50 protein-coding genes, 1 tRNA gene and 1 rRNA gene (1 of these 52 running past the window's edge) are annotated in these 57,671 nt (G+C 65.4%); 24 read left to right on the top strand and 28 right to left on the bottom strand.

Annotation, left to right across the window (positions count from 1 at the left end; genetic code table 11):
• From htpX to def, 4 genes are all read right to left on the bottom strand, one after another.
• A protein-coding gene (gene htpX, locus HW466_RS17465) for a zinc metalloprotease HtpX (protein WP_034208696.1) crosses the window boundary here: on the bottom strand, positions 1–854 show its 5' portion. The gene continues 4 nt to the left of window position 1, outside the view; 854 of the gene's 858 nt are visible here — the first part of the coding sequence; the start codon lies at positions 852–854; the stop codon falls past the left edge of the window.
• A 99-nt stretch (positions 855–953) separates the two neighbouring features.
• Complete coding sequence (locus HW466_RS17460) at positions 954–1,595, bottom strand: LysE family translocator (RefSeq protein WP_059542601.1); 642 nt, start codon at positions 1,593–1,595, stop codon at positions 954–956.
• A gap of 110 nt (positions 1,596–1,705) precedes the next feature.
• Entirely contained in the window at positions 1,706–2,698 is a 993-nt protein-coding gene (fmt, locus tag HW466_RS17455; protein WP_174905980.1) for a methionyl-tRNA formyltransferase, read from the bottom strand.
• Between the two features lie 34 nt (positions 2,699–2,732).
• A complete protein-coding gene (gene def / locus HW466_RS17450) occupies positions 2,733–3,236 on the bottom strand; it encodes a peptide deformylase (RefSeq protein WP_040142555.1) in 504 nt (167 codons plus the stop codon).
• Between the two features lie 184 nt (positions 3,237–3,420).
• Here def and dprA point away from each other — a divergent pair, with 184 nt between their 5' ends.
• The 3 genes from dprA (at position 3,421) to HW466_RS17435 (ending at position 7,949) form a co-directional block, all read left to right on the top strand.
• On the top strand, positions 3,421–4,743 hold the full coding sequence (gene dprA, locus HW466_RS17445) for a DNA-processing protein DprA (protein ID WP_174905981.1): 1,323 nt from the start codon (positions 3,421–3,423) through the stop codon (positions 4,741–4,743).
• Between the two features lie 36 nt (positions 4,744–4,779).
• Positions 4,780–5,160 (top strand): thioredoxin family protein, encoded by a 381-nt coding sequence (locus HW466_RS17440; RefSeq protein ID WP_151004050.1) that lies wholly within the window; start codon positions 4,780–4,782, stop codon positions 5,158–5,160.
• Positions 5,161–5,351: 191 nt separating this feature from the next.
• The gene (locus tag HW466_RS17435; protein ID WP_059448409.1) at positions 5,352–7,949 is read left to right on the top strand and encodes a DNA topoisomerase III; all 2,598 of its coding nucleotides are present in this window, start codon (positions 5,352–5,354) and stop codon (positions 7,947–7,949) included.
• Positions 7,950–8,083: 134 nt separating this feature from the next.
• Here the strand turns inward: HW466_RS17435 and HW466_RS17430 are convergent, their stop codons facing one another.
• Positions 8,084–9,133 (bottom strand): LysR family transcriptional regulator, encoded by a 1,050-nt coding sequence (locus tag HW466_RS17430; RefSeq protein WP_059448408.1) that lies wholly within the window; start codon positions 9,131–9,133, stop codon positions 8,084–8,086.
• Positions 9,134–9,559: 426 nt separating this feature from the next.
• Between HW466_RS17430 and HW466_RS17425 the strand changes: the two genes are divergently transcribed.
• Positions 9,560–10,573, top strand: coding sequence for a D-2-hydroxyacid dehydrogenase family protein (locus HW466_RS17425; protein ID WP_059448407.1), 1,014 nt, complete (start codon positions 9,560–9,562; stop codon positions 10,571–10,573).
• Between the two features lie 57 nt (positions 10,574–10,630).
• Here the strand turns inward: HW466_RS17425 and HW466_RS17420 are convergent, their stop codons facing one another.
• Positions 10,631–11,497 carry a patatin-like phospholipase family protein gene (locus tag HW466_RS17420; RefSeq protein ID WP_059798845.1) on the bottom strand — a complete coding sequence of 289 codons (867 nt, stop codon included), beginning with the start codon at positions 11,495–11,497 and terminating at the stop codon, positions 10,631–10,633.
• 8 nt (positions 11,498–11,505) lie between these two features.
• On the bottom strand, positions 11,506–11,910 hold the full coding sequence (locus HW466_RS17415) for a PaaI family thioesterase (RefSeq protein WP_057924645.1): 405 nt from the start codon (positions 11,908–11,910) through the stop codon (positions 11,506–11,508).
• Between the two features lie 191 nt (positions 11,911–12,101).
• Here HW466_RS17415 and HW466_RS17410 point away from each other — a divergent pair.
• A tRNA-Lys gene (locus HW466_RS17410) sits at positions 12,102–12,177 on the top strand.
• Between the two features lie 202 nt (positions 12,178–12,379).
• The gene (locus HW466_RS17405; RefSeq protein ID WP_151004048.1) at positions 12,380–13,432 is read left to right on the top strand and encodes a DUF3592 domain-containing protein; all 1,053 of its coding nucleotides are present in this window, start codon (positions 12,380–12,382) and stop codon (positions 13,430–13,432) included.
• A gap of 36 nt (positions 13,433–13,468) precedes the next feature.
• Here HW466_RS17405 and HW466_RS17400 read toward each other — a convergent pair whose 3' ends face one another.
• Entirely contained in the window at positions 13,469–14,086 is a 618-nt protein-coding gene (locus tag HW466_RS17400) for a CGNR zinc finger domain-containing protein (RefSeq protein WP_059771727.1), read from the bottom strand.
• An 81-nt stretch (positions 14,087–14,167) separates the two neighbouring features.
• On the opposite strand from HW466_RS17400, the gene HW466_RS17395 reads away from it, so the two are divergent.
• A complete protein-coding gene (locus tag HW466_RS17395) occupies positions 14,168–14,983 on the top strand; it encodes an alpha/beta fold hydrolase (RefSeq protein WP_151004046.1) in 816 nt (271 codons plus the stop codon).
• 237 nt (positions 14,984–15,220) lie between these two features.
• Here HW466_RS17395 and phnY read toward each other — a convergent pair whose 3' ends face one another.
• On the bottom strand, positions 15,221–16,675 hold the full coding sequence (gene phnY, locus HW466_RS17390) for a phosphonoacetaldehyde dehydrogenase (protein ID WP_151004044.1): 1,455 nt from the start codon (positions 16,673–16,675) through the stop codon (positions 15,221–15,223).
• Positions 16,676–16,702: 27 nt separating this feature from the next.
• Positions 16,703–17,941 (bottom strand): phosphonoacetate hydrolase, encoded by a 1,239-nt coding sequence (gene phnA, locus HW466_RS17385; protein ID WP_059798836.1) that lies wholly within the window; start codon positions 17,939–17,941, stop codon positions 16,703–16,705.
• A gap of 207 nt (positions 17,942–18,148) precedes the next feature.
• Here phnA and HW466_RS17380 point away from each other — a divergent pair, with 207 nt between their 5' ends.
• The 5 genes from HW466_RS17380 (at position 18,149) to HW466_RS17360 (ending at position 24,794) form a co-directional block, all read left to right on the top strand.
• The gene (locus HW466_RS17380) at positions 18,149–19,204 is read left to right on the top strand and encodes a putative 2-aminoethylphosphonate ABC transporter substrate-binding protein (RefSeq protein ID WP_151004042.1); all 1,056 of its coding nucleotides are present in this window, start codon (positions 18,149–18,151) and stop codon (positions 19,202–19,204) included.
• Between the two features lie 111 nt (positions 19,205–19,315).
• On the top strand, positions 19,316–20,398 hold the full coding sequence (locus HW466_RS17375) for a putative 2-aminoethylphosphonate ABC transporter ATP-binding protein (protein WP_151004040.1): 1,083 nt from the start codon (positions 19,316–19,318) through the stop codon (positions 20,396–20,398).
• Positions 20,395–22,122, top strand: coding sequence for a putative 2-aminoethylphosphonate ABC transporter permease subunit (locus HW466_RS17370; RefSeq protein WP_059771720.1), 1,728 nt, complete (start codon positions 20,395–20,397; stop codon positions 22,120–22,122). The genes HW466_RS17375 and HW466_RS17370 overlap by 4 nt, the downstream gene beginning before the upstream one ends.
• A gap of 48 nt (positions 22,123–22,170) precedes the next feature.
• Complete coding sequence (locus HW466_RS17365) at positions 22,171–23,301, top strand: 2-aminoethylphosphonate--pyruvate transaminase (RefSeq protein WP_059794451.1); 1,131 nt, start codon at positions 22,171–22,173, stop codon at positions 23,299–23,301.
• Between the two features lie 104 nt (positions 23,302–23,405).
• On the top strand, positions 23,406–24,794 hold the full coding sequence (locus tag HW466_RS17360) for an FAD-dependent oxidoreductase (protein WP_060348104.1): 1,389 nt from the start codon (positions 23,406–23,408) through the stop codon (positions 24,792–24,794).
• Between the two features lie 91 nt (positions 24,795–24,885).
• Here the strand turns inward: HW466_RS17360 and HW466_RS17355 are convergent, their stop codons facing one another.
• A complete protein-coding gene (locus tag HW466_RS17355; protein ID WP_059504411.1) occupies positions 24,886–25,614 on the bottom strand; it encodes a phosphonate utilization associated transcriptional regulator in 729 nt (242 codons plus the stop codon).
• A 191-nt stretch (positions 25,615–25,805) separates the two neighbouring features.
• Complete coding sequence (locus tag HW466_RS17350; RefSeq protein WP_059771713.1) at positions 25,806–27,977, bottom strand: phosphocholine-specific phospholipase C; 2,172 nt, start codon at positions 27,975–27,977, stop codon at positions 25,806–25,808.
• Between the two features lie 230 nt (positions 27,978–28,207).
• Here HW466_RS17350 and HW466_RS17345 point away from each other — a divergent pair, with 230 nt between their 5' ends.
• Positions 28,208–29,116, top strand: coding sequence for a LysR family transcriptional regulator (locus HW466_RS17345; RefSeq protein ID WP_059542649.1), 909 nt, complete (start codon positions 28,208–28,210; stop codon positions 29,114–29,116).
• 121 nt (positions 29,117–29,237) lie between these two features.
• Here the strand turns inward: HW466_RS17345 and HW466_RS17340 are convergent, their stop codons facing one another.
• The gene (locus tag HW466_RS17340) at positions 29,238–30,878 is read right to left on the bottom strand and encodes an L-lactate permease (RefSeq protein ID WP_059448391.1); all 1,641 of its coding nucleotides are present in this window, start codon (positions 30,876–30,878) and stop codon (positions 29,238–29,240) included.
• Positions 30,879–31,442: 564 nt separating this feature from the next.
• Between HW466_RS17340 and HW466_RS17335 the strand changes: the two genes are divergently transcribed.
• Positions 31,443–31,754, top strand: a complete 312-nt coding sequence (locus HW466_RS17335) for a DUF4148 domain-containing protein (RefSeq protein WP_059980831.1) — start codon at positions 31,443–31,445, stop codon at positions 31,752–31,754.
• Between the two features lie 90 nt (positions 31,755–31,844).
• On the opposite strand, the gene gshA is transcribed toward HW466_RS17335, so the two are convergent.
• The 3 genes from gshA to ada form a co-directional block, all read right to left on the bottom strand.
• Positions 31,845–33,458 carry a glutamate--cysteine ligase gene (gene gshA, locus HW466_RS17330; protein ID WP_170296745.1) on the bottom strand — a complete coding sequence of 538 codons (1,614 nt, stop codon included), beginning with the start codon at positions 33,456–33,458 and terminating at the stop codon, positions 31,845–31,847.
• Positions 33,459–33,923: 465 nt separating this feature from the next.
• The gene (locus HW466_RS17325) at positions 33,924–34,898 is read right to left on the bottom strand and encodes a DNA-3-methyladenine glycosylase family protein (protein ID WP_174905982.1); all 975 of its coding nucleotides are present in this window, start codon (positions 34,896–34,898) and stop codon (positions 33,924–33,926) included.
• A complete protein-coding gene (gene ada / locus HW466_RS17320; protein ID WP_151006092.1) occupies positions 34,895–35,986 on the bottom strand; it encodes a bifunctional DNA-binding transcriptional regulator/O6-methylguanine-DNA methyltransferase Ada in 1,092 nt (363 codons plus the stop codon). The genes HW466_RS17325 and ada overlap by 4 nt, the downstream gene beginning before the upstream one ends.
• A gap of 438 nt (positions 35,987–36,424) precedes the next feature.
• Between ada and HW466_RS17315 the strand changes: the two genes are divergently transcribed.
• A complete protein-coding gene (locus HW466_RS17315; RefSeq protein ID WP_151006093.1) occupies positions 36,425–36,838 on the top strand; it encodes a VOC family protein in 414 nt (137 codons plus the stop codon).
• Between the two features lie 10 nt (positions 36,839–36,848).
• Here the strand turns inward: HW466_RS17315 and HW466_RS17310 are convergent, their stop codons facing one another.
• The 3 genes from HW466_RS17310 to speG form a co-directional block, all read right to left on the bottom strand.
• Positions 36,849–37,403, bottom strand: a complete 555-nt coding sequence (locus HW466_RS17310) for a YaeQ family protein (RefSeq protein WP_059504396.1) — start codon at positions 37,401–37,403, stop codon at positions 36,849–36,851.
• A gap of 177 nt (positions 37,404–37,580) precedes the next feature.
• Complete coding sequence (gene sap1 / locus HW466_RS17305; RefSeq protein ID WP_059504394.1) at positions 37,581–37,928, bottom strand: surface attachment protein Sap1; 348 nt, start codon at positions 37,926–37,928, stop codon at positions 37,581–37,583.
• Positions 37,929–38,426: 498 nt separating this feature from the next.
• Positions 38,427–38,972, bottom strand: a complete 546-nt coding sequence (speG, locus tag HW466_RS17300; RefSeq protein WP_059448519.1) for a spermidine N1-acetyltransferase — start codon at positions 38,970–38,972, stop codon at positions 38,427–38,429.
• A 152-nt stretch (positions 38,973–39,124) separates the two neighbouring features.
• On the opposite strand from speG, the gene HW466_RS17295 reads away from it, so the two are divergent.
• The 4 genes from HW466_RS17295 to HW466_RS32110 all read left to right on the top strand — a co-directional run bounded on the left by HW466_RS17295 (position 39,125) and on the right by HW466_RS32110 (position 41,400).
• Positions 39,125–39,295: a hypothetical protein gene (locus HW466_RS17295; RefSeq protein ID WP_006489933.1), complete on the top strand. Its 171-nt coding sequence runs from the start codon at positions 39,125–39,127 to the stop codon at positions 39,293–39,295.
• Positions 39,296–39,404: 109 nt separating this feature from the next.
• On the top strand, positions 39,405–39,653 hold the full coding sequence (locus HW466_RS17290) for a DUF2795 domain-containing protein (RefSeq protein ID WP_059448518.1): 249 nt from the start codon (positions 39,405–39,407) through the stop codon (positions 39,651–39,653).
• A 110-nt stretch (positions 39,654–39,763) separates the two neighbouring features.
• On the top strand, positions 39,764–41,122 hold the full coding sequence (locus tag HW466_RS17285) for a sensor domain-containing diguanylate cyclase (protein WP_059542659.1): 1,359 nt from the start codon (positions 39,764–39,766) through the stop codon (positions 41,120–41,122).
• Positions 41,123–41,271: 149 nt separating this feature from the next.
• The gene (locus HW466_RS32110; RefSeq protein ID WP_256941070.1) at positions 41,272–41,400 is read left to right on the top strand and encodes a hypothetical protein; all 129 of its coding nucleotides are present in this window, start codon (positions 41,272–41,274) and stop codon (positions 41,398–41,400) included.
• 328 nt (positions 41,401–41,728) lie between these two features.
• Here the strand turns inward: HW466_RS32110 and mnmE are convergent, their stop codons facing one another.
• Positions 41,729–43,123 (bottom strand): tRNA uridine-5-carboxymethylaminomethyl(34) synthesis GTPase MnmE, encoded by a 1,395-nt coding sequence (mnmE, locus tag HW466_RS17280; RefSeq protein ID WP_060121843.1) that lies wholly within the window; start codon positions 43,121–43,123, stop codon positions 41,729–41,731.
• A gap of 337 nt (positions 43,124–43,460) precedes the next feature.
• Between mnmE and HW466_RS17275 the strand changes: the two genes are divergently transcribed.
• Positions 43,461–43,898 carry a helix-turn-helix domain-containing protein gene (locus tag HW466_RS17275; RefSeq protein ID WP_059448381.1) on the top strand — a complete coding sequence of 146 codons (438 nt, stop codon included), beginning with the start codon at positions 43,461–43,463 and terminating at the stop codon, positions 43,896–43,898.
• Between the two features lie 132 nt (positions 43,899–44,030).
• On the opposite strand, the gene yidC is transcribed toward HW466_RS17275, so the two are convergent.
• From yidC to rpmH, 4 genes are all read right to left on the bottom strand, one after another.
• On the bottom strand, positions 44,031–45,686 hold the full coding sequence (gene yidC, locus HW466_RS17270) for a membrane protein insertase YidC (RefSeq protein WP_059448380.1): 1,656 nt from the start codon (positions 45,684–45,686) through the stop codon (positions 44,031–44,033).
• Between the two features lie 8 nt (positions 45,687–45,694).
• The gene (gene yidD, locus HW466_RS17265; protein ID WP_059448379.1) at positions 45,695–45,961 is read right to left on the bottom strand and encodes a membrane protein insertion efficiency factor YidD; all 267 of its coding nucleotides are present in this window, start codon (positions 45,959–45,961) and stop codon (positions 45,695–45,697) included.
• Positions 45,962–46,036: 75 nt separating this feature from the next.
• Positions 46,037–46,498: a ribonuclease P protein component gene (rnpA, locus tag HW466_RS17260; RefSeq protein WP_059448378.1), complete on the bottom strand. Its 462-nt coding sequence runs from the start codon at positions 46,496–46,498 to the stop codon at positions 46,037–46,039.
• Between the two features lie 15 nt (positions 46,499–46,513).
• Positions 46,514–46,648 (bottom strand): 50S ribosomal protein L34, encoded by a 135-nt coding sequence (gene rpmH / locus HW466_RS17255; protein ID WP_004198824.1) that lies wholly within the window; start codon positions 46,646–46,648, stop codon positions 46,514–46,516.
• Between the two features lie 421 nt (positions 46,649–47,069).
• Here rpmH and dnaA point away from each other — a divergent pair, with 421 nt between their 5' ends.
• The 3 genes from dnaA to gyrB all read left to right on the top strand — a co-directional run bounded on the left by dnaA (position 47,070) and on the right by gyrB (position 52,590).
• The gene (gene dnaA / locus HW466_RS17250) at positions 47,070–48,647 is read left to right on the top strand and encodes a chromosomal replication initiator protein DnaA (RefSeq protein WP_059448377.1); all 1,578 of its coding nucleotides are present in this window, start codon (positions 47,070–47,072) and stop codon (positions 48,645–48,647) included.
• A gap of 170 nt (positions 48,648–48,817) precedes the next feature.
• Entirely contained in the window at positions 48,818–49,924 is a 1,107-nt protein-coding gene (gene dnaN, locus HW466_RS17245) for a DNA polymerase III subunit beta (protein ID WP_059448376.1), read from the top strand.
• A gap of 191 nt (positions 49,925–50,115) precedes the next feature.
• Positions 50,116–52,590, top strand: coding sequence for a DNA topoisomerase (ATP-hydrolyzing) subunit B (gene gyrB, locus HW466_RS17240; protein ID WP_059448375.1), 2,475 nt, complete (start codon positions 50,116–50,118; stop codon positions 52,588–52,590).
• 263 nt (positions 52,591–52,853) lie between these two features.
• Here the strand turns inward: gyrB and HW466_RS17235 are convergent, their stop codons facing one another.
• The 3 genes from HW466_RS17235 to dcm form a co-directional block, all read right to left on the bottom strand.
• Positions 52,854–54,179, bottom strand: a complete 1,326-nt coding sequence (locus HW466_RS17235) for an MvaI/BcnI family restriction endonuclease (protein WP_151005117.1) — start codon at positions 54,177–54,179, stop codon at positions 52,854–52,856.
• A 238-nt stretch (positions 54,180–54,417) separates the two neighbouring features.
• Entirely contained in the window at positions 54,418–54,924 is a 507-nt protein-coding gene (locus tag HW466_RS17230; RefSeq protein WP_059869902.1) for a very short patch repair endonuclease, read from the bottom strand.
• A 70-nt stretch (positions 54,925–54,994) separates the two neighbouring features.
• Positions 54,995–56,281 carry a DNA (cytosine-5-)-methyltransferase gene (dcm, locus tag HW466_RS17225; protein WP_151005119.1) on the bottom strand — a complete coding sequence of 429 codons (1,287 nt, stop codon included), beginning with the start codon at positions 56,279–56,281 and terminating at the stop codon, positions 54,995–54,997.
• 757 nt (positions 56,282–57,038) lie between these two features.
• On the opposite strand from dcm, the gene HW466_RS17220 reads away from it, so the two are divergent.
• The gene (locus HW466_RS17220; RefSeq protein WP_170296683.1) at positions 57,039–57,338 is read left to right on the top strand and encodes a hypothetical protein; all 300 of its coding nucleotides are present in this window, start codon (positions 57,039–57,041) and stop codon (positions 57,336–57,338) included.
• 234 nt (positions 57,339–57,572) lie between these two features.
• On the opposite strand, the gene rrf is transcribed toward HW466_RS17220, so the two are convergent.
• Positions 57,573–57,671: ribosomal RNA gene (rrf, locus tag HW466_RS32300) — 5S ribosomal RNA — on the bottom strand; the annotation flags it as partial.

Below are 57,671 nucleotides of genomic sequence, written 5' to 3'. Positions count from 1 at the left end.
TCGAAGCGGCCGGTGCGCGCCATTTCCATCAGGCGCGCGATGCGTTCCTCGGTCGCCGGGTGCGTGGAGAACAGATTCTGCAGACCGCCGCCGTGAAGCGGATTCATGATCATCATCTGCGCGGTGGCCGGGTGCGCTTCGGCCGCCTGGAACGGAATGCCGGCCGCATAGCGATGGATCTTGTCGAGCGCGGTGGCGAGCGACTGCGGATCGCCGGAAATCTGCGCGCCGCCGCGGTCGGCCTCGAACTCGCGCGCGCGCGAGATCGCCATCTGGATCAGCGCGCCTGCGATCGGTGCGAGCAGCGCGACCGCAATTCCCGCGATCGGATTGGCCGGACGACCGTTTTCGTCGCGACCGCCGAAGAACATCGCGAAGTTGGCCAGCGCCGAAATCGCGCCCGCCATCGTCGCGGTGATCGTCGAGATCAGGATGTCGCGATGCTTCACGTGCGCGAGCTCATGCGCCATCACGCCGCGCATCTCGCGCTCGGACAGCACGCGCAGGATACCCGTGGTCGCGGCAACCGCCGCGTGCTCGGGATTGCGCCCCGTGGCGAACGCGTTCGGCGCGTCCTCATTGATCAGGTAGACGCGCGGCATCGGCAGGTTCGCGCGCGTGGCGAGTTCGCGCACCATCCGGTAGAACTGCGGCGCCGTGCTCTCGTCGACTTCCTGCGCGTTGTACATGCGCAGCACCATCTTGTCGGAGAACCAGTACGAGAAGAAATTCATGCCGAGCGCGAACAGCAGCGCGATCGTCATGCCGCGCGAGCCGCCGATCATGCCGCCGATCACGATGAACAGGGCCGTGATCGCGGCCATCAGCATCGCCGTTTTGACCCAATTGAACATACCCACTCCTTATCCGTCAGGGGACCCGCCGCACCTCATGTGCGCAGCGAAAAATTGTAAGCGATTTGTTAGATAAGGTCTTGCCGGAAAAATTCAATTTCAGCGTTGCGTCGCCGCGAGCCGCAGCCCGAGGCCGACGAAGGCGCTGCCTACCGTGCGGTCAAGCCACTTCCGGACGCCCGGCTTGCCGGAAAAGCGCTGCGTGACGCTGCCCGCGACCCACGCAACGATACACGTCCAGACCGTGCTCATCACGACGAACACCGAACCGAGAGCCAGGAACGCCAGCGCCTTGTGCGGGCTGTCGGCCGACACGAACTGCGGGAAGAACGACACGAAGAACAGCACGACCTTCGGGTTCAGCACGTTGGTCCAGAAACCCTGCATGAACAGCTGGCGCAGCGGCTTCGCGGCCGTGGCCCGCGCGGCCTCGGCGCCCGCCGGCGCGGCGGCCTGCTTCGCGAGGATCATGCGCACGCCGAGGTAGATGAGGTAAGCGGCACCGACCAGCTTGATCACCGTGAACGCGGCCGCCGACGCCGCGAGCAGCGCGGTCAGGCCGAACGTGCACGCAAGCGTGTGCACGCAGCCGCCGGCCGAGATACCGAGCGCGGACATCAGCCCCGCGCCACGGCCCTGCGCGACGCTGCGGCCGACGATGTACGCCGTATCGGGGCCAGGCGTGATGTTCAGCAGGAAAACCGCCAGCACGAAGAAGCCGAAATGGGTAATACCAAGCATGAAAACCTCGAAACCGGAGAGCGCACGGAAATTCTACGCGCGCCTGTCGCGCCGCGCGACTCGGCCATCCGGCCGATTGCGCGCGACCGGCAGGTCGGGTCGAATGGCGCTCAAGACCCGTCGGGCAACGCGAAGCGCTGGCCTGCGGCAAGGGGCGAGCCGGCCAGGAATTCGCGCGCGGGCAGCCGCTTGCCGCCCGGCTTCTGCAGTTGCGTGACGCGCAGCGCGCCGCTGCCGCATGCAACGACCACGCCTTCCGGCGCAGCGTCGACGATCGTGCCGGGCGCCGTGTCGACGAGCCCGTCGTGCGTCGCCACGGGCTCGGCCGCCCACAGCTTGATTGCCGCGCCGTCGAGCATCGCGACACCGCCCGGGAACGGGTCGAACGCGCGCACCTGGCGCGCGAGCACGTCGGCCGGCTTGCGCCAGTCCAGCGCCGCTTCGTGCTTGCCGATCTTTTCCGCGTAGGTCACGCCGTCGGCCGGCTGCGGCGTGGCAGGCAGCGTGCCGTCGCGCTCGAGCCGCACCAGTGCGTCGACGATCAGCCGCGCGCCGTCGGCGGCCAGCCGGTCGTGAAGCGTCGCGGTCGTATCGTCGGGCGCGATCGCGACGCGCGCTTCCTCGATCATCGCGCCGGTGTCGAGGCCGACGTCCATCTGCATCAGCGTGACGCCCGTCTCGGCGTCACCGGCCTCGATCGCGCGATGGATCGGCGCGGCGCCGCGCCAGCGCGGCAGCAGCGAGGCGTGGATGTTGATGCAGCCCGCGCGCGGAATGTCGAGCACTTCCTGCGGCAGCAGCAGCCCGTATGCGGCGACCACCATCACGTCGTGCGGCGTCGTGCGCAGCAGCTCGATCGCATCGGCGGCTTCGTGCGGGTACTTGCCCGCGCGGCGCAGCGACGGCGGCTGCGCGACAGGCATGCCGTGCTCGACGGCATAGCGCTTCACGGCGCTCGCCTGCAGCTTCATCCCGCGCCCGGCGGGGCGATCGGGCTGGGTCAGCACGAGCGGCACCGGAAAACCGGCCTCGTGGATCGCGGCGAGTGCGGCCGCGGCAAATTCCGGCGTGCCGGCAAAAATCACGCGCAACGTATGGGTCATGACAGCGTTCGGGATCGGGCTGGGCACACGCGCGTCACATCGCGCGTTCGAGTTTCTTCATCTTCGTCTTGATACGGGTCTGCTTCAGCGGCGACAGGTATTCGACGAACACACGCCCCATCAGGTGATCCATCTCGTGCTGCACGCACACCGCCAGAAGGCCCTCGCAGTCGAGCTCGAAGGTCTCGCCGTGCTCGTTGAGCGCGCGCACACGCACGTGGTCGGGACGCTCGACTTCATCGTAGATGCCGGGCACCGACAGGCAGCCTTCCTCGTAGACCTGCTTCGCGTCGCTCGACCAGATGATCTCGGGATTGATGAACGCGCGCAGCTCGTTCTTCTCCTCGGAGACGTCGATCACGATCACGCGCTCGTGCACGTCGACCTGCGTCGCCGCGAGGCCGATGCCAGGCGCCGCGTACATGGTTTCGGCCATGTCGGCGACGAGCTTGCGGATCCGGTCGTCGACCTTGTCGACGGGCTTGGCGACCTTGTGCAGCCGCTTGTCGGGGTAATGAAGAATGTTCAGCAAAGCCATGGTGTTCGGTATTCGGTGGAGCGACGTGCCGCATCGGCCATCCGGCCGGCTGGCGCCGCCGCCGGGATGCAATGAAGATGAGGCTGACGCGCGGCATGTCAATGCCGCAGGTCTGCCTCCTGCAATTGGCCGGACGCTCGTGCGCACGGCCCTGTCGAGTATTTCGGATGATGAAAATTTTATCATGGCGCCACGCGGTCCGCTGGCCGTCGCATTCGAGGGGAACCTCATGTCGCCGCAAGCGCTGACGCCCTCGACGTTGCGCGCGTGGCTCCAGCTCGCGCATGCGCCGGGCCTGTCGCCTGCCGCGCTGCACGCGCTGCTCGACGCATTCGGCTCGCCGGCGGCGCTGCTGCGCGCATCCGACCAGGCCATCGGCGCGGCGAGCAGCGCGGCGGTCGCGCGTGCGGTACGCGCAAGCGAGCGGAGCGACCTGGACGCGCGCACCGACGCCGCGCTCGCATGGCTCGATGGGCCGGGCAACGCGATCGTCACGCTCGGCGACCCCGTCTATCCGTCGCGCTTGCGCGACCTGCACGATCCGCCGCCGCTGCTATATGTAAAGGGCCGGCTCGACCTGCTGCACGCACGCGGGCTCGCGGTGGTCGGCAGCCGCCACGCAACGCCGCAGGGGCTCGCAGATGCCACGCGCTTCTCGCAGGCGCTCGCCGATGCGGGCCTCGCGGTCGTCTCCGGCCTCGCGCTCGGCATCGACGGGGCCGCACATCGCGGCGGGCTCGACGGCCGCGCCGGCACGATCGCGGTGATCGCGACGGGTGCCGATCTCGTCTATCCGGCACGGCACCGCGCCCTCGCGCACGAAATTGCCGCACGCGGCGCGATCGTTTCCGAATGGCCGCTCGGCACACCCGCGCGGGCGCCGCATTTCCCGCAGCGCAACCGGCTGATCGCCGCGCTCGCGCTCGGTGTGCTCGTCGTCGAAGCCGCGCCGCGCTCCGGCTCGCTGATCACTGCCCGCCTTGCGAACGAGCTCGGCCGCGACGTATTCGCGATGCCGGGCTCGATCCACGCGCCGCTTGCCCAAGGCTGCCACGCGCTGATCCGCGACGGCGCGAAGCTCACTGCGACACCGCTCGACGTGCTGGAGGAATACGGGCTGGGTGAACCGGCGACTCCTGCAGCCCGCGCCACGACGAATTCGCGTTCGCGCCCCGATAAAGGAGAAACAGCCGACGCCGCGGAGCGCGGCACGGGCGAGCAGGCCGGCAAAACGGATTTTGCTGCTGCAGCTACCGCCTCCGCCGAGATCGATGCCGCGCCGCCCGGCGACCCGGCCGAACGATCCGTGCTCACCGCGCTGGGATACGGCCCCGTGACCTACGAATGGCTCGCCGAGCACACTGCCCTTTCCGACGACGCGCTGCACCGGGCGCTGCTCGCGCTCGAACTGGCCGGGCGGGTCGCCAGCATGCCCGGCGGACGCTTTGCGCGGCTTGACGCAACGCCCACCCCGCCCGCGTCCGGCGTGCTACATTCCCCCGCATAGAGGCGGCCGTGCCGCCGATGCTACCCAAGGAATTCCATGCCCGCGCTGAATCTCGACACCGATGCCGATCGGATCGCCGAGCGCCTCGCCGATCCCGATACGCTGCTCGTCGCCTGCCTGTGCGCCGAATGGTGCGGCACCTGCCGCGACTACCGAACGGCCTTCGACCAGCTCGCCGACGCCCATCCCGACGTGTGCTTCGCGTGGATCGACATCGAAACCCATGCCGACCGGCTCGACGATCTCGACGTCGAGAATTTCCCGACGATCCTGATCGAGGACGCGAACACCGCGCGCTTCTTCGGCACGGTGCTGCCGCACGCGGCAATCGTCGAACGGATGCTGTCCGACCTGAGCGCCGTGCCCGGCGCGCCGCACGCACCGAAATTGCGCAACGTCCTGAATGTAGAGGCGTAAGCCACGCACCGGCCCGGCAGCTTTTCGCGCCATTGCGCGCGCCGCCGTGCCGGGCGCTTGCCGCCGTTGCGGCCCCCCACTATGATGAGCCGCTTTTTGCACGCCGCGCCGCCGTCGCCGCAGCGTGTGCTATAAAGCCGTCGTAAAAGGGACCCACACCGGCGAACCCGGTCTACCAACACACATCTGTCATGTCCAAAGCACTGATCATTGCGGAAAAGCCTTCTGTCGCGAACGACATCGCGCGCGCTTTGGGCGGCTTTACCAAGCATGACGAATACTTCGAGAGCGACGAATTCGTCCTTTCGTCCGCGGTCGGCCACCTGCTCGAAATCGCCGCCCCGGAAGAGTACGAGGTCAAGCGCGGAAAATGGAGCTTCGCTCATCTGCCCGTCATTCCGCCGCATTTCGACCTGAACCCGATCGCAAAAAGCGAGTCGCGCCTGAAAGTCCTGACCAAGCTGATGAAGCGCAAGGACATCGATCGCCTGATCAACGCATGTGACGCGGGGCGCGAAGGCGAGCTGATCTTCCGCCTGATCGTGCAGCACGCGAAGGCGAAGCAGCCGGTTCAGCGCCTGTGGCTGCAGTCGATGACGCCGCAGGCCATCCGCGACGGCTTCGCGCACCTGCGCAGCGACTCGGACATGCAACCGCTCGCCGACGCCGCGCGTTGCCGCTCGGAAGCCGACTGGCTCGTCGGGATCAACGGCACGCGTGCGATGACCGCGTTCAACAGCAAGGGCGGCGGCTTCTTCCTGACGACCGTCGGTCGCGTTCAGACGCCAACGTTGTCGATCGTCGTCGAACGTGAAGAGAAAATCCGCCGTTTCGTCCCGCGCGACTACTGGGAAGTGAAGGCCGAGTTCGCATGCGCCGGCGGTTTCTACGAAGGCAAGTGGTTCGACCCGAAATTCAAGCGCGACGAATTCGATCCGGAAAAGCGCGACTCGCGCCTCTGGAGCCTGCCGGCCGCCGAAACGATCGTCGCCGCGTGCCGCGACCAGATCGGCACGGTGTCGGAGGAATCGAAGCCGTCGACCCAGCTGTCGCCGCTGCTGTTCGACCTGACGAGCCTGCAGCGCGAGGCGAACAGCCGCTTCGGCTTCTCCGCGAAAAACACGCTCGGTCTCGCGCAGGCACTGTATGAAAAGCACAAGGTGCTGACGTACCCGCGTACCGACGCCCGCGCGCTGCCCGAAGACTACCTCTCGACGGTGCAGTCCACGCTCGAGATGCTCAAGGAGAGCCACAACTACCTGCCGCACGCGAAGCAGGTGCTCGACAAGGGCTGGGTGAAGCCGAACAAGCGGATCTTCGACAACTCGAAGATCAGCGACCACTTTGCAATCATCCCGACGCTGCAGGCGCCGAAGTCGCTGTCCGAGCCGGAGCAGAAGCTGTACGACATGGTCGTGAAGCGCTTCCTCGCGGTGTTTTTCCCGGCAGCCGAATTCCGCGTCACGACGCGGATCACCGAAGTCGCCGGCCATCACTTCAAGACCGAAGGCAAGGTGCTCGTCGAGCCGGGCTGGCTGCAGGTGTACGGCCGCGACGCCGAAGGCGCGGACGCGAACCTCGTGCCGGTGCAGAAGGACGAGAAGGTGAAGACGGACGAGATCGCGGCGGTCGCGCTCGTGACGAAGCCACCCGCACGCTACTCGGAAGCGACGCTGCTGTCCGCGATGGAAGGCGCCGGCAAGCTCGTCGAGGACGACGAGCTGCGCGAGGCGATGGCCGCGAAGGGCCTCGGCACGCCGGCGACGCGCGCGGCGATCATCGAAGGCCTGCTCGGCGAAAAATATCTCGTGCGCGAAGGCCGCGAACTGATCCCGACCGCGAAGGCATTCCAGCTGATGACGCTGCTGCGCGGGCTCGGCGTGAAGGAGCTGACCGCGCCCGAGCTCACCGGCGAATGGGAATACAAGCTGTCGCAGATGGAGCGCGGCAACCTCGGACGCGACGCGTTCATGCAGGAAATCGCGCGCATGACGCAGCAGATCGTCAAGCGCGCGAAGGAATACGATTCCGACACGATCCCCGGCGATTACGCGACGCTCGAGACGCCGTGCCCGAACTGCGGCGGACAAGTGAAGGAAAACTACCGCCGCTTCGCGTGCACGAAGTGCGACTTCTCGATCTCGAAGATTCCGGGCAGCCGGCAGTTCGAGATCGCGGAAGTCGAGGAGTTGCTGCGGGAGAAGACGATCGGCCCGCTGTCGGGCTTCCGCAGCAAGATGGGCCGTCCGTTCTCGGCGATCCTCAAGCTGTCGTTCGACGACGAAACGAAGAACTACAAGCTCGAGTTCGACTTCGGCCAGGACCAGGGCGGCGAGGAAGGCGAGGCGCCCGACTTCTCCGCGCAGGAACCGGTCGGCGCGTGCCCGAAGTGCAAGGGCCGCGTGTTCGAGCACGGGATGAGCTACGTGTGCGAGCACTCGGTCGCGAATCCGAAGACCTGCGACTTCCGTTCGGGCAAGGTGATCCTGCAGCAGGAAATCACGCGCGAGCAAATGGCGAAGCTGCTGGCCGACGGCCGCACGGATCTGCTGCCGAACTTCAAGTCGTCGCGCACGGGCCGCAACTTCAAGGCCTTCCTCGTGAAGCAGCCTGACGGCAAGATCGGTTTCGAGTTCGAGAAGAAGGAGCCGAAGGCCGCCGCCGCGAAGAAGACGGCAAAATCGGCGACGAAGGACGCCGAAACCGTGACGGAAGGCGCCGACGAGAAGCCGGCACCGGCCCGCAAGACCGCCGCCCGCAAGACGACGGCGCGCAAGACGGGCTCGTGATGCTCCGGCCGCCGGCGCGTCACGCGCCGGGCGAACGCCCGTCAACGCGGTGATAAAAAAAACGCGGATCGATCGCTCGATCCGCGTTTTTTCTTGGTGCTGGCCGTGCCGGTGCGCGACCGCCGCGACGTGAGTTACAGCGGCGACGGCACCGCGACGCGCGCGCGCGTCGAACGCGCGAGGCGCGGCTGCAGGTTCGGGTCAGTCGATTCGGGCGGCTCGGCACGCATCTCGACGCCGATCGGCGCGGGCGCGGCCCCCTGTGCGGCCCACTGTTCGCCCATCATCGCGTCGGTCGAGTGGCTGAAATACTCGACGAGGTGATCGATGAACGTGCGCACCTTCGCGGGCAGATGGCGCCGGCTCGGATACGCGATGTTGATTTCCACCTGCGGCAGCCGGAAATCCGGCAGCAGCCGCACCAGCGCGCCGCGCGCGATGTCGCTGCCGATCAGGTAGCTCGGCAGGATCGCGACGCCCATTCCGAGCAGCGCGAACTGGCGCAGCATCGCCGTGTTGTTCGCGACGATCACGTTGGTCGGGCGCACGCGCACTTCGCCGTCGGGCCCCGTGAACACGCGCTCGTCGCCCCAGTATTCGGTCGGCAAGCTCAGCGCCGGATGCTCGGCGAGGTGTTCCGGGTGGGTCGGCACGCCGTGCTTTTCCAGGTAGCTCGGCGTCGCGCACACGGTCATGCAGCCCGTGGTGAGCCGCCGCGTGACGATGCTCGCGCTACGCATCTGGCGCGTGACGACGATGCCGACGTCGAAGCCTTCCTCGACGAGATCGACCTGCCGATCGACCAGCGTCAGATCCGGCACCACTTTCGGGAAATTCTCGGTGTACGACTGCAGGACGGGCGCGAGATTGTGCAGCCCGAACACGACCGGCGCGACGATGCGCAGCGTGCCGACCGGCTCGTGATTGCGCGCGACGACCATCTGCTCGACATCCTCGAGTTCATCGAGAATCTGGCGCGCCCGCTCCAGATAGACCTGGCCCGACTCCGTCAGCGAAAGGCTGCGCGTGGTGCGGTTCAGCAACCGCGTGCCGAGCCGGCCTTCCAGATCGGCGACGTGACGCGTCGCGACCGCGTTGGAGATATCCATTGCACTCGCGGCCCGCGCGAAACTGCCGAGATCCGCAACCTTGACGAACACGCGCATCGACTGCAAATGATCCATAAACGACTCCTGCCGCTGTTACAACTTCAAAAAGTTGAAGCAAATGCGTAATTCTCCTACGACAGCGGAAATGATGCAGAGTTGCTCAACAGGGCCCCGGTTGACGATAAAAATAGTCAAAAATCCTCAGTCATCGCGAATGGATGATCCAATTATTCTGATTGGAGCAACAATTGGGTGAACCTCGTCCGGTAAGCGGCCGAATCAGAAAGGACGTGTCTGATGCGACACAACATCGCACTCGGGCGCGTCCGATGGAAGCGGCGCAGGCTCAGGCCAGCGCCGATTGCGGCGGAGCGTAACAACCTGTTAAAAAGACCCCACGCCGTGCGCCGACGTAGCATCATGTCGGCCCCGGCCGGGCGGGACGGGTGCGCGACGTGCGCCGCCGCCACTGCCGCTTTCAACGCGCGACTCCCGCTGATCATGAAAATTGCCATCCTCGACGACTACCAGGACGCCGTCCGCAAGCTGAACTGCTTCGAGATGCTCGCCGAGCACGACGTGAAGGTCTTCAACAACACGGTACGCGGCCTGGGGCAACTCGCGAGCCGTCTCGCGGAAGTCGAGGCGCTCGTGCTGATTCGCGAGCGCACGCCGATTTCGTCGCAATTGCTCGCCAAGCTGCCGAACCTGCGGATGATCAGCCAGACCGGCCGTATCTCGAGCCACATCGACCTCGACGCATGTACCGACCGCGGCATCGCGGTGCTCGAAGGCACCGGGTCGCCGATCGCACCGGCCGAACTGACCTGGGCGCTCGTGATGGCCGCCCAGCGCCGCATCCCGCAATACGTCGCGAACCTGAAGCAGGGCGCGTGGCAGCAGTCGGGGCTGAAGACGTCGGCGCTGCCGCCGAACTTCGGTCTCGGCCAGGTGCTGCGCGGCCAGACGCTCGGCATCTGGGGCTACGGCAAGATCGGCCGGCTGGTCGCCGGTTACGGCAAGGCCTTCGGGATGAACGTGCTGATCTGGGGCCGCGAGCATTCGCTCGAGGCCGCGCGCGCCGACGGCTACACGGCCGCCGACAGCCGCGAAGCGCTGTTCGAGCAGAGCGACGTGCTGTCGCTGCACCTGCGCCTGCACGACGACACGCGCGGGATCGTCAAGCAGGAAGACCTGATGCGGATGAAGCCGACGTCGCTGCTCGTCAACACGAGCCGCGCCGAGCTGCTCGAGGAAAACGCGCTCGTCAACGCGCTGTCGCACAACCGTCCGGGGATGGTCGCGATCGACGTGTTCGAGAGCGAGCCGATCCTGCAGGGCTACAGCCTGCTGCGCATGGAAAACGTGATCTGCACGCCGCACATCGGCTACGTCGAGCGCGAAAGCTACGAGCTTTACTTCAGCGCGGCGTTCCGCAACATCCTCGCGTTCGACCAGGGCGACCTGTCGAGCGTCGTCAACCCGGAAGCGCTGACGCCGCGCCGCGTACGCTGACCGAAGCGGGCCGCGCTCGCCGCGCGGCTTCGCCGCCCCCGCTCTTCCTTTCCGCCCTCAGGCAGCCACGCGGCCGCCCGTCATCGCGGCCACGCGCGTGAGGAAATGCTCGCCGTCGCGCCGCCCGAGGTCGTACGCATGCAGCATCTGCGACGGACTCGTGTAATCCCAGCTCGAAATCGGCACCTTGCTCGACGGCTGCACATAAAGCCGTCGCTGGTCGCCGTGCGCGACCGTGAACATTTGCGGGCGCGGATACAGCCGCGTGACGAGCACCAGCACGTCGCCCGGCGATGCGTCGAGCGCGTCGACCGGCACGTTGTCGACCATGCCGCCGTCGAGCACCGGCCGGCCGCCGCGGCGCAGCACCGGCGTGAACGGCGGCGTGCACGACGACTGCAGGATCAGGTCGGCGAGTTCCTCGACGCTCGCGCATGCTTGCGCGCGCACGAACTCGGGCCGGAAGCCGAGCCTGCGCCCGAGCGTCGGGTGCAGCGTCTTGCGCACGTATTTTTCGATGTTGTATGCGACGAGGCCCGCCGCGACCGCGCTGCGCGCGCCGAGCCAGCGCGGCACGTGCGACACGCCGATGCGGATCTCCGGCGCGTCGGCGAGCTTCGCGAACGGCTCGCCATAGATGTCGAGCAGCGCCTGACGATAGATCCGGTAATGCGGAAACACCGGCTCGCGCCCGAACAGGTTGCCCCAGTACGCGTTCTTGCGGTTGTGGCGCAGCGCTTCCTCGTAATAGCGCATCACCCACGCGGCGTCGCGTGTATACAGCATGCAGGCGGTGGCCGCGCCGGCCGAGATGCCGGCGATCACGCGCGGACGCAAGCCGAGCGCCGGCCGGGCAACGTCCCAGAAGCCGGCCTGCCACCAGCAGCGATTGCCGCCGCCCGCGAATACGATCTGGTCGAACATCGCGGCGCTCAGCCGACGAGCGCGTAGGTCGACGTCGCATGGACGGCCATCTTGCCGTCCTCGTCGAACAGCTCGACTTCGCCGAACACCAGGTTGCGGCCCATCCGCAGCACGCGCGCGGTGACGAGCACGTCGCCCTTGCGCACCGGGCGCATGAAATTCGTGTTCAGCGATACGGTGGTCATCGGCCGGAACTCGCCGAGCGCGGCCGAGATCGCGACCACCATCGCGGTGTCCGCCGCGGCCGTGAACACCTGCCCGCAGATGATGCCGCCCGAATGACGGAATTCGCCGGAAAACGGCAGGCGCATCGTGACGCTGTCGTCGCCGATCGATACGGGGACCAGACCGAGCGAGCGGACCCACGGGGCCAGCAGGCGATCCAGCAATTCGCGGACTGCGTTTTCGTCCATCTTCGGAAGTCCAGAGAATGTTGCGCGACCGCCGCGCAACAGATGTGGACGTCATCATACCGGGAGCGCGCCAACTGCGATCGCTCGCTACCGCACGCAGGGCCGGCGGGGCCGTGACCAAGTATTTTCAGGAAATTTGCAGAAAGGGCTTGCCAAGACCGAAATACCCATGCATAATCTTTCTTCTGTTGGGGGCGTTAGCTCAGTTGGTAGAGCAGCGGACTCTTAATCCGTAGGTCGAGTGTTCGAGTCACTCACGCCCCACCAGGAATTCCAAAGGCCGGTCAGCGCAAGCTGACCGGCCTTTTTCCATTTCGGCGCCGCGATTCACGCGCCCGCCCGACTCGCTGCATCACGGCATGCAATTACATACATGCCTCGCCGCCGATACTTTCCGCTAGAATCGTCCGACAAAATTATCACACGACCGGCACGGCGAACGCCGTATCGCCGCCGGCACTGAGAGAGCATGGGACGTCAGACATGGAATCATGTGAGCGAGACGCGACCATTCAGAGGGCATGGTCACGCCGACAGCGGCGCGCGCGTCGAGTCGCGCCACGCCTCCGATCGCATCCGGCCGCATCGCACGACGCACGCCGCGGATCCGGTCATGCCACGTAAGGACGCGCTCGTCGCACTCGCGCTCGGCATCGCGCTGCTCGTGGTCGCGGCGATGCTCGCCGTCACCGCGAACCATGCGGTGGGCGGGTTGGTCCGGGCGCCGGGCACCGTCGTGCGCATCGTGCAGGACAGCGACGCGATGCGTGGATATCGGCCGATCGTCGCCTATCTCGCGAACGACGGCCGCCGCCGGGAAGTCGCCGGCAATACCGCATCGGTGGTCCCGGCGTACGACATCGGCGAAAGCGTGGACGTGCTGGTCGATCCGGACCATCCGGATCGACCCGCGCTGATCGACGATTTCACGCAGCGCTGGCTTCCCGTCGCAGTGCCGGCACTGCTCGCGGTCGCGTCACTTGCGATCGGCAGCCTGCTGTACGCGAACGGGCAACGCGGCAGGCAAGCCGACTCGCTGCCCGCGCCGGGCGGCGGCAAGCCGGGCCGGCGCCGCTGGAACATCGCGATCGCGCTGATGCCGATCGTGATCGGCACCGGCTTCCTGGCCGGCGCCGGCGCGGCCGGGCTGCGCCAGTGGCAGATCGCGCGTCATTACGCGCATTCGACCGGCCACGTCGTCGAGATCAACGAATCCGCACAATCGTCCCGCACACGCACGTCGCCGCTCTATTCGGCAACCATCGCGTTCACGACCGACAGCGGCCGCCCGGTCACGTTCGCGCAAGGCTCGGCTTCATCGCGCCCCGGGCTGTACGAGGGCGAAGTGGTCAACGTGCTGTACGACCCCGTCATACCCGAGCGCGCGGTCATCGACCGGTTCTGGGACCGGTGGGGGCTCACGGCGATCCTGTTCGCGATCGGCGCGCCGTTCCTCGTCGGCGGACTGTTCGTCATCGGCGCGCTGTGGCCCGACCACCGGCCGCACGAACTCGCTGAATGACGAGCGCGCAGTGGCCGGGCCGTCGACATCGCGGCCTCACCGCTCCCTGAACGCCGCCACCTTCGCGCGATTCCCGCACGTGCGCATGTCGCACCAGCGTCGCCCGACGCCACGGCCGCGGTCGACGAAGAACCACGTGCAGCGACCGCACTGCCGCACGCGCGCGAAGTCGTCGCCCCGCAGCAGATGCTCGAAGCCGAGCGCGGCCGCGTCGACCCAGCGCGACACGCCACGCGCATCGGGCCGCCACGCGAAGCGTCCATCGACCGCGTCGAGCGAACTGCGCCCGATCGCATCGCGGATGGCCTCCGCGAGCCGGCCGACCGCTCGCGCGCCGGTGCCGACGCTACCGCCGCCGCTCGTCAGGTGCGCGAGCGCCACGTATGCATCCTCGCGAAAATCGTGCAGCGCGGCGAGCGCGTCCGCGCCGTCGTGCCGGGTATGACGCATGAACCGCGTCAGGTCGGCCCGGGACAGCAATCCCGACTTGCCCGCCCATGCGTGCACGGCCGCCCAGTCGACGAGTTTGTCCTCGTCGCGCGTCTTGCCGGTGTCCGCCACCGTATTCAGGAAGTCGAGCGCCGGATGACCGCCGACGAAATCGGCCGCGCTCCACGCGTGCGCCCGTCGCGCCGGCTCATGTCGAGTAACCATTTATTTCCACCTATCGGTTTCATATCCGGATGAACAGGCGTAACCTGTTATCAACCGAAACAGGTTATCACGGAGGCACCGATGCTCGATCTCGCGAATCGCTTCGTTTTCGACGGTCACCGGATCGCATGGGGCACGCTCGGCGAAGGGCCGCCGCTCGTGCTCGTGCATGGCACGCCGTTTTCGTCGCAGGTGTGGCGTCGGATCGCGCCGTGGCTCGCGCGGCGCCATCGCGTGTTCTTCTACGACCTGCTCGGCTACGGCGCGTCGGACATGCCCGACGCGGACGTCTCGCTCGGCCGGCAGAACGTGCTGTTCGGCGCCCTGCTCGATGAATGGAATATTTCCCGCCCGCGCGTGCTTGCGCACGATTACGGCGCGGCGACCGTGCTGCGCGCGCACTTCCTCGACGGCATCGCGTATTCGGACCTGACGCTCGTGAACCCGGTCGCGATCGCGCCGCAAGGCTCGCCGTTCGTGCGGCACGTCGCGCAACACGAAGCCGCGTTCGCCGGGCTGCCGGCGTATGCGCACCATGCGCTCGTGTCGGCCTATATCGGCAATGCCGTCGCACAACCGTTGAGCGACGACGCGCTGTCGATCTATCGCTCGCCATGGCTCACGCCGGCCGGCCAGCCGGCTTTCTATCGACAGATCGCGCAGATGCGCCAGCGTTACATCGAGGAAGCCGAGGCACGCTATGCGCCGCCGGACTTCCCGGTGCGCATCGTGTGGGGCGAGGACGATGCGTGGATTCCGCTGGAACAGGGGCAAGCCCTCGCCGATCGCATCGCGGGCGGCAGACTGATCCGCGTGCCGCGTGCGGGCCACCTCGTTCAGGAAGATGCGCCGGAAGCGATCGTCGCCGCCGTGCTCGACGGCCACCGACCGGATTGATCGCCCACGCAGCCATGTCGTGTGGCCGTAGGATTACCGGCACGCTCTGCGCGGGCATCGCGACGCAGTTCGCGGCTCGCGCGGTCGCCCGAACAACTCGCGCGATGCACCGGCCGCGCCGGCACGGCCATCCGCGACAAACACCGCCGCCTGCGCGACCACCCGACGAATGCGCGGAACGAATAACACCCGCACCGGCCGCGAAGCCGGTGCGGGCGCGGGCACGTTACATGCCGCTTACCACGGCAGCGAATAGGTCTTCGTGTTCGTGAAGCTCTTCATCGCCTCCTGCACGCCCTCCTTGTAGCCGAGACCCGAATCCTTCACGCCGCCGAACGGTGTGAGTTCGAGCCGGTAGCCCGGCACCTCGCGCACGTTCACGCTGCCGACCTCGAGCTCCGTGATGAAGCGCGTGATGTTGTCGAAGCGGTTCGTGCAGACCGACGACGACAACGCATAGTCGGTGCTGTTCGACATCCGGATCGCCTCGTCGATGTCGCGAAAGTGCATGATCGGCGACACGGGCCCGAACGTCTCGTACTTCACGAGCGGCATGTCGGGCGTCACGCGATCGACGACCGTCGGCGAATACAGCGCACCGTCGCGCACGTTGCCGACCAGGAGCCGCGCACCGCGCGCAATCGCATCGTTCACCTGTTGCTCGCAGAATTTCGCGGCCGCTTCATCGATCACGGTGCCCATGTCGACCGACGGATCGGCCGGATTTCCGTACGTCCACGCGCGGGTTTTCTCGACGACCAGCTCGGTGAAGCGATCGGCCACCGCCTCGTGCACGAGCATGCGCTTGATCGCGGTGCAACGCTGCCCGGAGTTCTTGTACGAGCCCGACACGGCGAGCGTGCTCGCCTCGTCGAGATCGGCGTCTTCCATCACGATGATCGGATCGTTGCCGCCGAGTTCGAGCACCGCGCGCCGGTAGCCCATCCGCGACGCGATCGACTTGCCGATCGACACGCCGCCGGTGAACGTGATCAGGTCGATCGCCGGGTTCGTGATCAGCTCGTCCGCGATTTCCTTCGGATCGCCGGTGATCACCTGCAGCATCTGCGGCGGCAGGCCGGCTTCGTACAGGATGTCCGCGAACAGGTAGCACGACAGCGGCACCTTCTCCGACGGCTTCACGACGATCCGGTTGTTGGTCGCGACCGACGGCACGACCTTGTGCGCGACCTGGTTCATCGGATGGTTGAATGGCGTGATCGCGGAGATCACGCCGAGCAGCGGTTCGCGCTGCGTGTACACGCGGCGCTTCTTGCCGTGCGGCGTCAGATCGCACGAGAAGATCTGACCGTCGTCCTTCAGCACTTCGCCCGCGCCGAACGTGAGCACGTCGGCCACGCGCCCGGCTTCGTACGTCGAATCCTTGATGCACAACCCGGCCTCGGCCGTGATCAGCGCCGCGATCGCAGCCGTGCGCGCGCGCACGATGTCGGCCGCGCGGCGCAGGATCGCCGCACGCTCGTGACGCGTGAGCGATGGCCGGTAGGCGCGCGCGACGGCGAATGCGCGCCGCACGTCGTCGAGTGTCGCCTTCGGCACGGTGCCGACAAGTGATCCGTCGTAAGGATTGCGCACTTCGATCACCGCGTCGCGATGGATCCTTTCCCCATCGATTCGGAGTGCTTCACGATGAACCGTCCCGGCTTCCGTCGATGCTGCAATGGCGTTCATGATGTCTCCCTCGCGGATGCGTCCGCGTCACTGCAGATGGTTGAGCGCGATGTCGATGATGTCGAAGTTGCGCAGTCGCGCGCGACCCGCGACGTCGGTCGCGACCGGCTTGCTGAAGATCAGCGGCACAATCTGCTCGGAGATCCCGCCGTGCGAGCGCAGCGGCACGTCGAGGCCCGACAGGTCGTGCTTGACGCGGCGCGTGCCGAGCACGACGTCCTGCTTCGAAATCACGATCAGGTCGCCCATCCGCGCGGGCGGCAGTTCGAAACGCGCGCAGCCTTCGGCGCCCGTCAGCACGACCTCGATGCCGTCCACCGCGGCGAGCCGCGCGCGCAGCGCATCGACATCGACGGAAGCCGGCAGGTAGACGGTCGCGAACGAGCCGAGCGCGCCGTGGTGCACGACGTACGGATCGGTGATCGGCAGGATCACGCGCGCGGCGTCGTGGCCGAGCCATTCGTCGAACAGCTCCTGCAGGTAGATCACGTTCGGCTCGCCGGTCTCGCCGTCGTGCTTCGCGTTCATCCCGTGGTCGGCCGTGATCGCGACGATCGCGCCGAGTTCGTCGAGCCGCTTCAGGTACGCATCCATCATCTGGTAGAACGCGTTCGCGCCGTCGGTGCCGGGCGCGCACTTGTGCTGCACATAGTCGGTCGTCGACAGATACATCAGGTCGATCGGGCGCGTCTCGAGCAGGCGCACGCCGGCCGCGAACACGAACTCGGACAGCTCCGCGCTGTACACGCTCGGCACCGGCTTGCCGACCAGTTCGAGCACGTTGTCGATGCCGTTTTCCTCGAGGCTCGCCTCGTCGGCCTTCTCCGACGAGAAGCAGATGCCCTTGAGCCCTTTGCCGAGCAGGCGGCGCAGCTTGTCCTTCGCGGTGACGACCGCGACGCGCGCGCCTCGTTCGGCGAAGGTCGCGAGCACGGTGGGCGCGACGAGATACTTCGGATCGTTCATCAGCACCTCGGCGCCGGTGTCGCGATCGTAGAAGTAGTTGCCGCTTATCCCGTGGATCGCCGGCGGCACGCCGGTGACAATCGACAGGTTGTTCGGGTTCGTGAAGCTCGGCACCACGCACTCGCCCTTGAGCGCCGTGCCCGGCTTCAGCAGCGTGCGCAGGAACGGCGCGACGCCGGCCTCGGCCGCCATCTCGAGATATTCATAGGCGCAGCCGTCGACGCAGACCACGACCACGGGGCGGCTCATCCAGTTGTAGCGGCGGCCGTTCACTTCCACGGATACAGGCGTTTCACTCATGACGTTCAGTCCTTTCGGTTCGAAGGGGGTTGAGCTGTCGGCGCCCGCGCCGCGCCGAGGAGGTGTTTTCCATGCTTGACATTAAAATTGATGATTTGTAGATTGTCAACAACATGCAGAGAACAGAAAGCAAAACAACGTAGCAGCAAGAGGGCTGGTCTCCACTCATCCGCCGCAGCGGCGGCGCCACAGTCAAGGGGTCTGAAGATGAACGAAGTGCCGGTACAGAAGCGTTTGAATGCATGGGCGACGGGTGCGGCGCGCGTCGCGCTGGCCGTCGCGGTCGCGCTCGGCGCCGCGCAGGCGGCGCATGCGAAGACGCCGCTGCTCGTCTACACCGCGCTGGAGGACGAGGCGATGAAGCCCTACAAGGACGCATTCGAGAAGGCGAACCCCGACATCGAGATCCGCTGGGTGCGCGACTCGACCGGCTCGGTCACCGCGAAGCTGCTCGCGGAAAAGAACAACCCGCGCGCGGACGTCGTGCTCGGCCTCGCCGCATCGAGCCTCACGCTGCTCGATCTGCAGGGGATGCTGATGCCGTACGCGCCGAAGGGTTTCGACCAGCTCACGCGCAAGTACAGCGACGCGAACACGCCGCCGCACTGGGTCGGCATGGACGTGTGGGGCGCGACGATCTGCTACAACCGCGTCGCCGCGCAGGCGAAGAACATTCCGAAGCCGACGTCGTGGGAAGACCTGACGAAACCGGTCTACAAAGGCGCGATCGTGATGCCGAGCCCGGTGTCGTCGGGCACCGGCTATCTCGACGTCACCGCATGGCTGCAGACCTTCGGCGAGGACCGCGGCTGGAAATTCATGGACGCGCTCGACAAGAACGTCGCGCAGTACGTGCACTCGGGCTCGAAGCCGTGCACGCTCGCCGGCACCGGCGAGTTCCCGATCGGCATCTCGTTCGAGTTCCGCGGCCACGAATTGCGGTCGCAGGGCGCGCCGATCGATCTGGTGTTCCCGAAGGAAGGGCTCGGCTGGGACATGGAAGGCACGGCGATCATGAAGACGACGAAGCAGCCCGATGCCGCGAAGAAGCTCGCCGATTTCATGGCGAGCAAGGAAGCGAACCAGATCACCGCGCGGTGGTGGGCGATCGTCGCGTACCCGGGCGTCGCGCGCAAGCTGGCCGGCATTCCCGACAACTATGCGGACCTGCTCGTGAAGAACGACTTCGTGTGGTCCGCGAAGAACCGCCAGTCGATCCTCGAGACCTGGCAGAAGCGCTACGGAGCGAAGGCGCAGCAATGACCCGGCGGTAACGCCGCAACCGGCGGCGGGGCCGCGCGACGCGCCGCCCCGCATCCCTTTCCATGGTCGTAACCGGCCCGCGTCCGGGCCGCCCGCAGCGTGGAGGCGTGCATGGCACCCTATCTGAGCGTAGAACGCATCGAAAAGCGGTACAACGACACACAGGTTCTCACCGACATCAACCTGAGCGTGATGAAGGGCGAGATGATCTGCTTCCTGGGGCCGTCCGGCTGCGGGAAAACCACGCTGCTGCGGATCATCGCGGGGCTCGAGGCGCAAGGCGCCGGTCACATCATGCAGGACGGCCGCGACATCTCGCGGCTGCCGCCGCAACTGCGCGACTACGGGATCGTGTTCCAGTCGTACGCGCTGTTTCCGAATCTCACCGTCTACGACAACGTCGCATACGGTCTCGTGAATCGCAAGATGAAGCGCGACGCGATCCACGAACGCGTGCATACGCTGCTCGCGCTGGTCGGCCTGCCCGACAGTCATCGCAAGCACCCGGGCCAGCTGTCCGGCGGCCAGCAGCAGCGCATCGCGCTGGCGCGCGCACTGGCGAGCTCGCCCGGCCTGCTGCTGCTCGACGAGCCGCTGTCGGCGCTCGACGCGCGCGTGCGCGTGCGGTTGCGCCAGGAAATCCGCGCGCTGCAGCAACGGCTCGGCGTGACGACGATCATGGTCACGCACGACCAGGAAGAAGCATTGTCGATGGCCGACCGGATCGTCGTGATGAACCACGGCGTCATCGAGCAGATCGGCACGCCGCTCGAAATTTACCGGCAGCCGGCGTCGCCGTTCGTCGCGGACTTCATCGGCCGCGTCAACACGATCCCCGCCGAAGTCGCGCAGGACGGCACGCTGCGCGCGGGCGGCATCGGCTTCGACTGCCGCCACGGCACGGCGCAAGGCGCGGCCGTGTCGGTCTACGTGCGGCCCGAGGACCTGCGCATCCGCGTGCCGGGCGAAACCGCCGACAACGTGCTGGCCGGCCGCGTCGAGAAGCTCGAATTCCTCGGCGCGTTCTGCCGCGTGAGTTTTCGCATCGACGGGCTCGACGGCCAGGAGATCGTCGCCGACCTGTCGTATCACGACGTCGACCGCACCGGCGTGCAAGCCGGCGCGCGCATCGATCTCGCGCTCGATCGCGAGCATGTCCGCGTGTTCCCGTGCGCGAAGGAGCGACTGCAATGAGCACCGTCCTCACCGAACGCCGCCGCGGCGCGGCGGCGCCTGCCGACGTGCGGCAGCTCACGCACTGGCACGATCGCATCGCGCAGCTCGCGCTCGTCGCGATGGCTGCGCTGATGTCGCTGTTCCTGCTGCTGCCGCTCGCGCTGGTCGTGCAGAAATGCTTCGTCGATGCGGATGGCCGCTTCGTCGGCACGCGCAACTTCGTCGAGTATCTCGAGGACAGCGGCGTGCTGCGCTCGATGCTCCATTCGCTGACGGTCGGCGCGCTCGTCACGACGATCGTCGTGCCGATGGCGTTCACGTTCGCGTATGCGCTGACGCGCTCGTGCATGCCGCTGAAGAACGCCGCGCGCACGATCGCGCTGCTGCCGCTGCTCGCGCCGACGCTGCTGTCCGCCGTGTCGTTCATCTACTGGTTCGGCAACGCGGGTCTGCTCAAGCCGCTGCTGCACGGCCACTCGATCTACGGGCTGCCGGGCATCGTGCTGAGCATGGTGTACGCATCGTTTCCGCACGTGCTGATGATTCTCGTCACCGCGCTGTCGCTCGCGGACGGCCGCCTCTACGAGGCCGCCGACGCGATGGGCACGAGCCGCACGCGCAAGTTCTTCACGATCACGCTGCCCGGCGCCAAGTACGGGCTGATCAGCGCGACGATGGTGGCGTTCACGATGTGCATCAACGACTTCGGCGTGCCGGTGGTGATCGGCGGTTCGTACAACGTATTGTCGACCGACATCTACAAGCTGATCATCGGGTTGCAGGACTTCAACCGCAGCGCGGTCGTCAGCCTGATGCTGCTGTGCCCCGCGCTGGTGGCATTCGGCGTCGACTTCTTCATCCGCCGCCGCCAGCAGTCGCAGCTCGGCGCGCGCTCGACGCCGTACCAGCCGAAGCCGTCGCGCGGCTTCGACGCCGCGATGCTCGCGTACTGCGCGCTCGTGTGCGCATTCTTCATCGCGGTAGTCGGCATCTCGGTGTTCGCGTCGTTCGTGAAGTTCTGGCCGTACCAGATGAGCGTCGGGCTGCAGCATTACCGGATGGGCCTGATCGCGGCCGGCATCTTCGATGCGTACAAGAACAGCCTGCGGATGGCCGCGACCGTCGCGCTCGGCGGCACGATCGTCGTGTTCGGCGGTGCCTACCTGATCGAGAAGACGCGCGGCGCGCGCTGGCTGCGCGGCTTCATCAGCCTGTGCGCGATCCTGCCGATGGGCGTACCGGGCCTCGTGCTCGGCATCAGCTACATCTTCCTGTTCAACGCGCCCGGCAATCCGCTGAACGGGCTGTACGGGTCGCTGTGGCTGCTCGCGATCGTCACGGTCGTCCACTACTACGCGTCGAGCCACCTGACCGCCGTCACCGCGCTGCGGCAGATCGACAGCGAGTTCGAGGCCGTGTCGGCGTCGCTGAAGGTGCCGTTCTACAAGACCTTCCTGCGCGTGACCGTGCCCGTATGCATGCCAGCGATCCTGCTGATCGCGCGTTACCTGTTCGTCAACGGGATGACGACGGTTTCCGCCGTCGCGTTCCTGTACTCGCCGGACACGCAGCCCGCCTCCGTCGCGATCCTGAACCTCGACGACGCGGGCCAGATGGGCCCCGCCGCCGCGATGGCGACGCTCGTGCTCGCGACCTCGTCGTTCGCGTGCGTGCTGTTCGCGTGCATCTCGCATCGCCTGTTGCGTCGCACGCAGGCATGGCGCACCACGCATCGCCGCTGATTCCCTCGCCGCATTCACGTGACGTTCCGACTTCACCCAGGAGACACCATGACGCTCGCCACCCAGCCCATCCTGCTCACCCCCGGCCCGCTGACGACCTCGGAGCGCACGCGCGACGCGATGCTGCGCGACTGGGGCTCGTGGGACAGCGACTTCAACGCGATCACCGCGCGGCTGCGCGAACGGCTGCTGCAGATCGTGCACGGCGAAGGCACGCACGAATGCGTGCCGCTGCAGGGCAGCGGCACGTTCTCGGTCGAGGCGGCGATCGGCACGCTCGTGCCGCGCGACGGCCACGTGCTCGTGCCGAACAACGGCGCGTACTGCCAGCGCATCGCGAAGATCTGCCGCGTGCTCGGCCGCACGCTCACGACGATCGATTACAGCGAGGATCGCCGTGTCGACCCGGCCGACGTCGAGCGTGCGCTCGCCGCCGATCCGACCATCACGCACGTCGCGCTCGTCCACTGCGAAACCGGCGCCGGCGTGCTGAATCCGCTGCACGACGTCGCGCAGGTGGTCGCGAAACACGGCCGGGGGCTGATCGTCGACGCGATGAGCTCGTTCGGCGCGGTCGACATCGACGCGCGCACGACGCCGTTCGACGCGGTGATCGCCGCGTCGGGCAAGTGTCTCGAAGGCGTGCCGGGGCTCGGCTTCGTGATCGCGAAGCGCGCGGCGCTCGAACGCTGCGAGGGCAACAGCCACTCGCTCGCGATGGACCTGTACGACCAGTGGGTCTACATGCAGCGCACGACGCAATGGCGCTTCACGCCGCCGACGCACGTGGTCGCGGCACTCGACGCGGCCGTCGCGCAGTACGTCGACGAAGGCGGGCTCGCCGCACGCGGCGGCCGCTACCAGCGCAACTACCGCGCGCTGGTCGACGGGATGCGCGCGCTCGGCTTCCGGCCATTCCTCGATCCGGCGATCCAGGCGCCGATCATCGTCACGTTCCATGCGCCGGACGATCCGAACTACGACTTCAAGCGGTTTTATCAGGAGGTCAAAAAGCGCGGCTACATTCTGTATCCGGGAAAGCTGACGGAAGTCGACACGTTCCGCGTCGGCTGCATCGGGCACTTCGGCGAAGCCGGCATTCCCGGCGCGGTCGCCGCAATCGCCGACACGCTGAAAGCGATGGGCGTGCGCCGCGTGTCCGCCGAAGCGGCGGCCTGACGCGATGCCCCGCCGCCCGGCGACATGCATCGCCGGGCGGCACGTTCGTCATGTTTTCCCGCCGTGCGCGGCACGGCGGCCTACCCTTACCGGCACGACATCCGATGCGACCCTTCTGGATCGAACAAGCATTGTTCAACGACGGCGATCTCGCCCCCGCGCTGCAAGGCGCAACGCAGGCCGACGTCTGTATCGTCGGCGGCGGCTTCACCGGGCTCTGGACGGCGATCCAGGCGAAGCAGCAGAACCCCGCGCTCGACATCGCGATACTCGAGGCCGACCTGTGCGGCGCCGGCGCGAGCGGGCGCAACGGCGGATGCCTGCTCACGTGGTCCGCGAAATTCCTGACGTTGCGCCGACTGTTCGGCGAAGCGGAGGCAATCCGGCTCGTGAAGGCGTCGGAGGCGGCCGTTCAGCACATCGCCGACTTCTGCCGCGCGCATCGCATCGATGCCGAGCTGCGGCTCGACGGCACGCTGTACACGGCAACGTCGCGCGCGCAGGTCGGCACGCTCGCGCCGGTGCTCGATGCGCTCGCCGCGTGCGGCATCCACAGCTACGAGCCGCTGCCGGCCGCCGAAGTCGCGCGCCGCTCGGGTTCCGCGCGCAATCTCGACGGCGTGTACTCGCCGATCGCCGCGACCGTGCATCCGGGCAAGCTGGTGCGCGGGCTGCGCCGCGTCGCGCTCGAGATGGGAATCCGGATCTACGAGCGCACGCCGCTCGTCGACTTCACGCCGGGGCAGCCGGCCGTCGTGCGCACGCCGTCCGGCAGCGTGCGGGCGGGCCAGCTGGTGTTCGCGATCAACGCGTGGATGGCGAGCCGCTTCCCGCAGTTCGAGCGCACGATCGCGGTCGTGTCGAGCGACATGGTCATCACCGAGAAATGCCCGGAGCTGCTCGAGCGGACCGGCCTCGTGGACGGTGTGTCGGTGCTCGATTCGCGGATCTTCGTGTACTACTACCGCACGACCGCCGACGGGCGGCTGATGCTCGGCAAGGGCGGCAACACGTTCTCGTGGCGCAGCCGCATCGCGCCGGTGTTCGACCGGCGCTCGCCGTACGAGGCGCAGCTCACGCAGAGCCTGCGCGAATTCTTCCCGTCGCTCGCCGGCGTGCCGGTCACCGCAAGCTGGAACGGGCCGTCGGACCGCTCGGTGACGGGCTTCCCGTTCTTCGGCCGCCTCGACGACGCGCCGAACGTGTTCTACGGGTTCGGCTATTCGGGCAACGGCGTCGGGCCGACCTACATGGGCGGGCAGATCCTGTCGTCGCTGGTGCTCGGCCTCGACAACGCGTGGACGCGCAGTCCGATCGTGCGCGGCCCGCTCGGCCATTTCCCGCCGGAGCCGATCCGCTATGTGGGCGCGCATGTCGTGCGCAATGCGATCCGCCGCAAGGAGCGCGCGGAAGACGAGGGCCGACGGCCGGCGAGGATCGACACGTGGCTCGCGAAATTCGCGAGCGCGGCGGGGAAAGCGGACAAGGCGTGACGATGCGCCGATGCGATGACGTGACGCGCAATGAAAAAGGGACGCTGCGAAGCGTCCCGTTGCCTTTGGCGCGACTGTCCGTGCGGCTACGTCACGCGCGCGCGGCTTTCTCGCGCGCGGCCTTGCCCGCCGCGGGCAGCCCCTGCTCGTGCGTGCGGCGCATCCGCGCAAGGCCGTGTGCGACGTGCTCGCGCACCAGCGCGACCGCCTTCTCCTCGTCGCCGTTCGCGAGCGCCTGCACGATCTTGTCGTGCTCGGCCGCCGACACCGCGATCGCATTCTCCTCGGCCTCGATCGCGGCCTGGCGCAGCAGCCCGAGCTGGCGCACGAGCCGGCGATAGGTGTCGGTGAGATGCGTATTGCCGACACCGACCACCATCGCATCGTGGAACTGCACGTTCAGCTCGGTGTAGCGCGTGACGTCGTGCGTCTTCGCCGCATCCTTCATCGACTGGATGATGCCCTTCAGCACCTTCAGCGTGTCGGGCGAAATGCGTTTCGCGAGCGCGCGCGCCACCGACTCGTCGAGCATCGCGCGCACTTCGTAGATTTCCTCGGCCTCGCGCAGCGGCACGACGCGCACCGTCACGCCGCGGTTCTTCTCGTTGCGCAGCAGCCCGGCCTGCTCGAGCGCGCGAAACGCCTCGCGCACCGGGCCGCGCGACACGTTCAGCTTCGTCGCGATATCGACTTCGTTGAGTTTCTCGCCCGGCGCGTATTCGCCGGACACGATCGCGCGCTCGAGCATGTCCTGGACAATCATCGCGAGCGACTGGCTTTGCAGGAGTTCGATGGCGTTGAGCGCGTTCGGGGCAGTCATGGTCGGGCAGGCAGCGAAGCTGCGGATGAGAACGAGGGCGCCATGTCGGCGAATGATCGTTGTATACCCTCGGCCCGCGATATTGTCAACAGTTTTCAGTTTCCAAAACCGCTCTCACCCAGCGGCAGGCCGCCGCCGCGGCATCGCGCGGCCGGCGCGAGCACGCCGGGCCGCGCGACGCGGGCCTGCCGTCAGGCCGTCTGCTTGACCGGCCCCGGATCGCTCTGGCTCGGCCGGCCCGTCTCGACGTGGCCCGCGAAGCGGCGCACCACCTTGTCGTCGCCGCCGCGCAGCGTCGTCGCGGTGATCGTCAGATCGTACCAGCCGTGGCTCGACGACAGCTCGAAGTGATCCTCGATGCGCTCGCCGGGCTCCAGCGTGTAGGTGCGCGCATGCGCGTGGCTGTATGCGTTGTCGACGACCACGCGGCATGCCGCACGGCCGCTGTTGCGCAGTTGCAGGTACACGTGGCGATTGCGCACGTCGTAGCCGATCTTCGCTTCAGGATTCGCGTGGCGGCCGTCCGCGGCAAGGCGCGTGTTGCCCTGGAATTCGCACAGATAGCCGTTCGGGCCATAGGCGGCGAGATGGTAGTCGCCGCGCGCGGCCGACGTGCTCCAGGTATCGGCGAAGCGGTCGTGCGACGACACCGCGTAGCGGCGCGGCGGCGTCGCGGGATTGCGGCGGTCGTACACGTAGAACGCGGCACCCGCGTCGCCCGAGTTCGCGAAGTCGAGCTGCACGCTGTCGTCACGCCCGTTCACGCGCGCATGCACGAACAGCTCGTACGGCAGCGCGCGCGCCGGGCGCGTGCCGGGCTCCTGCGCGGGCATCGTCTGCTGCGCCGGCACCTGGTATGCCTGGCCGGCGGTGGCGATGTGCTGAGGCACCGTGAAGCTCACCGTGCGCGTATCGGGCCGCGCGGAGAAGTCGAATGCCGACGTGAGGTCGCCGCAGATGGACCGGCGCCACGCGCTGATGTTCGGCTCCTGCACGCCGAAGCGCGCCTCGAGGAAACGCAGCACCGACGTATGGTCGAACGTCTCCGAGCAGACCCAGCCGCCCTTCGTCCACGGCGAGATGATGATCAGCGGCACGCGCGGCCCGAGGCCGATCGGCTGGATGCCGCCCGGATCCGCGCCCGGCACCAGCGGGCTCATCTCGCCCGGGTACTTGTTCAGGTCGAGGAATTCGTCGCCGAGGTTCGACAGCAGGTTCGACGACACGATGCCCTGGCCGCCCACGCCGCTCGTGACCGGCGGCACCGGCGGCACGACGTGGTCGAACAGCCCGTCGTTCTCGTCGTAGTTGAGGATGAACACCGTCTTCGCCCACACCTCGGGGTTCGACGTCAGCGCCTCGAGCACCATGTTGATGTAGAACGCGCCGTCGGTCGGCGATGCCTGCGGGTGCTCGCTGTACTTGTACGGCGACACGATCCACGACACCTGCGGCAGCCGGTTCGCCTGCACGTCGGCCTTCAGCTCGGCGAGCGTATGGTTCGACGCGCCCTTGTCGACCAGCGGGCCGCTCGCGCCCTCCTTCACCTGGAACTTCTTGAAGAACATCAGCGAGTTGTCGGTGTAGTTGTCGGTCGGGTCGCCCGGGATGCCGGTGCCGCCCTGGTACACCTTCCAGCTGATCTTCGCGTTCTCGAGACGTTCCGCGTAGGTCGTCCACGTGTAGCCGTTCGTGTCGTTGCGCTCGCCGATGCCCGGGCCGTTCGGCTGCGTGCCGTACACGTTGCGCGAATCGACCGTGCCGGTCCACAGGTAGATGCGGTTCGGCGCCGTGTCGGCATGCGCGGAGCAGAAGTACGAATCGCAGATCGTGAACGCGTCGGCCAGTGCGTAGTGGTACGTAAGATCCTGACGCTTCAGGTAGCCCATCGTCAGCACGTCCTGCTTCTGGTTCACCCACTGGTCCCACTGGCCGTTGTTCCATGCGAGGTGGCCGCTGCTCCAGCCATGGTTGGTGCCCGGCTGGAATTCGGTCGTCTGCTTCGGGTCGAGGTAGAACGGCAGCACGTACGGCGCGGACGGGTCGAGCCCGCGCGAATGGTAGTTCTTCGTGAACACCGACGCCGGCGGCTGCTGCCACACCGGCGCACCGCTCGGCAGCAGGTGCGGGCGCGGGTCGTTGAAGCCGCGCACGCCGCGCAGCCCGCCGAAGTAATGGTCGAACGAGCGGTTTTCCTGCATGAAGATCACGACGTGTTCGACGTCGCGGATCGTGCCCGTGCGATAGGCGGCCGGCATGGCCAGGGCCTTGCGGATCGCGGGCGGAAAACCGGCGTAGGCGGCCATCGCGCCGGCCGACTGGGCGGCAAGGCGCAGGAAATCGCGTCGATTGGTGGCGGACATGAAGAAGATCCTGTGGGTCGGTAAGGGTGGCGCCGGTCGAGCGGGGCCGGCGGTCGGTGCGTTGCCGTTATTACTCCGCACCGGCGTGTCCCGGCCGTGACCGGTTCCAGCAGGTTTCTTGCGCTCATCCCCAGTTTTTTTTCGAAGCGGCGCCCGGCGTGCCTTTCATCCGGCCGACACATGCCTGCGCTACGCTGACGCGCGATGAAGAGGGGGGGAGAAGCCGAGCCGTGTTCGATCAGCTGAAGGCGTTTCATGCGACCGTCCGGCAGGGCAGCATCACGCGCGCCGCGCGCCATCTGGGCGTGAGCCAGCCGACGATCGCCGCGCAGATCCGGCAGGTCGAGCAGTTGTACGGCGTCGAGCTGTTCTATCGCAGCGGCCGCAAGCTCGAGGTCACCGAGACCGGCATCGAGCTGCTGCCGCTCGTCGAGAAGATGATCGCGCTCGAGGCGCAGGCCGACATCATGCTGCGCAACGTCGGCGGGCTATTCGAAGGACACCTGCGGATCGGCGCGACGGGGCCGTACTACATCATGGACGCAGTCGGCCGCTTCTCGCATGCGCATCCGTCGATCGCGCTCACGTGCCGGATCGGCAATTCCGAGGAAATCCTGCAGGCGCTGCAGGAATTCCGCATCGACCTCGCGGTGTCGTCGCAACGCAATGACGCGGACGGCCTCGAACGCAAGGTGATCTCCACTGATCCGCTCGTCCTCGTCGTGCATCGCGACCATCCGCTCGCGCGCTTCGACGCGATCGACGCCGCGCAGCTCGCCGACGTGCGGCTGCTGATTCGCGAGGAAGGATCGGTCACGCGCCGCTGCACGGAGACGATCCTCGCGGCCGCCGGCGTGGCGGCCACATCCGTCGCCGAGATCGGCAGCCGCGAAGCGATCCGCGAGGCGATCCTGCATGGCGTGGGCGGCAGCCTGTTTCCGCGCGGCGAGGCCGAGCGCCATCCGGACCTGCGCGTCGTCGCGCTGCGCGGCGTCGACACGACGATCGACGAATACGTGTACTACCTGAAGGCGCGCCGCCAGAGCCCCGCGATCGATGCGTTCCTCGCGTGCATCCTCCCGGTGCCGACCGCGACGCACGAGCGCGCACACGCGGCGCGGCCGGCGAACGCGCGCTGAGCCGCCGCGCGCTCACCGGATTTCGCGCATTCCCCCGCACGCCGCTGCATATTCCGGGCGCTTTTCCCGCGCCCGCCGTCGTCGTTTTCCTCGTGCCTTCCTTCTTGCTTCCCGCCGTGCGTCACTTCGGCAGCGCCGGGATCATCCACGTGAACACGTGCTGCTGCAGGAACACGAGCACGCCGAGCAGCAGCGTGAGGATCACGCTGTGCCAGAAGGTGCGCGCGAACACGACGCCTTCCTGCCCCTTCAGATCGGTTGTCGACACGCCCGTCGCGATGTTCTGCGGCGAGATCATCTTGCCCATCACGCCGCCCGACGAGTTGGTCGCGGCCATCAGCACCGGATCGAAGCCGAGCTGCCGCGCCGCGACCACCTGCAGGTTGCCGAACAGCGCATTGCCGGACGTGTCGCTGCCGGACAGGAACACCGCGATCCAGCCGAGCGACGCCGACACGAGCGGGAACAGCGCGCCGGTCGACGCGACGCCGGTGCCGAGCGTATAGCTGATGCCCGAATAGTTCAGCAGGTACGCGAGCCCGACGATCATCATCACCGTGACGATGGCGATCCATGTCTGGCGCCAGGTCTTGACCACGCATTCGAAGAACGCGCCGATGCCGGTGCGCGTGAGCGCGGCCGTGATGATTGCCGACAGGAGGATCGCGGTGCCGGTGCCGAGCGGCTGGAAGTCCCAGATCGCCGCATACGGCTTGTGATACAGCGACACGAACACCGCGTTGTGCAGGCCCGGCCATTTGATTTTCACGTCGCCGATCGCCGCGACATTCGCGTGCACCCAGACGATCACGACCACCGACACGACGATCCACGGCAGCCAGCCGCCAAAACCGGCGCGCGCGGCGCCGGCCGCAGCGGGCGCGCTGCGTGCGAGCGCGTATTGCGGATCGGGCTGCGGCTTCCACACCTGGAGGAAGCCGATCGTGACGATCAGCGAGGTGAGCGACGACAGCACGTCGGTGAGCTGATAGCCGAGGAAGTTCGACGTGACGAACTGCGCGATCGCGAAGCTGCCGCCCGACACGAGCAACGCGGGCCACAGCTTCGAGATCGAGCGCAGGCCGCCGTACGCGCCGACCACATAGAACGGCAGCAGCAGTGCGAAGAACGGCAGTTGCCGGCCGACCATCGCACCGAGCGTCGCGGGCGGCAGCGACGTGACCGCGCCGAGCACGGTGATCGGCACGCCGAGCGCGCCGAACGCGACCGGCGCCGTGTTGAACAGCAGCGTGTAGGTGAGTGCTTCGAGCGCCGGGAAGCCGAGCGCGATCAAGAGCGCGCTGGTAATCGCGACCGGCGTGCCGAACCCGGAGATCCCTTCGAGCAGACAGCCGAACGAGAATGCGACGACGAGCAGCACGAGGCGGCGGTCGTCGGGCAGGTTGTCGAGCATCCACTGCCGGAACTGGTCGAAGCGACCCGATTTGACCGCGATGTTGTACAGCAGCAGCGCGTTGAACACGATCCACATCACCGGCACGACCGCGAGCGCCATGCCGGCGCCGACCGCGTTGAACGCGAGGCCGGCCGGCATGCCCCACGCGCCGATCGCGACCGCGAGGCCGGCGACGAGGCCGGCGAGCGACGCCTGCCACGCGGGCCGGCGCAGCACGCCGAGCGCGATCAGCGCGACCGCGATCGGGATCACGGCGACGAGGAACGACAGGAACAGCGAGTTGGCGACGGGCGTCAATGGCTGCGCGAAGAGGATGCCGGGCGGCAGGGCTGCGGTTGGATTCATCGTGTCTCCGTTGTCGATGGGAGTTAGCGCTTTAGCGCTTACTCCCATCCCATGCTTCGCGGTCGATGGGAGTTGGCGCTTCAGCGCTTGCTCCCGTCCCATGCTTTGCGGTCGACCGGAGTTGGCGCTTCAGCACTTACTCCCGTCCCATGCTTCGCGGTCGACCCAGGTTCGCGCATCAGCGCCCGCGCACACCTCGATCCCGTTCAAACGTCCGTTCCACGGCCGCAACGATCCTCCGACGCTTGCGCACGCAACCATCCCGGCGCGCCGACCGATCGGTCGCTTAAAAAGAGGTTAGGAGGCGCATCGCGCTTCTACAAGGAGGGCAAGCCCGATGCGCGCGGTGCCGATACGCGGCATCCGCCGCACGCTGAACGACCGCTGGCGCCCCGCTGACGCGCGCGCCAGCAAGCGGCCGCGCAATGTTGCTCAACCGGCAAAGGTGACTGACGCAGCGCAGGGTGTTTCGTTTGGGATCCGAAGCCTAGACTCGCTGCATCGATTCCGCCCGCGCCGACGCAGACCAAGGCGCGGCTCCGGAACGCTCACGGAGCAAACAAGATGAAGACCATGAAACGTGCGGCATGCGCGTTGATGCTGATCGGCTCGGCCGTCGCCGCCCACGCTCAGGCCGAGTCGACGCTGACACGCGCGCAAGTTCGCCAGGAACTCGCGGAACTGCAGGCCGCCGGCTATCGACCGAGTCTCGCCAGCGGCCCCGATTTTCCGCAAAACATGCAGACGATCATGCAGCGCGCCGCGCAGGCGCGCGGCGACGCGGCCGGCCACGGCAGCGACGGCCACGTGAATGTGGAATCGGGAAAGCCGGCGCTGCCGCACGTGATCGACCGCGACACGTACGCGCATCACTGAAGCGGCCGAAGCCGTGGCGGGTGCGCCAGCGCTCGACCACCGGGCCCGCAGCCCGATGCCCGCCGCGCGCCGCGCAGCGGGTGGCGGCCGTCAAACGCTGAAGCGGTTCAGCGTATAGGCCCGATAGGCCGCGACGAACGCATCGAACGATCCGGCCTCCTTCGCTTCCAGCTCGGCCTGCTCGGCCAGCGACTTCGCCGCGAGCGCCTGCTCGGCGCGCATCGTCTCGGCCGACGGCGGGTTCGCGCGGAAATGCGCGGCGTGCGCTTCGCTATGCGCGCGCGCGAACGCGAGGAACGACTGCCCGTTCTCGCGCATCGTGCGCAGCACACGCGCGGACGGCGTGCGCTCCGGATCGCCGAGCTTCTCGCGCTGCGCGGCGATCGCACGCGCATGCTCGTCGCCGCCGCGGATCTCGTCGAGACGGAGCCCGACGGTCTCGATATCGGCCATCAGGTCGTCCGCCCACGCCTGCAGCGTGACCGACTGGCCGTCGCGCACGAGCGTCAGCCCCGGCTTGCGCCCGTCCATCGTGACGCTGGCGAAGTTCGCATTCGCTTCCTTGTACGCATCGCAGTCGAGCGCGGGGCTGTCGTCGAGCGCGCATGCGAGCAGGAACGCGTCGATGAAGCGCGCGGTCTCCAGCGCGATGCCGGTCGGCTCGAACGGATCGATGTCGAGGCAGCGCACTTCGATGTACTGCACGCCGCGCGACGCGAGCGCATGCAGCGGACGCTCGCCCGAATACGTGACGCGCTTCGGCCGGATCGTCGAGTAGAACTCGTTCTCGATCTGCAGCACGTTCGTGTTGATCTGGATCCACTCGCCGTCGCGATGCGTGCCGATCGCCTCGTACGGCGGATACGGCTCGCTCACGGCCTTCGACAGCGCATCGAGATAGCCGGGCAGCGTGTTGTAGTCGACGTGCAGCGCGGCCTGCGCGGTCGTGTTCGAGTAACCGAGATCGCTCATCCGCAGGCTCGTCGCGTACGGCCGGTACAGCGTATCGGCATCGAACACGTCGAGCTTGTGCGGTTTGCCGCGCAGGAATTTCACGTCGAGCGCCGGCGAAGCGCCGAACAGGTACATCAGGAGCCAGCTGCGGCGGCGGAAATTGCGAATCTGCGCGAGATAGCGCTCCGACTGGTAGTCGACGAGCGTGGCCGTCGAGCCCTCTTCCGCATGCAGGCGCCGCCACACTTCCTCGTGCAGCGAGTAGTTGTAGTGGATGCCGGCGATGCACTGCATCGTGCGGCCGTAGCGATACGCGAGCCCGCGGCGGTACACCGTCTTCAGGCGGCCGATGTTCGACGTGCCGTAGTCGGCGATCGGAATTTCATCGTCGGCCGGCAGCAGGCCCGGCATCGAGTCGTTCCACAGCATCTCGTCGCCGAGCGACGCATAGACGTAGCGGTGCAGATCGTCGAGACGTTCGAGCGTGATCGACGCGTCGCTTTCCGCCGGCGTGATCAGTTCGATCAGCGCTTCGGAATAGTCGGTCGTCAATGACGGGTGCGTGAGCGCCGAACCGAGCGCGCGCGGATGCGGCGTGAACGCGATCATCCCGTCGCGCGTCACGCGCAGGCTTTCCTTTTCGATGCCGCGCAGGCCGTCGGGCAGATGCTGCCGCGTCGGCCCCGAGCTCAGCGCTTCGAGACGATTCAGCAGCAGTTCGGACTGGCGGTGAGTCATGGTGTTCGGCATGGAGACGCAAGTGCGTGACGGCCGCGCGCGAAATGCCGCGCGCGGCCGGCTGGATTATTGGTCGCTTCGTTGGTAGCGGGCACTTTAACATCTCGCCGGAACACGCGCTTGAGGTGGCGCCGGGCGGTGCGCGCGGGCCGTGGCAGGCCGTCTGGCGGGCCGATGGCCGCGCGCGCGGCAGACCGTCGTCGGCATCGACGAACGCTGCGATCACGCGACATTCGTCGGAAGGAACGTGCGCGGCGGGCACGGCGGCGCCGTCAGGTGCAACCCGCCGCGCAACCGCATCGGCGACGCATCGTCGTCAAGGTCGCTCCGAACGCATCCACCCCCGGGGCAGCCGATTGCTCGCCGTCAAACACTGCAACGATGAGGACCACCGACCGATCCTTGCCCGGCGGGCGCCCGTCGCGGGTTGCATCGCGGCGCTGCCCGGTCGCGCCGGCCGGCTGGCGCGCGGCGACGTCATCCGCCGCGCGCGCCGCCTGCGCGGTCCGCCACGTCGTTCCATAAATGAAGCGCCGCATACGCGCGCCACGGCCGCCAGCCTTCGGTCCGGCTTTTCTGGTTCGCGAGCCGGTCGAGCGACGGATCGCGCGCGGTAATCGACTGCATCAGCACCAGATCGGACGCCGGCCACGCGTCCGGGTCGCGCCACGCGCGCATCGCGATGTATTCGACGGTCCACGGGCCGATGCCGGGCAGCTCGAGCCACGCACGGCGCAGCGTCGCGAGATCGGCCTGCGCGGGATCGAGCGGCACGTGGCCGGCCGCCACCGCGCGCGCCATGCCCGTCAGCGCCGCGGCCCGCTTGCCGGGCATCCCGATCTTCTCCAGATCGCATGCGGCGAGCGCGTCCGGGGTCGGAAAGCGCCATGCGGGGGCGCCGTCCGGCGCCGCCATGCCGTCGTCGTGCGCGACGCGCTCGCCGGCCCGCTGAACGAGCCGGCCGACGATCGTCGTCGCCGCCTTCACGCTCACTTGCTGGCCGACGATCGCGCGCACCGCGAGCTCGAACCCCGACCAGGCGCCCGGCACGCGCAGCCCCGGCGCGGCCTCGACGAGCGGCGCGAACCACGGGTCGCGCGCGAGCCCGCCGCCGATCGCGGCCGGGTCGGCGCCGAGGTCGAACATCGACGCGACACGCTGTGCGAACGCGTCGTCGACATGGCGCGCGGCCGCTCCCTCGAGCGTCGCGATCAGGCAATGCCGGCGCGGATGCTTCGTGACCGTGAGCCTGCCCGCGTCGCCGTTCAGGTCGACGATCCGGCGATACATGCCGTCGACGACCTGTTCGACACCCGGAATCGCGCGTCCGCTGAAGAAGCGCAGCACGCGCGCCCAGTCGTACGGCGCCTTGAAGCGCAGCGCCATCTGCGCGGACGGCGGCACGTGGCCGCCGTTCGCGATCGACGTGATCGTGGTGTGATCGATGCTCAAACTGCGTTGCCCTCCGCAACGGCTTCGGTTTCATCGTCGCGCGCATGGCGCGCCTCGGACGCGAGCAGCGTCGCCTTGCGGCGCACGCCCCAGCGATATCCGGCGAGCGCGCCGCCCTTCTGCACGACACGGTGGCACGGGATCGCGAGCGCAACCGGGTTCGATGCGCAGGCCGACGCGACGGCCCGCACCGCGCGCGGCGTGCCCAGCGCCTCGGCGATCTCCGAATAGCTGCGCGTCTCGCCGTACGGGATATGCGTCAGCGCTTCCCACACGCGTTGCTGGAACGCGGTCGGCGCGATGTCGAGCGGCAGGTCGAACGCGTGCCGCGTGCCGTCGAGATACGCGCGGATCTGCGCGACGAACGGCGCGAGCCGCGACGGCGATTCGACCAGTTCGGCACGTGCGAACGCGTCCTTCAGTTCGCCGACGAGCGGCGCCGCTTCGTCACCGAACGCGATCCGGCAAATGCCCTGTTCGGTCGCGGCGACGAGCACCGTGCCGAGCGGCGTCGACGCGGTCGCGTAATCGATTCGCAGTCCCGCGCCCTGACGACGAAACGCGGACGGCGCCATCCCCAGCTCGCGCGGCACCGATGCGTAAAGCCGCGACGGCGAATTGAACCCCGCGTCGACGGCCGCCTGCGTGACCGGCTGCCCGCTTTGCAACGCCTCGCGCAATGCGGCGCCGCGCTGCGCGGCCTGATATTGGCGCGGCGACACGCCGACCACGCGCTTGAACAGCCGCTGCAGGTGGAACGGGCTCACGTGCACCGCGTCGCTCAGCTGCTGCAGCGTGAGCCGCTCCGGCTGCGCGTCGAGCACCGCGCACGCGCGGTTGACGATCTCGAGCTCGCGCGGCAGCCCTTCCGGCTGGCAGCGCTTGCACGGGCGGAACCCGGCCGCGCGTGCGGCGGCCGTATCGGGAAAGAAGAACACGTGCTCGCGCCGCGGCAGTCGCGACGCGCAACTCGGGCGGCAGAACACGCCGGTCGTGCGCACGGCGTAGAAGAACGCGCCGTCCGCATGCGGATCGCGTGCGGTCACGGCGCCCCAGCGGGCATCGTCGGTCTGATAGGCGGTTTTCATCTGAACCTCGCACTCTCCAGTGTAGATGGTGCCTACTCTAGACATCGACGTGGGCCGTCGCGCCCTGAATCTTGCTCTGTGATTCGCGCGGAGAAATCGGGGACGCAACCACGAACCCGCCGAAGCCGTTCGATCAGAAGAAAACCGCGCGTGCGTTGCGCCGGCGCCGGTTTCGTCATCATCGCGTCACTATTTTGCTGCAGCGCAGATGCGACAAATCGCCGTCCTGACCATTTTTTTCATTTGGAATATTGCAACGCACCATCGCCGTGTGTATAGTTGGAACTGTCTCCTCCATGTCTCCTCCTGATATGGATTAAGCCCGTTCCGCTCTGCGTGAACGGGCTTTTTTTCGTCTGTCGATCGTGCCGCGTTCCAGCATACGTTGCCGGCGCCGTCTACACTCGGTGCACGCCTTTCGCGAAGGAGTGCCCGCTCATGAAACCGACCATCCGCGCGATCGATCACATCGTGCTGCGCGTGACCGACATGGCTGCGATGACGCGCTTTTATTGCGATGCCGTCGGCTGCCACGTGGAGAAGGAACAACCCGAACTGGGCCTTGTACAGTTGCGCGCCGGCGACGCACTGATCGACCTGCTGTCCGTTGGCGGCCCGATCGACCGTCCCGACAGCGGCCCGCCCGGCACCGGCCGCAATCTCGACCATGTGTGCCTGCGCGTCGAGCCATTCGACCCCGATGCACTGATCGAGCATTTCGCCGCGCATGGCGGGCGCCCCGGCGCGCCCGCCGAGCGTTACGGCGCCGGTGGCTACGGGCCGTCGATCTATGTGTTCGATCCCGAAGGGAACATGCTGGAATTCAAGGGGCCGCCCGCCGCGCTCGGCTGAACGCCTGCCGTCACGCGTCGGCGCGCGCCTTCAGGACCGTCCACTCGACCGCGACCGGATCGTGATCGGCGCTCGAGATCCATGCGGCACCGTCCTGGATCGTGCACTGCAGGCGCATCGTGCGCTCGGCGAGACGTCCTAGCGCGGCCGCGACGCCGTCAGCCAGCGACAGCACCTGCACGTTGCGCAGCCGCTCCACCTTGCTGCGCACGCCCTGCCACCAGATGTCCGAGGTCTTGCCGCCATACGCGATTACCGTGACCTGCCCGGCGCGGCCGGCCGCCTTCGAGATGCGCCGTTCATCGGGCTGCCCGGCCTCGATCCACACGTCGATCGCGCCCGTCAGGTCCTTCTGCCACAGATCGGGTTCGTCGACGTCCGACAGCCCCTTGCAGAACTCGAGACGCTCGTGCGCGAACAGCGCGAACGCGACGATGCGCACCATCATCCGGTCGTCGGTTTCCGACGGGTGACGGGCGACCGTCAACGCGTGATCGGCGTAGTAATGCCGATCCATGTCGGCGATTTGCAGTTCGGCTTTGTAGATCGTGGATTTCAGCGCCATGCGGAGTCGGCCCGGGCGGGCATTCGGTTCGGTCGGGCCGTGATGATACCGAATGCGCGCCGCCGGGCGTGCGACGGGCGCTCCACAGCACGACGGCCCGGCATCGGCCGGGCCGCGTTCGTGTCGCGCCGCCGGCGGTTCCGGCCGGCGTGCGGGGGCGAGAGGCGTTCGTGCGGATTACTGCTTGACGAAGCGCGAGTCGGTCCAGAGGCCCTGCTGGTCGCTGTTGTCGGCGCTGACGAACTGGACGTCGCCCTGTTCGACCGACACCACGCGGAAGCGCTGGCCTTCCGGCACCGACAGGCAACGGTAGTCGTCGAAGTACTGCTGCTTCGCCTGCGACTTGCCATCACGCTCGTGACTCAGTACGGAATCCAGATTGTCTTTCGACAGACAGCCCCACGCATTCTTCGTCAGCTGGATTTCCTGCTTCGGCTGGAGAGCCGCATCACCGCCCGCCTGGGCGATCGACACCAGCGAAAATGCGCCGACGAGGGCAAAGAGGACACCGGTACGCTTCATCATGTTCTGTCTCCAGGCTTGCGGGCACCAGGCTCGGTTAGCTATGTGTTTAAAGGTGATCGTCAACCCGCGTTTTTCACTTTAGAAGACCGGCAAGCGATATCAAGCACATTTGTTGTGCGATCGCAATAGCGGCGAATTGTCGCACCCTGCGCGCACACGGTTTTTCGTTTGGCGCACACGCGCGGCAACGTCTGCCTTCAGGATGATTCGCCCGCGCCGCCGGGCGCAAAGCATTGTCAGGCAAGGTTGTCAGCGAATTCGCAAAGCCCCGGATGAACGGCTTGGATAATTCATTTCAATATCCGGGGCATTTTGATGCGTTGCACATAAAGTCATTCGAAACGACATGAATTTACCGCAGTGCGGAACCGGATTTACTCCATACAAGAAAAATGCCAGGTATAAGCGCACTCGTATTTACCCGTATTTTCCCGAATGGGCCGAACACCGGAGGCAGCACATGACCGCCGGGCGTCTTCGCCAATGGTTTACCCGGCGTCATTCGACCGATTGCGGCCGCTCGAAATAATCGCGCTGGAAAATGCACATGCGATAAGCGTTGTGATACGCGCCGTTTCCGAAAAATTCTTCCTTCAATTCCGCCTCGTGCTGGAATCCGCATTTTTCGTACACGTGGATCGCCGCCGCATTCGACGTATCGACGATCAGGTACAGCTTGCGCATGTTCAGCACCTTGAACGCATATTCGATCGCGAGCCGCGTCGCCTGGCCCGCATAGCCGCGCCCCTGGCATTGGGGGGCGATGATGATCTGGAATTCGCCGCGCCGGTGAATGTAGTCGAGCTCGATCAATTCGACGAGGCCGACCAGCTCGCCCTGCGGATCGACCGCGACGAAGCGGCGCTCGCGCTGGTCGTGCACGTGACGGTCATACAGTTGCGACAGCTCGGAGAAGGTTTCATACGGCTCCTCGAACCAGTAGCGCATGATCTTCGCGTCGTTGTTCAGCTCGTGAACGAAGCGCAGGTCCTGGCGCTCCAGCGGCCGCAGTGCAAGCGTGTGCTTGTCGTTCTGGAGTTGCATGTTCGTGTCCTTTTTGATGGCCGCGTGCGCATGAAGCGCCCGTGGCGCGACACCGCGAACGCGGCGCATTCCGCGCTGCAAGAAGTTGAACGCGGGCGAGGTTCAGAGCCTAGAATGGGAGCAAGGGTTCCTGCCACCGCAAGGAGGCTATCGTGATCGAGCAAGTCATACTCGGCATCTTCCTCGTGCTGCCACTCGTGATCGTGGCTGCGCTGTTCTCCGACGAACTGTGGCAGGAACATCGGCGCCAGCATCCGCGCGACGAAAACGCCCCGCATATCGACTGGAAGCATCCGTGGCGCCGCGTGCGGCGCGGACACTGAGTCCATCGAAATTCCCGCAGGCATGCCGTCCGGGCCGCTCGTCCGCAGCCGGTCGGACGGTGCCGCATCCGCTACGAACCGATTCCCGCTCAACCAGCGAGACGCCGACGTGAACGACAAACCCGCCCTTCCTCCACACGATATCCCCGGCGAGGCGATCGATCTGCAGATCGCCGACGTGCTGGCCGCCGTGCGCTACCCGGCGAACAAGGATGCGATCGTCGACGCCGCGCGCGACGCCGGCGCGAGCAACGAAGTGCTGGCGATGCTCGACGGCCTGCCCGAACAGGACTACGCGGACGTCGATGCCGTCACGCGCTGGGTCGCCGGCAATTTCGGCCCCGGCCTCGGAATTTGAGCGCGCGCGAATAACGCGATAGGATCGGGCCGCACCGGTCGCGCCGCGGCCGGATGCATGCCGCCCGGCGCCAAGACCGGGCGTGACCGCACGAGCGCCCGGGGGAATCCATGGAAGGCATCCTGATCCAGCACACCACGCGCCGGCAGCTCTGGTTCGGCGCGCTGACCGCGCTCGTCATCGTGCTTGCGCTCGGGATCGCCGTGCCGCACGCGAACGTCGCGCTGCCGGCCGTCGAGCCGTTCATGCCGATGTGCGCGCTGACCGTATTCACGACCGCGAGCATCGCCGCGTTTTTCCTCGGCGCGCAGTTCACCGTCACCCGCCAGCCCGTGCTCGGTGCGCTCGGCGGCGCCTATGCGTTCACCGCACTCGCCGTCGCGCTGCAGCTGCTCACCTTTCCCGGCGTATTCGCGCCGCATGGCCTGCTCGGCGCGCGTCCGCAAAGCGCCGCGTGGATGTGGGTCTTCTGGCATGCCGGCTTTCCATGCTTCGTGATGGCCGCGCTGCTCGCACGCGAGCGGCTCACGCGCGCGCCGGTCGGCACGGCGCAGACGCGCCTGTGGACCTATGCGCTCGTCGGCGGCCCGGCCGTCGCCGCCGCGCTGCTGTGCGTGCTCGCGCTGAACGTCGCACTGCCGCCCGCATTCCGTCCGCCGGCCGATGCAGGCGCGCTTCCCGTCAACGGCATCGCGCTGATCGTGTGGATCCTCAATGCGCTCGCACTCGTCGCCGTGCTGGCCGCCGGCCGGTTGCGCACGACGCTCGACCTCTGGCTCGCGATCGCCGTGCTCGCATGCCTCACCGACACGACGCTGAACCTGCTGACCACGAACCGCTTCACCGTCGGCTGGTACCTCGCGCGCGTGTTCAGCATGTTCACGCCCGGTGTGCTGGTGTGCGTGCTCGCATGGGAAGTGACGAAGCTGTATCAGCAGCTGTTCGAGGCGCATGCGACGCTGGTTCGCTCCTCCGCGCGCGACGGGCTGACCGGCGCGTTCAACCGCAGCCACTTCAACGATCATTTCCACACGCTGTTCCTGCAGGCGCGGCGGCAAGGCGAGCCGATGTCGCTGCTGATGGTCGACGTCGATCACTTCAAGGCCTACAACGACGCGTTCGGTCACGTGAAGGGCGATGCATGCCTGATCGCCGTCGCGAATGCGCTGGCCGGCGCGGTGCGGCGCCCCGCGGATCTCGTCGCGCGCTACGGCGGCGAGGAGTTCGCGATCGTGCTGCCGAACACCGGCGCGCGCGGGGCACGCGTCGTTGCCGAGGAAGTGCGCGAAGCCGTGCTGCGGCTCGATCTGGCGATGCCGTCGTCGCCGGCCGGGCGCGTGAGCGTCAGCGTCGGCTGCGCGACCGTGTCGGCCGACGAGCTCTCGACGCCCGATGCATTGATCGAAGCCGCCGATGCCGCGCTGTATCGCGCGAAGGATGCGGGACGAAACCGCGTCGTGGTCGCGTGAAAACGTCTGCGGATTGGGAATTTGTTACGGTCATTGTGACCGGAATAATCCGCCGTTACCGAATGCGGCACCGGGAAACGATCGCTTACAGCCGGTGTTGAAGGCGCTCGCTATGCTGGGTTCATGTCGAATCCGAGCAGGTGAGCGCGATGAAGAAAACCCTTTTGCTGATTGCCGGCGTGGCCGTGTTGTTGAGCGGCTGCATCGTGGTGCCTGATGGTGGCGGGTATTACGGTGGAGGCGGGTATTACCACCATCATCATCGGGATTGGGATTGAGGTATTCCATCCCGGCTGTGTCGATGGCGCCGTCCGGGTCGACTGATCCGGACTGACGGAAACGGCAGTTGCGTCTTTCCTCATGAATTTCGGAAAGCCTTCGTAACCTTCGGCATCTATCTGCGGATTCTGCCCAAATCACGTCCGGCCTCGAACGCGAAGCCGACCCCGGCAAGTTTTCCCCGTCAACGCTCGATGGTGTCCGCCGCTTGATGCTGCGTGGCACGGCGTCCGTCATCGGAAGAGCGCTCGTCTCGCAACGGACTTGAGATGCCGAAAATGGCAAGAGGGGGAACTCGAAGAGCCAGCATTGGGCGGGAAGGTCCGCTCACTTCCCAATACAGAACCTGCTGAAAATCACGCCCAGCAGATCATCCGAAGTGAACTCCCCGGTAATCGCATTGAGCTGTTCCTGCGCGAGCCGCAGTTCCTCCGCGAACAGATCGAGCGATTGCGCCCGCTGCTCCGCATGATCGGCCGCCTGCGCGAGATGCGCCTGCGCAGCCCGCAGCGCGATCAAATGCCGCTCGCGCGCCAGATAAACGCCTTCGGCACCGGCCTGCCACCCCGCGATCCGCAGCAGTTCAGCGCGCAGCAGGTCGATCCCGTCGCCACGCTTCGCCGACAGATGCACCTCGGTCAGATCGCCTTCGGCCGCCGGATGCTCGACGCACGCCGGCACGCCGGTCAGATCCGTCTTGTTCAGCACGCGCACCACCGGCACGCCATCCGGGAACCGCGCGGCGATCGTCTCGTCGTCCGCCGTCATCCCGGTGCGCGAATCGAGCAGGTGCAGCACGACGTCCGCGCGCTCGATCTCGCTCCATGTCCGTGCGATCCCGATCCGCTCGACTTCGTCCTCCGTCTCGCGCAACCCCGCCGTATCGATGATGTGCAGCGGAATTCCTTCGACCTGGATCGTCTGCGCGACCTTGTCGCGCGTCGTGCCCGCGATCGGCGTGACGATCGCCAGCTCCGCACCGGCCAGCGCATTCAGCAGAGACGACTTGCCGACGTTCGGCTGCCCCGCGAGCACGACCGACAGCCCCTCGCGCAACAGCGCACCCTGCCGCGCGTCGCCGAGCACGTGCGCCAGTTGCTCGCGGATCTTCACCAGCTTGCCGCGCGCATCGGCCGCTTCCAGGAAGTCGATTTCCTCTTCGGGGAAATCGAGCGTCGCCTCGACCAGCATCCGCAACGTGATCACATCCTCGACCAGCGCGTGGATCTGCCGCGAGAACGCGCCGTCGAGCGAGCGCCCGGCCGAGCGCGCCGCCGCTTCGGTGCTCGCCTCGATCAGGTCGGCGACGGCCTCGGCCTGCGCGAGGTCCAGCTTGTCGTTCAGGAACGCGCGCCGCGTGAATTCGCCCGGTTCCGCAAGCCGCAGCCCGAAGCCGCGCCCCGCATCCAGGCAGCGCTGCAGCAACAGCTGCATCACGATCGGCCCGCCATGCCCCTGCAGTTCCAGCACGTGCTCGCCGGTGTACGAATGCGGCGCGGGGAAATACAGCGCGATCCCGCGGTCGAGCGGCGCGCCGTGCTCGTCGAGAAACGGCACGTAGCTCGCATGGCGCGGCGCGAGCCGCTGCCCGCACAACGCGTCGATCAGCGGCAGCGCGGCGGCCTCGCCGGCGCGCCCGAACGATACGCGGACGACCCCGATACCGCCCCGGCCGGCAGCAGTGGCAATGGCGACGATCGGATCGGAATCGGTAGCAAGCATGGAAATCGCTGGAATCGGGTGAACGGAGGGTCAATGATGCGCTCACGCAACGGTTCGGGCATCGGGACGCCGGCATTGTAGCGTGCCGGCCCGAACGCTACCCGACGCCACGTCGGTTTCGAACTCGCCCGAATTTATCCCGACGGAGCTAAGTCGAGTATTACCGCCGCGCCGCTAGGTACTGTCCATTTCGGACGAGTATGCCTTCCGCAAAGGCCCGCGCTCGCCCCTCCTCATTGCTCGGGACGATCCTCGACAGGTTCGGATTCATCCAAATAAGCTATGTTTATCCTATATGGTTGTCTGAGAGGTGCCGGTGGAATTGCACAATCACCTCATGCCGACACCCGAAGAAAAATCAGCGTTTTCGGAACGCCTGAAATTCGCCTTGAGGCGCAGCCCGGAGAAGGTCACCGGCGCGACCGAACTCGCGAACCGGTTCAACCTGCGTCACCACGGTGCGCAGCCGGTTTCGCCGCAAACCGCGCACAAATGGCTGACCGGCCGGACGATCCCGACGCCGGACAAACTCGAAACGCTCGCCGAATGGTTGCGCGTCGAACTGCATTGGCTGCATTACGGCCCATCGCCGAGCGTGGCCGAACATCCAACGCCGCAACCGCTGCCGCGCGACGAGCGCTATCCGCCGACACCCGAGACGATCGAGCTCGCGTCGAAGATCGAGGCGCTGCCGCCGCATCAACGTTACCTCGTCCAGGAACTGATCGAGCAGTTCTACGGCAGCGACGCGAAGAACGAAGCGAAGAAGGGCTGAACCGCAACGGCCGGCCTTCGCCACACCCTGCCGCGCCGCCAGTCGCCGAAAACGAAAAAGCCGCATGGATAAAACCATGCGGCTTTTTCTCGTGCATCGCGGGCGGCTGGCCGCCCGCGTGCGGGACATCCATCAGGCCTTCTTGCCGCCGCCGAGCTTGCGCGTGATGTAGTACTGCTGCGCGATCGACAGCACGTTGTTCACGACGTAGTACAGCACCAGGCCGGCCGGGAAGAAGAAGAACATCACCGAAAACGCGATCGGCATGAACTTCATCATCTTCGCCTGGACCGGGTCCGGCGGCGTCGGGTTCAGGCTCGTCTGCACGAACATCGACACGGCCATCAGCACCGGCAGGATGAAGAACGGATCGCGCTGCGACAGGTCGTGAATCCACAGAATCCACGGCGCGCCGCGCATTTCGACCGAAGCGAGCAGCACCCAGTACAGCGAGATGAACACCGGGATCTGGATCACGACCGGCAGGCAGCCGCCGAACGGATTCACCTTCTCGGTCTTGTACAGCTCCATCAGCGCGGCGTTCATCTTCTGCGGATCGCTCTTGAAGCGTTCGCGCAGCGCCTGCATGCGCGGCGTGATTTCCTTCATGCGCGCCATCGACTTGTAGCTCGCGGCCGACAGCGGGAAGAACACGGCCTTGATCAGCACGGTCAGCAGCACGATCGCCCAGCCCCAGTTGCCGACATAGCTGTGGATCTTCTCGAGCAGCCAGAACAGCGGCTTCGCGATGATCGTCACCCAGCCGTAGTCCTTCACGAGCTCCAGGCCCGGCGCGATGCCTTCGAGCATGCGCTCTTCTTCCGGACCGGCGAACAGGCGTGCCTGCACGTCGGCCGACTGGCCCGGTGCGATCGCGGCCACAGGCTGCTTCACGCCGACGCGGTACAGCGACGGATCGATCTTTTCAGCGTAGATGTCGCGCTTCACGCCCTGCTGCGGAATCCAGGCCGACGCGAAGTAGTGCTGCACCATCGCGACCCAGCCGTTGTCGGCGGAGGTCACGTAGTCGGCCTTGTTCTTGTCGAGGTCGCTGAAGTTGATCTTCTGGAAGTGCTTCGCGTCCGTGTAGACCGCCGGCCCGAGGAACGTATGCGAGAACATCGGCGTTTCGACGGCCGTGTTGTCGCGCACCAGTTCCATGTAGACCGTCGGCGTGACCGGTGCGGTGCCGACGTTGTCGATCTTGGTATCGACGCCGATCACGTAGCTGCCGCGCGTGAACGTGTAGGTCTTCACGACCTTCACGCCGCCCTTCACCGGCGATTCGAACGACAGCTTTAGCGTGTTCTGGTCGCCCGTCAGCGACGTCGAGCCCGGGTTCAGCTGCGTGTAGACGTCGTTGTGGTTCGGGAAGTCGCCGCCGAGCAGCCCCGAGCGCGCGAGATACGTGTGGCCGGCCGTGTGGTCGAACAGCGTGATGTACAGGTCGGGCTGCTTGCCGTCGCCCTGCTTCTTGAGCGTCAGCTTCGCGAGCGTGCCGCCGCGCGTGTCGATTTCGCCGTCGTACACGTCGGTCGAGAACTTCACGAGCTGCGCCTGCGCGGCCGGTGCCGTCGTCGACGGTGCCGCGCCCGCGGCCGCGGCAGGCACTTCACCTGCGGTCGTCGTCGCGCCCGTGCCCGATGCACCGCCGGCAGCCGCGGGGGCCGTCTGCGTGGCGCTCGGGAAGAACATCGACGGGCGTCCATGGTCGCGCTGCCAGTTGTCGTACAGCATGACAGCTGACATGAAGAAGATCACCCATAGGACGGTGCGTTTGATATCCATGCGTTGTCTCAGAGTCGATGGGACCGCGCGTCGGCTTCGCCGCGAGCGCGAGTGTCGGAGTTGGGCGGCGGGACGAGGTCGATGCCGCCCGCGGAAAACGGATGGCATCGGCACACGCGCCTGACGGCGAGATACGTGCCGCGCGCGGCGCCATGATACTGGATTGCCTCGCGCGCGTAATCCGAACAGGAAGGATAAAAACGGCAACGGTCGCCGAGCATCGGGCTCACGGCAACCTTGTAGAAGCGCAGCAACGCGATCAATACCGTTTTCATACCTTGGGCGGCGCCGTTCGACGCCGCGTCAAAACCGGCCGGGCGGGCGCGAACGCCGCACCGCGAACGGATGCGTCACTCGGACGCGGGCTTCGACGCCCGGCGCGCGATCTCCCGGGCCGCCCTGTCGAGCAGCTCGCGGATTTCGGTCGCGCACATCGCCGCGAGCGGGGCGGAAGCCGCGCTCGGCAGCGCTTTCTTGTCGAAGCGCGTGTGCTGCCGCAGCAGCAGGTCGTAACCGGCGAATTCGGCGCGGCGCAGGCGAAACGCTTCGCGCGCCAGCCGCTTCACGAGATTACGGGTCACTGCACGCGGCGCATACTTCTTCCCGACGACGAGCCCCAGGCGGGCAGGCTGGCCGGTCGGCTTGCCGTAGATCACGAAGTGCGCGGAGCGCCGCCAGGGGCGCAAACGAAAAACGGATGAAAATTCATCCGTTTTCAGAAGTCGCGCAGCTTTCGGGAAGGCGGCTTTCGTCTGCGACGGATTCGCACCCGGCTCGACGGCACCTTCCGCAGGACTGCGGACGGCGGACACAGCGCGCAACCTGCCTTAGATGGCGAGGCGCTTGCGGCCCTTCGCGCGGCGAGCGTTGATGACCTTGCGGCCACCTGCCGTCTTCATGCGGACACGGAAGCCATGGGTGCGCTTGCGGCGCGTCACGGACGGTTGGTAAGTACGTTTCATGATGTTCTCACTTGTTCGAGAATGTCGAAATTCAGGGGACCGCGTGCCCTTAACCGGAGGCATTCGGGCGAACGCAATCGCCGGGAATACAGGATTGGTTTTCGCGGAACCCGCTATTTAAACCGTTTTTCTCTTGACGGTCAATACTTTACGAGTCGTCCGCCTGTGCCGGCCCGCGCCGATCCGGCCCCGCGGCCCACAATCGCAGCCTGTGGATAAGTCCCGCTGTGGCCGCGTTTGGCGGTAGAATCTCGCCTTATCTCCAAGAATCCCGCACGCCGCTTCGGCCCGCGCCTGCCCCTCCAGCACTGTGACGCAGGCGTCCGACGCACGCTCGCACGACCGCTTCGGGCCTTGTTGCACGACCGCGACAAGGGCGCCGGCGAGCCGCGCTGTGCACGCAAAAAACGACAGTTACTTGATGAACGATTTCTGGCAACACTGTTCCGCACTGCTGGAGCGCGAGTTGACGCCCCAGCAGTACGTGACGTGGATCAAACCCTTGGCCCCGGTGGCCTTCGATGCGTCGGCGAACACGCTGTCCATCGCCGCGCCGAACCGCTTCAAGCTGGATTGGGTCAAGAGCCAGTTTTCGGGCCGGATCTCCGATCTGGCCCGCGAATTCTGGAACACGCCGATCGAAGTCCAGTTCGTCCTCGATCCGAAGGCCGGCATGCGCAGCGCGCCCGCGGGCGCCGCAGCGGCCGCCCCGCGTGCGCCGCTGGCCCCGAGCGGGCCTGCCGCGACGGTCGCCGCGATCGCCGCCAACCTGACCGCCAATGCATCGGCCGCGCCCAGCGCGCCGGCCGACGTGCCGATGACGCCGTCGGCGGCCGCCGCGCACCACCTGAACGCCGACGACGCCGACATCGACCTGCCGAGCCTGCCCGCGCACGAAGCGGCCGCCGGCCGCCGCACGTGGCGCCCGGGCCCCGGCGCCGCACCCGCGAACGGCGGCGAAGCCGATTCGATGTACGAACGCTCGAAGCTGAACCCCGTGCTCACGTTCGACAACTTCGTGACCGGCAAGGCGAACCAGCTCGCGCGCGCCGCCGCGATCCAGGTCGCGGACAACCCCGGCATCTCGTACAACCCGCTGTTCCTGTACGGCGGTGTCGGCCTCGGCAAGACGCACCTGATCCACGCGATCGGCAACCAGCTGCTGCTCGACAAGGCCGGCGCGCGGATCCGCTACATCCACGCCGAGCAATACGTGTCGGACGTGGTGAAGGCGTACCAGCGCAAGGCGTTCGACGACTTCAAGCGCTACTACCACTCGCTCGACCTGCTGCTGATCGACGATATCCAGTTCTTCTCCGGCAAGTCGCGCACGCAGGAAGAGTTCTTCTATGCGTTCGAGGCGCTCGTCGCGAACAAGGCGCAGGTGATCATCACCAGCGACACGTATCCGAAGGAAATCTCGGGCATCGACGATCGCCTGATCTCGCGCTTCGACTCGGGCCTGACCGTCGCGATCGAGCCGCCCGAGCTGGAAATGCGCGTCGCGATCCTGATGCGCAAGGCGCAGTCCGAAGGCGTGAACCTGTCGGAAGACGTCGCGTTCTTCGTCGCGAAGCACCTGCGCTCGAACGTGCGCGAGCTCGAAGGCGCGCTGCGCAAGATCCTCGCGTATTCGAAGTTCCACGGCCGCGAGATCTCGATCGAGCTGACCAAGGAAGCGCTGAAGGACCTGCTGACCGTGCAGAACCGGCAGATTTCGGTCGAGAACATCCAGAAGACCGTCGCCGACTTCTACAACATCAAGGTCGCCGACATGTATTCGAAGAAGCGTCCCGCGAACATCGCGCGGCCGCGGCAGATTGCGATGTACCTGGCGAAGGAACTCACGCAGAAGAGCCTGCCGGAAATCGGCGAGCTGTTCGGCGGGCGCGATCACACCACCGTGCTGCACGCGGTGCGCAAGATCGCCGACGAGCGCAGCAAGGACGCGCAGCTCAATCACGAGCTGCACGTGCTGGAACAGACGCTGAAGGGCTGAGCGCGCGCACCGCGCTTGATAATTCGGCCTCCGCCCCAATTTAAGGGGGGCCGTTCGGTTTTGAGGCACAATACAGGTTTGACCGCCCCGGTGGTGGCGGGCCGAGAGCCCGGCCGGCGGGGCGCTGCGAGGCTGCTGCGCTGCAGGCCGTTACTCAACGAAGGAACTCTATGCAACTGGTCAAGACCGAACGAGACACACTCCTCAGGCCGCTGCAAACGGTCAGCGGCATCGTCGAACGCCGCCATACGTTGCCGATCCTCGCCAACCTGCTGATCACCAAGAACGGCCCGGACGTTTCATTCCTGTCGACCGACCTGGAGCTGCAGATCACCACGCGCGCCGATTTCGGCGTCGGCGGCGACCAGGTGGCCACCACCGTCGCGGCCCGCAAGCTGCTCGACATCCTGCGCGCGATGCCTGACGGCCAGGTCACGCTGTCGCTCGCCGACAAGCGCCTCACCGTCCAATCGGGCAAGAGCCGCTTCGCACTGCAGACGCTCGCGGCCGACGAGTTCCCGACCGTCGCGCAGGCGAAGGATTTCGGCGCGACCCTGAGCGTCCCGCAGAAGTCGTTCCGCCAGCTGCTCGGCATGGTGCACTTCGCAATGGCGCAGCAGGACATCCGCTACTACCTGAACGGCATGCTGCTTGTCGTCGACGGCGACCAGCTGATGGCCGTGGCCACCGACGGCCACCGCCTCGCGTTCTCGTCGATGAAGATCGAGGGCGGCACGTTCGGCCGCCAGGAAGTCATCGTGCCGCGCAAGACGATTCTCGAGCTGCAGCGCCTGCTCGAGGACATCGACGACACCGTCACCATCGACATCGCGCAGACCCAGGCGAAGTTCACGTTCGGCCAGGTCGAGCTCGTGTCGAAGCTCGTCGAGGGCAAGTTCCCCGATTTCCAGCGCGTGATCCCGAAGGCGCACAAGAACACGTTCGAGATCGGCCGTGAAGAGCTGCAGCGTTCGCTGCAACGCGCGGCCATCCTGACCTCGGACAAATTCAAGGGCGTGCGCTGCATCGTCGCGCCGGGCCAGCTGAAGATCATGTCGACCAACGCCGATCAGGAAGAGGCGCAGGAAGAACTCGAAATCGCCTACCAGGGCGATACCGTCGACATCGGCTTCAACGTCACGTATCTGCTCGACGTGCTCGCGAACCTGAAGGTCGACACCGTGCAGGTGAGCCTCGGCGACGCCAGCTCGAGCGCGCTGATTACCGTGCCCGAGAACGACGAGTTCAAGTATGTCGTGATGCCGATGCGCATCTGACGCGCTCGACATCGCGACACACACCAGGGGGCGGCAAGCCCCTTTGGCGTTTTTATGGCGAACCGACAACCCGCCCTTTTAGTGCCTTTTCGGCACTTCGGGCGGGCCAGGAAACTGGAGCGGCCCGGCGATTTCTCGCTGAAACGCACCGCGCCGCCACCTGAGTGGCCTCGCAGAACCGGAAGATATCCATGAGTGAACAGCACAATTCGCAACCCGATAACAGCAGCTACGGCGCCTCGTCGATCCAGATCCTCGAAGGTCTGGAAGCGGTGCGCAAGCGCCCCGGGATGTACATCGGCGACACGTCGGACGGCACCGGTCTGCACCACCTCGTGTTCGAGGTGCTCGACAACTCGATCGACGAAGCGTTGGCCGGGTACTGCAACGACATCCACGTGACGATTCACGCCGACAACTCGATTTCCGTGACCGACAACGGCCGCGGGATCCCGACCGACGTGAAGATGAACGACAAGCACGAGCCGAAGCGCAGTGCTGCCGAGATCGTGATGACCGAGCTGCATGCCGGCGGCAAGTTCGACCAGAACAGCTACAAGGTGTCGGGCGGCCTGCACGGCGTGGGCGTGTCGTGCGTGAACGCGCTGTCGAGCTGGCTGCGCCTCACCGTGCGCCGCAACGGCAAGAAGCACTTCATGGAATTCCATCGCGGCGTCGCGCAGGATCGCGTGCTCGAGAAGGTGGACGGCGAGGAAGTGTCGCCGATGCACATCATCGGCGATACCGAGAACCGCGGCACCGAAGTGCATTTCATGGCCGATCCGACGATCTTCGGGACCGTCGAGTATCACTACGACATTCTCGCGAAGCGCATGCGTGAGCTCTCGTTCCTGAACAACGGCGTGCGGATTCGTCTCACCGATCTTCGTTCGGGCAAGGAAGACGATTTCGCGTTCGCCGGCGGTGTGAAGGGCTTCGTCGAGTACATCAACAAGACGAAGAGCAACCTGCATCCGACCATCTTCCACGTCAATGGCGAGAAGGATGGCGTGGGCGTGGAAGTCGCGATGCAGTGGAACGACAGCTACAACGAAAATGTGCTGTGCTTCACCAACAACATTCCGCAGCGCGATGGCGGCACGCACTTGACCGGCTTGCGGGCCGCGATGACACGCGTCATCAACAAGTACATCGCTGACAACGAAATCGCGAAGAAGGCGAAGGTCGAGACGACCGGCGACGACATGCGCGAAGGTTTGTCGTGCGTGCTGTCGGTGAAGGTGCCGGAGCCGAAGTTCAGTTCGCAGACGAAGGACAAGCTGGTTTCTTCCGAGGTTCGTGCGCCGGTTGAGGAAGTCGTCGCGAAGGCGCTGGAAGAGTTCCTGCTCGAAACGCCGAACGACGCGAAGATCATCTGCGGCAAGATCGTCGAGGCTGCGCGTGCGCGCGATGCGGCGCGGAAGGCGCGGGAAATGACGCGCCGCAAGGGCGTGCTTGACGGCGTCGGCCTGCCGGGCAAGCTCGCGGACTGCCAGGAGAAGGATCCGGCGAAGTGCGAGATCTACATCGTCGAGGGTGACTCGGCAGGCGGGTCGGCAAAACAAGGGCGCGATCGGAAGTTCCAGGCGATCCTGCCGCTGCGCGGCAAGGTGCTGAACGTCGAGAAGGCGCGCTACGACAAGCTGCTGTCGTCGGAACAGATCGTCACGCTCGTGACCGCGCTCGGCTGCGGGATCGGCAAGGACGATTACAACCTCGAGAAGCTGCGTTATCACCGCATCATCATCATGACCGACGCGGACGTCGACGGTGCGCACATCCGGACGCTGCTGCTCACGTTCTTCTATCGCCAAATGCCGGAGATGGTCGAGCGCGGGTATGTGTATATCGCGCAGCCGCCGCTTTACAAGATCAAAGCCGGGAAGGATGAGCGGTATCTGAAGGACGATACGGAGCTCAATGCACATATGCTGCGGTTGGCGCTGCAAGGGTCGGAGCTGGTGCCTAGCGAGAATGGTGTGGCGATTTCCGGTGATGCGCTTGGGGAGCTGGCACGGTCGTATCTGCTGTCGCAGAGCGTCATCGACCGGTTGAGCCGGTTGTATGACCCGGCAGCGCTCGAGGCGATCATGGATGGCGTGGCGATCGATCTGTCGAGCGAGGCTTCTACGGAGGCTTCGGCGAAGGCGCTGCATGCGGCGTTGCATGATGACGCGCTGAAGAATGAAGTGCGCGTGGTGCCTTCGTATGATCCGGTGCGGGAGCTGCGGTCGCTGCGCGTTGAGCGGGCGCATCACGGGAACGTGCGCGTTTCGGTCATCGATGAAGAGTTCCAGCATACGGCGGATTATCAGCAGCTGGTGACGACCGCGAAGACGTTTGAAGGGCTGATTCAGGCTGGGGCGGTGATCAAGCGTGGTGAGCGCAGTATGGCTGTGAACGACTTTAAGAGCGCGATGAAGTGGCTGCTTGCGGATGCTGAGCGGAACGTGTCGAAGCAACGCTATAAGGGGCTTGGGGAGATGAACCCTGAGCAGCTGTGGGAAACGACGATGGATCCGACCGTGCGGCGTCTGCTGCGCGTGCAGATCGAAGACGCGATTGCGGCGGATGGGATCTTTACTACCCTCATGGGGGATGAGGTCGAGCCGCGTAGGGCGTTTATTGAGTCGAATGCGTTGCGGGCGGGGAATATTGACGTTTGATGAAGTTTGGGAACGACTTATGACCACAAATGTAGGCCCATAAATGGAAATTTAGGGGCCTACTTTTTTACTGTGGGCTTAATGAACGGTCGTCGGCCGTCCTTCCACGCTTTGACTGTGGTCGAGCCACGGTATCGACCTCTCGGCCTTTAGGCCGGGCTTGGGCCGAGTCGCGATCAGCGTCGCGGCGACATCCCGTCTCCATCATCACGTGATGGATTACGATGTGCGAAACGCTTCGACATAGATTGATGGTACCTCCGTTAGCATTTCTCGTCGCCAATGTCGATCGATTCAAAATTTTGATACAAACATGCCAAATCCTTTACTCCAATTCGAAACTGACTTCTCGCCTTTGTTTTAGAATTTTGCATACTTGCTCGTTCGATTTTCGGAGCGGGATCGTAAATTACCTTGCCATCTGAAAGGGCTTTCAAAAACAGTCCGAATTCCGTGCCTTCACCCAGCAAGACCGGTGTTTTGTAACTATAATCAAATGGCAAATTTAACGATTTCGTGTATGGAACATAGGCTGCCGCCGCATGTTTTCGCGCCCATTGCTCGACAAGCCCTGAATATGTCCATTCCGCGGACACGTCACCCTTATCGTCAATTAGCCTAATTCCACCATCCACATCAATGATTTTTTTTGATCTTTCATCGAAACCTACAGTGACAAGAGTGTGGCCCGACGATTTCGCTGGCACACCAACTTTATGGGAACCCGTGAAGTAAATAACATCGTTAGGTAAATTTCGTCCGTATTTCCGGAGAAAGGCCTCCACGCCATTTTTACCGTAATACCCGGCATCCGGCTCCGGCGTCATCAAGGTGATCCTTGATCCACTGTATGCCTTCAACTCCCACCCCATAAAGTCTGGTGCAGAGCGCCCGTTTGGCACAATACCGAACAAGGCCTCGAGCGTATATCCACCGCCATTTCTTGCCGAATAGACGACTCGATTTCCGGTACGATCGAGCTTCATCGACGGGTGCGGATTAGACTTGTAAATCTCGCGCAACCGTTCAAGCAATTGACTACGTGCATCGGGTCCTTCTTTGAGCGTGATCTCGCGTAGTGTACCGGCATCGGGCTGCGCGGCTCCCATGCGGTCTCGCATAGCAGCTGCAATAGGTGAAGCTGCCGCAGCCAAGTATGCAAACACGGAATTGTTCGAAACGCCCAAGAAGAGTATTCGGCCGTCGGACCCATTGTTAAATCGCCGCTCGCTCTTTGGTATTGGACGGAGCATCATCGCGGGGGCAAGCGGACAACCTCTCAAAAAACCGGAAAGCCGGACCTCGGGATACTTTGGATACAAAATTAACTGCGCACCAGGAGCAGCGGCTTTTCTGCCATCACCGTCAATCCAAAACAGCGGGATGTCTGCCTTGAAATTAGGGACTTTTACGCTTGCTTCGGGGCGAATAGTTCCAAAAACCAGCAATTGTAAAACTTCGAAGCTTTTTCCAAGATATATCTGCTGTTTGCTATTGTCGTTTTCGGCTAGAAACTTGCAATAAATGTGCTGAGCGCCATGTCCTGCTAGGCAGTGAAGCAATCCGTCCAGCGTCTCGAACTCTCGCAACCCCGTTCCCCTTTTTCTGTGTTGAATGAGTCTTGGTCACCACGCGAGCCAGCGATTGATCGAGGCATATCTAATATGCCTTGAAGCAGATCCGCGTATAGTCCAAGACTATCGCAACGCACCATATGAGAGTGCACGTTGACAGTTGCTCGATTATAACTTAGGGGCGTTGACCAGATGATGGCAACCACTATTTCGGGGACAATACCAGTCAATTGGCATTTGAGCTGGGAAGGGGTTAATCCAAATCTTTCGCAGACTCGGCCCTTGAAATCAAGGAGTGAGGCGTGCCATCCGAACCAATTTCTGCGCTCGGTGCTCCACCAGTAATCCATTGCACGATCGTGTCGATGAGCAAGGTATCTGAGTCGATCAACCGGGCCTCTCGTGTCGCACATTCCCAGATGACCAGCACTCGCCAGCCGAGCGACTGCACAATATCGCGAACGGTCTGGTCTCTTCGACTGTTCTTCAGTAGCTTTTCCTGCCAGAACCCGGTCCGGCTTCCAGGAAGCTTGAAGTATTTGCAGTCGTGCATGTGCCAAAAGCAACCGTGCACAAATACGACTGCTCGATACTTGGGAAATACCATATCCGGCTTTCCCGGCAGGTTTGGCGAATGCAAAAGATATCGAAGGCCTCTCGCGTGCAACGCGCGTCGCACAAGCATTTCCGGTTTGGTATCTTTGCTGCGAATACCAGACATCATGCGGCTACGGGTCTCCCTGTCGACAATATCCGTCACGCACGTCTCCGCATTTCAGAAGTTACCGCCAAGAGGCCACGCGACAGCCAGCTCTCGCCGCTTGCCACCATCAAGTTGTCGCCACTTGGTGATCGGCACACTGGTCTGTAAAGAGATCTCCGATAACCGGAACAAAGGCATCTTCTACAATCCAGGGCTTAACAATCCGAGCAACTTCCCTGAATACCGGCATAACAACCGAATTTCCAAACTGCTTGTACGCGCGCGTGTCCGACACCGGGATCACAAAACTGTCAGGATATCCCATCAATCTTGCGCATTCACGAGGCGTCAGACGCCTCGGATTCTTTTTCTTTTGCGCTACTAGAATCTCGGAGCCGTCCTTGTAGTAACGCGCAGACAGTGTGCGAGCAATGTCTTGCGGGCCGACGAGACCGTATCCGAAGCCGTTGCCCTTCGCCCGATGCTTCGCAGCATAATCCTGTAGGTACTTCCAAAGATTGGGCGTCAATGTGTACTTGTCGTTGACCTTCCGGGCTTCATGGTCAAAGTATCGATCTCCATCATGCTCGAGCCGCGGCTCGCTACCATCCACCTTATGCAGAATGTCTTTCATCTTCACTTGGCCCTTCTCCGGCAACTGAAGTGAGTCCCAGCTAAATGGAGTCGGCTCGCGAAACCCGACAATTACGATCCGCTCGCGGTGCTGCGGCGTCCAGTGCTGACCGTCGATGATACGGTAGTGAACGTAATAGCCCAGTTCGTTCCGCAGCGTCCGAATAATCACGTCGAAAGTCCGTCCCTTATCATGGGACTGCAGGTTCTTGACATTCTCTAGCACAAATGCCTTCGGGCGTTTTTCCTGGATGATTCGTGCAACGTCAAAAAACAATGTGCCCTGCGTCTCATCTTGGAAGCCGTGGGCCCGCCCGAGTGCATTTTTCTTGGATACCCCGGCGATGCTGAATGGCTGGCAGGGGAATCCAGCAAGCAATACGTCATGAGAGGGAATGCTTTTTTCGTCGACATCCGTAATGTCGCCGTGAATCCGCATCCCGTCCGGGAAATTTGCATGATAAGTTTTCTGCGCGTAGCTATCCCATTCGCTGGTAAACACGCACCGCCCGCCGTTGAGCTCGAATGCCTTGCGTATCCCGCCTATGCCTGCAAACAGGTCAATGAAGGTGAAGTCCGCAGTCGCTGCGGTCGTTCCGAACGGCTGCAGCATCGATTTGAGGGTGTCGACGACATAAGGCTTCGGCGCAGTAGCTTCCGAGAGCCAACGACTGACCGTTGAGTGCCCTACGCCGAGCCGCTCCGCAATCTCCGTTCGGGAGAAGTAGCGCGCCGCCTCTTGCAGGTACTGAAGTGCCAAAGTGTTGTCAGGGGATTTCATGGATTCGCTGGGAATTTTTCGTGCATGTTGCTGACTTTGATTCCCGGAGTCAAGCAAGAGTTGACTAACCGCTCCGAGAATCGCGGACCTCCTTCTGTAGCGACCATCTGACAGGAAGCATGAGAACGTCGTAAGGTCCAAGCAGGGTGCTCAAGCGCCCAATGGGCACCTGCGTACATGGTGAAAGCCTCAGATGGGTGGAGTCCATATGTCGTTCGACAGACCTTGACCCAAGGTCAACTGCGACGAGTACGGCTGGGGTTCAAGATCGCTCCGCCAATGCACACTCGCCAAATCGCGACATGGGCAACCGACGAGGTCGACCGAGGTTGAGTGAAGGTGCTCGGGCAAAGGCAAGGGTGACGGGTCAATGGAAGTTGCTATGCGTTCCCTGCAGCACGAGATTCAGGAGATGCGGTTGCTGCGCTATATATGGCCCGTCGCATTCGGCCCACGCGTCCCGCTGCTCTGCGGCGAGGGAGCATTCGGTCGTCACGCGTCGAGCTTCCAGAACACACTGGCTCCGGCGCCGACCCCAAGCATTTCGACTATTTCGTCGCTAGTCCCATCCACTTGGCAACGCGAAGTTCCAAGCACTAATGGTCCCTATACCGTTCGGCAAATTCGCTCGTATTGATGTCATAAAGCGTTCTTCTTCGCGTAGACTGAACCAGCATCACCGCAAAAAAGCGCGGGCCGCATAGGCTGCCACCCATACGACCCGCTGACCACAACCAACTCACCTCAGGAGTCGGAAATGGCTGTCGCCCATATTAAAGCGCTGTTCCGTAAGCGCAAGCAGCAAGACCCGAAAACTGTGCTTCAGATGATCCTCCGCAGCACGCCTGACAAGCCCAAGCGAGGCTGGCCGTACCTGCCTTGGATGGCCGTCATCGATGCACACTTCAAGCTGTTCGGATTCGAGCCTGGTGATCGCGTCTATCTCGAAATCAATCACAAGACACGGCAGATCCATATCACGCCGGACTATGGCGATCTTGATTTCCGCGAGCAGCCTTACCATCAAACGACTGGCCCCAGCCCGTTTGCGCGCTAAGTAGCAAGGGCCGCTTCGTGTGGCCCGCACCGCATCTGTGGATTGCTCAGCGTCCTTATCGGTCTGCAATAGCGGCGCAGTCCAACGGACGATCGTCGACAACCGTCACAACGACAATCGACTGACCGATAACCCGGATCGGCAGGCCGTTTGGCTCAGGGTCGCCCGCGGCAAATCCGGCCACAAATGCAAAAACCCCCGCCTGTTTGGGCGGGGGTTTCTGGCTTGAGGGGAGCCTGACGATTACCTACTTTCACACGGGAATCCGCACTATCATCGGCGTAGAGTCGTTTCACGGTCCTGTTCGGGATGGGAAGGGGTGGGACCGACTCG

The sequence above is a fragment of the Burkholderia territorii genome (assembly GCF_902833055.1).
Lineage (GTDB): Bacteria > Pseudomonadota > Gammaproteobacteria > Burkholderiales > Burkholderiaceae > Burkholderia > Burkholderia territorii.
Note: the sequence above shows the minus strand (reverse complement) of the source record. Positions and strands in the feature narration are given on the sequence as shown.

Coding starts and splice junctions, on each gene's coding strand:
- yidC (WP_059448380.1), bottom strand. CDS start 45,686: ATGGATATCAAACGCACCGTCCTATGGGTGATCTTCTTCATGTCAGCT.
- HW466_RS17285 (WP_059542659.1), top strand. CDS start 39,764: ATGGAAGGCATCCTGATCCAGCACACCACGCGCCGGCAGCTCTGGTTC.
- dnaA (WP_059448377.1), top strand. CDS start 47,070: ATGAACGATTTCTGGCAACACTGTTCCGCACTGCTGGAGCGCGAGTTG.
- ada (WP_151006092.1), bottom strand. CDS start 35,986: ATGAAAACCGCCTATCAGACCGACGATGCCCGCTGGGGCGCCGTGACC.
- gshA (WP_170296745.1), bottom strand. CDS start 33,458: ATGCCGAACACCATGACTCACCGCCAGTCCGAACTGCTGCTGAATCGT.
- HW466_RS17405 (WP_151004048.1), top strand. CDS start 12,380: ATGGGACGTCAGACATGGAATCATGTGAGCGAGACGCGACCATTCAGA.
- HW466_RS17355 (WP_059504411.1), bottom strand. CDS start 25,614: ATGACTGCCCCGAACGCGCTCAACGCCATCGAACTCCTGCAAAGCCAG.
- HW466_RS17310 (WP_059504396.1), bottom strand. CDS start 37,403: ATGGCGCTGAAATCCACGATCTACAAAGCCGAACTGCAAATCGCCGAC.
- HW466_RS17360 (WP_060348104.1), top strand. CDS start 23,406: ATGCGACCCTTCTGGATCGAACAAGCATTGTTCAACGACGGCGATCTC.
- HW466_RS17375 (WP_151004040.1), top strand. CDS start 19,316: ATGGCACCCTATCTGAGCGTAGAACGCATCGAAAAGCGGTACAACGAC.
- mnmE (WP_060121843.1), bottom strand. CDS start 43,123: ATGCTTGCTACCGATTCCGATCCGATCGTCGCCATTGCCACTGCTGCC.
- HW466_RS17365 (WP_059794451.1), top strand. CDS start 22,171: ATGACGCTCGCCACCCAGCCCATCCTGCTCACCCCCGGCCCGCTGACG.
- HW466_RS17380 (WP_151004042.1), top strand. CDS start 18,149: ATGAACGAAGTGCCGGTACAGAAGCGTTTGAATGCATGGGCGACGGGT.
- HW466_RS17435 (WP_059448409.1), top strand. CDS start 5,352: ATGTCCAAAGCACTGATCATTGCGGAAAAGCCTTCTGTCGCGAACGAC.
- speG (WP_059448519.1), bottom strand. CDS start 38,972: ATGCAACTCCAGAACGACAAGCACACGCTTGCACTGCGGCCGCTGGAG.
- HW466_RS17220 (WP_170296683.1), top strand. CDS start 57,039: ATGGCTGTCGCCCATATTAAAGCGCTGTTCCGTAAGCGCAAGCAGCAA.
- HW466_RS17275 (WP_059448381.1), top strand. CDS start 43,461: ATGCCGACACCCGAAGAAAAATCAGCGTTTTCGGAACGCCTGAAATTC.
- HW466_RS17350 (WP_059771713.1), bottom strand. CDS start 27,977: ATGTCCGCCACCAATCGACGCGATTTCCTGCGCCTTGCCGCCCAGTCG.
- def (WP_040142555.1), bottom strand. CDS start 3,236: ATGGCTTTGCTGAACATTCTTCATTACCCCGACAAGCGGCTGCACAAG.
- HW466_RS17400 (WP_059771727.1), bottom strand. CDS start 14,086: ATGGTTACTCGACATGAGCCGGCGCGACGGGCGCACGCGTGGAGCGCG.
- HW466_RS17460 (WP_059542601.1), bottom strand. CDS start 1,595: ATGCTTGGTATTACCCATTTCGGCTTCTTCGTGCTGGCGGTTTTCCTG.
- HW466_RS17425 (WP_059448407.1), top strand. CDS start 9,560: ATGAAAATTGCCATCCTCGACGACTACCAGGACGCCGTCCGCAAGCTG.
- sap1 (WP_059504394.1), bottom strand. CDS start 37,928: ATGATGAAGCGTACCGGTGTCCTCTTTGCCCTCGTCGGCGCATTTTCG.
- dprA (WP_174905981.1), top strand. CDS start 3,421: ATGGCGCCACGCGGTCCGCTGGCCGTCGCATTCGAGGGGAACCTCATG.
- HW466_RS17415 (WP_057924645.1), bottom strand. CDS start 11,910: ATGGACGAAAACGCAGTCCGCGAATTGCTGGATCGCCTGCTGGCCCCG.
- yidD (WP_059448379.1), bottom strand. CDS start 45,961: ATGAAAACGGTATTGATCGCGTTGCTGCGCTTCTACAAGGTTGCCGTG.
- HW466_RS32110 (WP_256941070.1), top strand. CDS start 41,272: ATGAAGAAAACCCTTTTGCTGATTGCCGGCGTGGCCGTGTTGTTGAGC.
- rpmH (WP_004198824.1), bottom strand. CDS start 46,648: ATGAAACGTACTTACCAACCGTCCGTGACGCGCCGCAAGCGCACCCAT.
- fmt (WP_174905980.1), bottom strand. CDS start 2,698: ATGACCCATACGTTGCGCGTGATTTTTGCCGGCACGCCGGAATTTGCC.
- HW466_RS17395 (WP_151004046.1), top strand. CDS start 14,168: ATGCTCGATCTCGCGAATCGCTTCGTTTTCGACGGTCACCGGATCGCA.
- HW466_RS17315 (WP_151006093.1), top strand. CDS start 36,425: ATGAAACCGACCATCCGCGCGATCGATCACATCGTGCTGCGCGTGACC.
- gyrB (WP_059448375.1), top strand. CDS start 50,116: ATGAGTGAACAGCACAATTCGCAACCCGATAACAGCAGCTACGGCGCC.
- HW466_RS17340 (WP_059448391.1), bottom strand. CDS start 30,878: ATGAATCCAACCGCAGCCCTGCCGCCCGGCATCCTCTTCGCGCAGCCA.
- HW466_RS17440 (WP_151004050.1), top strand. CDS start 4,780: ATGCCCGCGCTGAATCTCGACACCGATGCCGATCGGATCGCCGAGCGC.
- dcm (WP_151005119.1), bottom strand. CDS start 56,281: ATGAAATCCCCTGACAACACTTTGGCACTTCAGTACCTGCAAGAGGCG.
- HW466_RS17370 (WP_059771720.1), top strand. CDS start 20,395: ATGAGCACCGTCCTCACCGAACGCCGCCGCGGCGCGGCGGCGCCTGCC.
- dnaN (WP_059448376.1), top strand. CDS start 48,818: ATGCAACTGGTCAAGACCGAACGAGACACACTCCTCAGGCCGCTGCAA.
- phnY (WP_151004044.1), bottom strand. CDS start 16,675: ATGAACGCCATTGCAGCATCGACGGAAGCCGGGACGGTTCATCGTGAA.
- HW466_RS17430 (WP_059448408.1), bottom strand. CDS start 9,133: ATGGATCATTTGCAGTCGATGCGCGTGTTCGTCAAGGTTGCGGATCTC.
- phnA (WP_059798836.1), bottom strand. CDS start 17,941: ATGAGTGAAACGCCTGTATCCGTGGAAGTGAACGGCCGCCGCTACAAC.
- HW466_RS17420 (WP_059798845.1), bottom strand. CDS start 11,497: ATGTTCGACCAGATCGTATTCGCGGGCGGCGGCAATCGCTGCTGGTGG.
- HW466_RS17335 (WP_059980831.1), top strand. CDS start 31,443: ATGAAGACCATGAAACGTGCGGCATGCGCGTTGATGCTGATCGGCTCG.